The sequence below is a fragment of the Celeribacter litoreus genome, assembly GCF_020165855.1.
Lineage (GTDB): Bacteria > Pseudomonadota > Alphaproteobacteria > Rhodobacterales > Rhodobacteraceae > Celeribacter > Celeribacter litoreus.
The window spans coordinates 1-57,671 of sequence record NZ_JAIUFY010000013.1 but is presented as its reverse complement, the minus strand read 5'-3'; the positions used below and the strand labels follow the sequence as shown (position 1 = coordinate 57,671).

The following is a 57,671-nucleotide window of genomic DNA, read 5'->3' as shown; positions in this document are numbered from 1 at the left end:
ATAGCGGCCCATCATCACCACGTCTTCGACCAGCACAGGGAAGGACCAATCAACCTCTTCGGATTGCGGAACATAGGCGATCAAGTTGCGCTTGAGCGCCTCACGAACGCTCATTCCGAGCAGCTGGATTTGTCCCTTGGCCAGCGGCACGAAGCCCATGATCGCCTTAAACAGCGTGGATTTCCCCGCCCCGTTCACACCGACCAGAGCCGTCACCGTCCCGCGCGGAATCTCGAAACTCGCCGCGCGCAGGGCGGTGTGGCCGTTCCGATAAGTAACCGTCACGTCGTGGACGGCGATGCCTCCGGAATGATCTTGGGTCATTGGGATATCCCTGCAGTCAGACCTTCGGAAATTGTCTGGGTCGTCACGCGTAGAAGGTCGAGATAGGAGGGCACGGGACCATCGTCTTTCGAGAGGCTGTCCACATAAAGCACCCCCCCAAATGTCGCGCCGGTTTCGCGCGCGACCTGCTCCGCAGGTGCGCTATTCACCGTGCTCTCGCAAAAGACCGTCGGGATGTCGTTCTCTTTGACGCCATCAATCACCGCCCGCACCTGTTGCGGCGTGCCCATACGGTCGGAATTCATCGGCCAGAGATACAACTCCTGCAACCCGAGATCGCGCGCAAGGTAAGAGAACGCCCCCTCGCAGGTCACAAGCCACCTCTGCCCCTCCGGCACATCGCCGAGCGCAGCGCGCAGCGGTTCGATGGCAGCGCGGAGCGTCGCTTTGTAGGTCTCCGCGTTGTCCGCATAAGTCGCTGCATTGTCGGGATCGTGGGTGCTCAACGCCGCTTCGATATTGTCGATGTAGATCATCGCGTTTTCGAGCCCCATCCACGCGTGCGGGTTGGGCTTTCCATCATAGCTCCCGCCGTCGATCGAAATCGGGTCGATACCATCGGTAAGCGTTGCGGAAGGAATGTCTTTGAGATTGGCGAGAAACTGTTCGAACCAAAGTTCGAGGTTCAATCCGTTCCACAGCAGCAGGTCGGCATCTTGCGCTCCGACGATATCGCGCGGGGTGGGCTCATAGCCGTGAATCTCGGCGCCGGGTTTGGTGATCGACACAACGTCTGCGGCATCACCGGCGACGTTCTGCGCCATATCGGCGAGGACAGTGAACGTTGTCACGACCTTCAGCCGATCTTCCTCCGCAAAAGCAGGCGCGGTTGTCGCACCAAGCGCGACGAGCAGGAGCGAGCGGAGAGATTTCATAGCGGTGGAGGCCCTTTTCAAGTGATCTTTCCCAATCGGTAGATGTAAATGATAATCATTCGCAACTAAAATTCGAGTGATGGCGGGTGAATTTGCCCCCTTTATGAAGCGAGGGCTCAATTCTGCTTAAAAAATGTGAGAAGAGGCCCGTTAGAAATCGAGGCCAAGATCCAATGTGCTCACCGAGTGGGTCAAGGCGCCGGAAGAGATGTAATCGACACCCGTTGCGGAGACTTCGGCGATGCGTTCGAGTTTCATGTTGCCCGACGCCTCGAGGATGAGGCGGCCGTTGGCCATCGCGACAGCTTCGCGGAGCGTCGGCGTATCCATGTTGTCGAGCAGGACCGCCTCGGCCCCGCCTTCTGACAGCACCTCTTCGAGTTGGGCCAATGTATCCACCTCGATCTCGACGCGGACCATGTGGGAGGCGTGACCTTTCACGGCCTGCAGGACGGGGCGGATACCGCCAGCAGCGGCGATGTGGTTGTCTTTGATGAGAATCGCATCAGAGAGAGAGAAACGATGGTTGAACCCGCCGCCATGCAGAACCGCCTGCTTCTCCACGAGACGCAGGCCCGGCGTCGTTTTCCGCGTGCAGGTAATCCGCGTGTTGGTGCCCGCTGTTTCAGCGACGAACGCGGCGGTCATGGTGGCGATGCCGGACAAACGACCGGAGAAGTTGAGCGCGATGCGTTCACCCGAGAGGATGGACGCCGCCGACCCTCGGATTTCCATCAGCACGTCACCGACCTCGAATGCATCCCCGTCCGATTTCAGCGTGGTCACTTCGAGCGTCGGATCGACGAGGTGAAACGCGATACGCGCGATTTGCATGCCGGAGGTGATGCCCGCCTCACGCGCCCGAATGCGCGCGAAATATTGTGTTTCTGCGGGGATGACCGTGCGCGTCGTCAGATCCCCGTATGTGCCCAAGTCTTCCATCAAAGCGGACCGAACGAGCGGTTCGAGGATCATATCGGGCAACGGGGACAGGGACATCAGATGGTTTCCTTCGCAAAAGTGTCTCGGAGGGCCAGAGCCTCCGTCAAAGTCATGCGGCTTCTCTGGCCGGTCGGGCCGTCAGTCTCTGGCAAATCGGAGCGGAAGTGCGCGCCACGGCTCTCTTGCCGTTTCAAAGCCGACGCGGCAATGAGTGTCGCCGTCGCCGTCATGTTCAGAAGCGCCACGCAATCGGGTTGTGCGGCTTCGATCTCTGCGATTTCCCGCAGGGCAGCTTGGAGCCCTTCAGCCGTTCGAATGACGCCAACGCCGTTCGTCATGGCCTGCCGCAAACGGTGGATGAGATCGGGATCAGGCTCCGCCGCCGGTGCAACTTCCGGCATCTCGACACGCTGCGCGGCCGGCACATCCCCGACCGTTTCAGCAATATCGGATGCGCAGCGACGTGCATACACGAGCGCTTCGAGCAAACCGTTGGAGGCCAGACGGTTCGCGCCATGAAGTCCGGTGGACGCCACTTCACCGCAGGCCCAAAGACCACCGATAGAGGTCCGGCCAGTCATGTCCGTCGCAACACCGCCCATGTGATAATGCGCAGCGGCTGCGACCGGAATCGGCTGCGTGACCGGATCGATTTCGGCGCGTTCACACGCTGCGACGACAGTCGGGAACTCGTCCTTGATGCGTGCGCCCAACGCCCCTCGGGTGTCGAGAACGGGCCGCAATCCGGCTTGGCTCTGCGCGTAGACAGCGCGAGCTACGACATCACGCGGCGCAAGCTCGAGATCGGGGTGCTGACCCTCCATGAACCGTTCACCGCGATTGTTCCTGAGGATCGCTCCTTCTCCACGCAACGCTTCGGTTGCGAGCGGGGCCGGATCGAGCCCGATGTCCATAGCGGTAGGGTGGAACTGGACGAATTCCATGTCAGCCATCATCGCACCGGCGCGCGCCGCGAGGCCCGAGACCTGCCCACGAATGCGGGGCGGGTTTGTCGTCAGAGCATAAAGGCCGCCCGCGCCGCCGCCAGCCAAGAGGACAGACGCACTGGAGATTTTCACGGAAGCACCTCCGCCCACTGGCGCGAGCTCCACACCATTCACAGACCCCTCAGAGACACTAAGGCCCGTCGCGGTCCATCCGTCGAGGATTTGGATTGTCGGCTCTGTTTGCACCTGAGCGATCAGGGCGCGCATGATCTCCGCTCCAGCACGATCACCCCGCACCCGCACGACGCGCGCAAACCCGTGCGCGGCCTCGCGGGACATGAGATAGGCACCTGTCGCGTCGCGGTCGAAGGGCGCCCCGAGATCAGTGAGATTGAGAATATGATCCCGTGCTTCGCGCGTCACAGACTCCGCAACACTCTGATCCACGATACCCGCGCCAGCGACCAAGGTGTCCTGCGCATGGGCTTCTGGGCTATCGGACGGGTCCATGGCTGCAGCAACGCCACCTTGGGCCCAAGCGGAACTCGCCCCTTCTCCGAGCGGATCAGGCGACACCAACAACACCGGACGCGGCACGAGCGCGAGCGCTGCATACAGCGCCGCGAGCCCAGCGCCGATGATCACCACCCGATCGGTGGAGAGGGATTTCATGGTGTTAGACACCCAGCTTCTTGGACATGTCGATCATGCGCTGCACAGCAACGCGCGCACCTTCGGCGACCGTCGGGTCCACTTCAACCGCGCCCTCCATGGAGTGCAGGGACCAGAGCACTTTCTCAAGTGTGATCATCTGCATGTAGGGGCACATGTTGCAGGGACCGACAAAGTCGACGCCCGGCAGGGCATCGGCGATGTTGGACGCCATGGAGCATTCCGTCACCAAGAGCGTTTTCTCTGGCTGTTCTTTGGTGACGTAGTCGATGATGCCGCTGGTAGAGCCGGAGAAGTCCGCTTCGGCCACAACATCCGGCGGGCACTCAGGGTGCGCGATGATGCGGGTTGTCGGCTGCCAGCTCCGGAAATCGCGGAGTTCCTGGGCGGTGAACTTTTCGTGGACGATACAGGCACCATCATACCAGACGATGTTTTTCTCGGGCACCTGATTGGCCACGTTCTGCGCGAGGTATTTGTCCGGCGTCATGATGATCGTCTCGGCATCGAGGCCAGCAACGATCTGCGCAGCATTCGAAGAGGTGCAGCAGATATCGGACGCCGCTTTCACCTCGGCAGAGGTGTTCACGTAGGTCACGACCGGCGCCCCAGGATAGCGGCGGCGCATTTCCTCGATTCCCTCGGGCGTGATGCTTTCGGCGAGAGAGCAGCCCGCATCCATGTCGGGGATCAGAACGGTTTTGGACGGGTTCAGAATCTTCGACGTTTCCGCCATGAAGTGAACGCCACACTGAACGATCACATCGGCTTCGACCTTCGTCGCTTCAATCGCGAGCTGGAGACTATCCCCCACCACATCCGCAATGCCGTGATAAATCTGCGGCGTCATGTAGTTATGCGCGAGGATGACGGCGTTGCGCTCTTTCTTCAGACGGTTGATCGCCTCAACGTAGGGAGCGTGGACTGCCCACTCAACAGGCGTCACAACGCGGTTCATGCGCTCGTAAATGTCACTGAGCCGCTCCGCCGTTTCGACCGAGGGGGCCAGGTCATAGTGCTCGCCAAGTGTCTTGGTCATAGCGGTGTGATCGAGCATGCGCAGATTCCTCTCCCAATGGAAACGCGGCGCCGAAAGACCCTTTGAAGGCAACCTGCCCCGCACTTAGCTGGCGCTATGTATCGTCATGTTGACGTTTGGGCAAGCGAACGGTGCGATTCTGCAACATTCTCTCGCGGCCGCAGACGATGATGGCCGGAGCGAGTAACGCAAACAGTGTGCCGATCTCAGGATCGATCCTCGCGTAATGATTTGAACTAAAACAGGAAGAAGGCTCAGAATATTGCATCCGAGAGGGCCAACCGCGCCTGACAACGACACGGCGGAAGAGATGACCATTCTTATGCAACAGTGCCGGCAAAACGACTCGGTTTGAGTTAATTTTGGAAACATACACCTCAACAACTAAGCTCGCGCGGTTTCCGACCTGTCCCAAATTCGCCCCACCTGCCTAAAAATCGCACACACGCACTCGATTTGAGCAAGTCTTTGCCATAAAAGCGGCGCGTCTGAGGACGATAGCGTAAGCAGTCATGGTGCATTTACATATCCGTCGTTAAGACTGGACCAACGGCCTTCTTCCTTGATGGGATGCGGAGGCTTTTTTGAATGAAGCGACACGATTTTCGTGAAAGACCAGTATGAACGTGCCCCACAAGTTTCCCCCAGTCAGTTCCGCATCATCCGACGAAGACATCATTGATCTGAGCCAGTTGTTGGGCGCCCTGTGGCGCAACAAATTTTGGATCGCTCTGGTCACGGTGATTTCCATCGTGCTCGGTGGCGTATACGCCTATGGGGTCGCGGTTCCGAAATATCGTGCGACATCGGTTGTTCTCCTCGAGGCCTCCGGCCAGGAATTGATTGACCTTGGGGCTGTTCTCCCGAGCCTCGGGACGAATTCGGAAGCGATCAACACCGAAGTCGAAGTTCTCAAGAGCCGGCGCCTGCTTGAGCGCGTTGTAAACCGGGAAAACCTCCTCGAAGATCCCGAATTCAACGGGACCCTGAATGGACCATCCCTGAAAACGCGCGTGAAATCGCTAATTCTAGGCGATCCGCCGACCTATTCAGAAGAGCGGATGCAAGCGCTACAATTGACTTCCACAATAAACTCGCTCCTCGAGCGGATGGTAGTCCGCAACGTGCCCAATACTTACGTACTTCAAATCACTGTGGAGTCGGAAGGTGGTGCGAAGTCAGCAAGATTGGCGGACGCGATTGCGGAGGAATACATCCTCTATCAAATGGATGTGAAATTTGAGGCAACGCGTGACGCGTCCGAATGGTTGAGTTCGCGTGTCGCGGATTTGAAATTCGATCTTGAGGCTGCAGAAGCCCGCTTGGCATCTTTCTCTACGAGCACAAATGTAATTAGCCCACAAACGGTGCAAGCTCTTGAAGTTCAATTGAAGGAACTGCGCGACCGCCTTGAGACAACTATAGAAGCGCGCGACGTCGCTCTTGAGAACGCCACGGCTCTCGCAACCCTTCAATCTCTGACTCCTGAGGAAAAAGCGGCGCAATCAGGCGACTCGCGCCTGCAAACCATGCTGCGCACAGATGGCGCGAATGCGGCATTTGAGGAGCGTTTTGCTCTCCTTCTTCAAAATGCCGCGCAGCAGGCCGATAGGCTTAACCGTCAAGTCGACTCGATTTCGATTAGCATTGCAAATCTCGAAGCGGATCTGGCCTCTCAAAGCGATGAGCTCATTCAATTGCAGCAGCTTACGCGTGAAACAGAAGCGAGCCGCCTTCTCTATGAATATTTCCTCGGACGCCTGAAAGAAACCTCTGCTCAAGAAGGCATTCAGCAGCCCGACAGCCGCATTCTTTCTAACGCCGTTCTGCCACAAAACGCATCCGAGCCGAAAAGATCGCTGATTCTCGCGATGGCTGGCATCTTGGGGATCATGATTGGAAGCGGCGGTGCGCTGCTCCTCGAAGCGCGTCAGGACAACTACCGCAAAGCAGCAGATCTAGAAGGGGAAACCGGGCTTCCGGTCATGGGCCAGATCCCGCTTCTTCCAACCACAGACCGACGCTCCGGCCTTGAATACCTAGCTGAAAAGCCGACCTCGGCCGCCGCGGAAGCTATTCGAAACCTGCGGACATCCGTCTTGCTCTCGGGGCTCGACAAAACACCCCAGGTCATCATGTCGACATCCTCTGTGCCGTCCGAAGGTAAAACCACGATTTCCTTCTCACTCGCGCAGAACCTCGTCGGGCTCGGGAAAAAGGTGCTCTTGGTCGAAGGCGACATTCGACGTCGCGTCTTTAGCCAATACCTCGACGTAAAGAATGCCAACGGCCTCATGTCTGTGCTCTCAAAAGGCGTGCCTCTATCGGAAGCGGTGATCACAGACCGAACACTCGGCGCCGACATCCTCGTCAGTGAGGCGAGCAAAGTGAACGCGGCAGACATTCTTTCCTCGCAAAGCTTTAGCGAATTCCTAGAGGAAGCGCGCAGCCTGTACGATTTTATCATCATCGACACACCACCTGTGCTTGTCGTTCCGGACGCACGAGTAGTTGCGCAACATGTTGATGCGCTGCTGTTTACAGTTCGGTGGGACAAAACGAGCCGCGCTCAGGTCCGAGACTCCCTGAGAATGTTCGAAACCGTTGGTGTGACCGTCGACGGGCTGGTGCTGAACCAGATCGACCCGAAAGGCATGAAGCGCTACGGCTATGGCGAATATTATGGCGGCTACGGCGCCTATGGGGCCAAGTATTACACGAATTAAGGAACTGTACGCGATTGCGGCTTTCCTGCATCGCTTGGGAACGAGAGAACAAATGTATATGGAAACGAACGTTTTCAGTGCGTATGAATTCCAAGAACTCGGTGACGGTTGGCAATTGAGAGGACCGATCTGTTTTGCGTAAAACACTCTTTCTGATTGCTGCGCTTTCTTTGGCGTCCTGTGGCACCGTCTATCAAAGTCAGCGCGTTGTTTCGCGTGCGAGTGATGATCTCAAGGTACGCGTTGTGCCGATGACATCCCAATCCGTGTTGGTTGCAAACCGTTCGGCGTATGAGCCGAAAGACTTGCCCGAGGTGTTCCGGACAACGGCAGGGATGGGCAGTGGTCTGCGCGGGAATGGGGCTATTCCTGAACCAGCCTACACAGCCCAAACGCGCCCGAACAGCCTTGAGACCCGCCTGCCTCCCGTAACGAACCCGCAGCCCTACACGATCGGAATAGGTGACGTCGTATTGCTCGCCACGCCGTCTGGCAATTCGGTCGAGGAACTGGCGGGACTGCTGGCCGCACAAAATAGCCGTCAGGGTTACACTGTGCAGGACGATGGCGCGATTGCGATCCCTGATGTTGGTCGCGTCTCTATCGCGGGGATGACCATTGAAGAAGCAGAAGATACGCTCTTTCAGCGCCTGATCGATGCTCAGATCGAGCCGACGTTCAGTCTGGAAATCGCGTCTTTCAATTCCAAAAAAGTTGCAATTGGTGGGGCCGTGAATAATCCGGGCGTCCTGCCAATCACCTTGACACCGCTCTACCTAGAAGCCGCTCTGGCCAATCGTGGCGGCATCACTGCCACCGATATGGAATACACGTCGGTCCGCCTCTACAGAGACGGGACCATCTACCAGATCCCGCTCGATACGCTCTATTCTCAGGACAACCTGAACCGGATTTTGCTCCAGCCGGGCGATAGCGTTTTCGTTGATGATGCCTACCAACTCGATCAGGCTGCGGCCTACTTTGATCAGCAAATCCGCCTCGCAACCTATCGTCAGAATGCGCGCTCGGAGGCGCTGAACCAGTTACAGACAGAAGTGTCGCTTCGCCGGTCTATGCTTCAGGAACAGCGGGAAAATTATGCCGCGCAAGTGGATTACGACGCTGTAGAGCGGGATTACGTTTATCTGACCGGAGAAGTAGATCAACAAGGTCGCTTTCCGCTCCCGCTAGGCCGAAGCGCAACGCTCGCAGACGCGCTATATTCCGGTGGCGGAGGACTATCGGTGAGCACAGCAGATCCGCGCCACATCTACGTGCTGCGCGGCTCAGATGATCCGATGGAATTCGATGCCCTTACGGCGTGGAACCTAGATGCGAAAAATGCTGCATCGATGACCCTCGCAACGCGTTTTGAGCTCCGGCCGAACGATATCGTCTTCATTGCCGAGCAACCGGTCACGCGCTGGCAGCGTACAATCAACCAGATCACGCCATCGATCATCAACCTAGGCACGGCTACCGTTTCGAACTGATATGCTGATTTGACGGTGTCGACGTCGTTCGAATGCGCGTCGATCCGATCATTCTGTATCAGCCTAAAACAACATTACGCGACGTAAATCTGCATAGTTTTTTTGCAACTGCAGAATGAAATTCGAGCTGGAAACAGCCAGAGCGCGCTTCCGCATGTGACGAATCTCGGAAAGAGTGTTACTTGGGAGGCAAGAAGACGATAAATCACCGCCATGCGGTGAGTGCCATCATCATGAATCAAGTGAGTTTTAGTATGAAACGCATCTTTTTTGCCGCAGCCATCGCGATTACTACGTCACTACCCGCTGTTGCTCAGCAGACGCCTGGAACAGGTACTCCGCCAGCAAATACTCCGCCGGCGAATACCCCTAACGGTTGGCAGGCCGCTGCTCAGAACCCGAACTTCTGCAGCAATCCGGTAAACCTGAACAATCCGATCTGCTTCCGTATGCCAAATGGTGAAATTCTGAACCTCGCGGCAGCTGCACCTGCCGCCACGAGTATCGCGGCTGCTATTGCTGCGGTCACGGGCGGTTCGACAACCACCACCACAACGACGACAACGACGACAACGTCTACGACCACGACGAACTAATCGTCCGTGTGTTACGTCGCATTTGGAATGACTAAAAAGGCAGCCTTTCGTGCTGCCTTTTTGTTTCTGAGATTACGTTACGCGCCTCAAACCAAATATTAGGGTTTCTCTGCTCAAATCCTCCACATGCCGATTGGGGTCGGCGGTGAGGGATGGAAACCATCCCACAACAATCACGTGGGGTGATTTTCATGAGGAAGAAAATTTTCGAACGCGCGCAGATTGCGCGCGTGCTGAAGACCTTTGTGTTTCTTGTGTCTTTGAGCATATGGACAACCGTCGCGACGTCAGGTGCATACGCAGCGCGGCCCAAAACGCAGGCGCCGGGAGCCACGATCATCGTCCGAGGAGACTCGGGAGGCGGCGTACGAGCGCGCTACAATGAAATCCAGGAAATCAATCGCCTGAAGCAACGAGTGGAAATACGAAGCGGCGCATGCCTCTCGAGTTGCACGATGTATCTCGCCGTTGAGAACATGTGCGTCTCTCCGCGTGCTGTCTTCGGCTTTCACGGGCCCTACCGCTTGGGCCCAAAGCTTAGCGAAACAGAATTCGAAGAGTGGTCACGCTTCATTGCGGCCCACTATCCGCTCAATATCCGGGTTTGGTATCTGGACAAAGCCCGTCACAGTGTCTTCTCGATGTCGCGCCTCTCCGGAACCGAACTGATCCGCCTCGGGGTTCCAAAATGCGACCCGTAGACAACGGAACGTCAACAGCCAGACGCCTGCACGAAACTCAGTTGCCCATTGTCAATGTGGGCGGCTGTCAGCTTTCCCGTTGCGTATGCCCCTGTATCAATGGAAATGACGCCGTTTTTCTCGCGCGGCATCTCAACGATCGTATGTCCATGAACAATCCACAGACCATCTTGCCGAGCGAGGCGTCCGAAATCTTTGTGTCCCCAAGTCAGACTATTCACGCGCTGCTCATTCAACGGCCGTTGGGGATCGGCACCGGCATGCACGATACCGACGTTGCCGCTCTGCCAATGGCGAGGCCGTGATCGAAGCCAATTCTCAAGCCCGTTGGGCATCACGCTGCGGAGTTTATCGCGTGCCTCAACTAACATTTCAGTGGTGGAATTTTCGCGGAGATGAAACGACCCGAAGCTCGCCATCGTTTGCAACCCACCATACTTCAACCACCTGTTCCCTGCTTCTTCAGGCGCGTCGAGAAAGGCCAGGAACATTTCCTCGTGGTTGCCGAGAATAAAAACCCCCTCGGCGTTTTCAAGCGAGAGGTCATAGAGGCGCGACAACACATCCGCGCTGCTTTCTCCGCGGTCGATAAAATCCCCGACAAAAACTAGCCGGCTCGTCGGAAATTCCCTCGCAGCGCGGTCCAGCAAGGCGTCAAGCGCCCGAATTTGGCCGTGGATGTCGCCAACAATGAAAAGAGGCTGATCAGGGTTTGGAGGCTCGCCCTCAAACCGGATACGGCCTTCGGGGGCTTCAGGTTCGGTCGGGGCTGGGCGCCGGAAGAATCGGAACACGTCAGGACCTATTTGGATACTTCATTCGTGGACTTACCCTGTCGCGAATGTCTTAAAACTTCAACTCACACACGCGGAAAGCCGCTGATGCAGCAGACGCCAGTGGGTGAGTGTAAACGGTTAGGTCCACGCGACGTGCGCACGGACCCAACCCACGGATCAAGCGTCGAGGTTTTCGACGTTGAGAGCGTTGTCCTGAATGAACTCGCGACGCGGCTCAACGACATCGCCCATCAGCTTCGTAAAGATGTCGTCCGCTTCTGCGAAGTCTTCAATCTTTACCTGCAGCAGGGTTCGCGCATCCGGATCAAGCGTGGTTTCCCAAAGCTGATCCGGGTTCATCTCGCCAAGACCCTTATACCGCTGGAGGGACAGACCTTTTTCACCTTCTTCGAGAATAGCCGTGAGCAGCTCAGTCGGACCGTGAATCAAGGTTTCGCGGTCTTTCCGCACGAGTTTGGACGGATCTTTGTAGACCCCGCCGGTCGCAGCAACTTCCTGATTGATGCGTCGCGCTTCACCGCCGCGGAGGATCGCACCATCGAGCGTGCGCACCTCTTCCACGCCACGCAGAACGCGGGTGAGACGGATACCGGCATCCTGTGTCGGACGGCCATTCCAGCCGCGCTCATATTCAAGCGCGATAAGGTCCAGACGTTTCGCCACCGCATCCGCAGTGCCGGTCAGATCGGCATCCACGCGCCCTGGCTCAAACGCGCCGGAAAGCGCGGCCTGCTCCACAATGTGGCGCGGATAGTGTGTCGGGAAGGCCTCCAGAATGCGCTTGAAGGTGCGAGCGCCCTCAACAACGCGGGCGAGGTCGGCGCCGGCGATTTCTTCGCCGCTCTTCAGGCGGAGAACAGCGCCCTCGACGCCCTGCTGGATCAGGTAATCCTCCATCGCGGCTTGGTCCTTGAGGTAGACCTCGGACTTACCACGCGACACTTTATAGAGCGGCGGCTGCGCGATGAACAAATGGCCTGCCTCGATCAGTTCCGGCATCTGACGGAAGAAGAACGTCAGGAGAAGTGTCCGGATGTGCGCACCATCGACGTCCGCATCGGTCATAATGACGATCTTATGATAGCGCAGCTTGTCGAGTTTGAACTCATCGCGACCGATCCCGGTGCCGAGCGCCATCACGAGGTTGCCAATTTCCTGTGAGGACAGCATTCGGTCAAAACGCGCACGTTCGACGTTCAGGATTTTACCTTTCAGCGGCAGGATGGCCTGCGTACGACGATCACGACCCGTCTGTGCCGAACCACCGGCGGAGTCACCCTCGACGAGGAAGACTTCGGTCTGTGACGGATCTTTCTCGGAGCAATCTTTGAGTTTGCCGGCGAGGAAGTTCACATCGAGCGCAGATTTGCGACGGGTCAGTTCACGCGCCTTGCGAGCGGCTTCACGGGCCATCGCAGCCTCGAGAATCTTGCTCACGATCATTTTTGCCTCGTTCGGGTTCTCATCGAACCATTCGTTGAGCTTTTCGCCCACGAGGCTTTCAACAGCAGGCCGCACCTCAGAAGACACGAGTTTATCTTTGGTCTGGGACGAGAATTTCGGGTCCGGCACTTTGACCGAGAGCACGCATGTCAGACCCTCGCGCGCGTCGTCGCCCGTAAAGGTGATTTTCTCTTTCTTTGCGATCCCGCTTTCCATCGCAAACTTGGTCAGGGTCCGCGTCAGAGCCCCACGGAAACCCGCGAGGTGGGTACCACCATCGCGCTGCGGGATGTTGTTGGTAAACGGCAACACGTTCTCGTGGTAGCTGTCGTTCCACCACATTGCGACTTCCACACCGATGCCGTCTTTTTCGCCGGTCACAAAGATCGGGTCCGGCATCATCGACGCCTTGTGACGATCCAGATATTTGACGAATTCCTTAACACCGCCCTCGTAGAAAAGCTCGGAGCGAAGCGGCTCCGCAGGGCGCTCATCCTCGAGAATGATACGCACTCCGGAGTTCAGGAACGCGAGTTCACGGAGACGTTTTTCGAGCGTCTCGAAGGAATATTCGAGGTTCGAGAAGGTGCCCTCGGGATCCGTCGTTTTGGCGGAGGCAAGGAAGCGCACCTCGGTCCCAGTCTCATCACCTGCATCCCCGATCACTTCGAGATGCTCGGCTGTCTCGCCTTTGACGAACTTTGCCTTATGGATTTTCCCGTCGCGCCACACCTTGAGCTCAAGCCACTCGGACAACGCGTTCACAACCGACACACCCACACCGTGCAGACCACCCGACACCTTGTAGGAGTTGCTGTCGAATTTACCGCCTGCGTGCAGCTGGGTCATGATGACCTCGGCCGCAGAAACGCCCTCTTCTTCGTGGATACCCACAGGGATACCGCGCCCGTTATCGCGCACGGAAACAGAGCTATCCTTGTGGATTTTGACGGTCACATAGTCCGCGTGACCTGCAAGAGCCTCATCGATCCCGTTATCCACGACCTCATACACCATGTGGTGCAGACCAGAGCCATCGTCCGTGTCACCGATATACATACCAGGACGTTTGCGGACGGCCTCCAAGCCCTTGAGAACCTTGATGGAATCGGCGCCATATTCGGCTGGCTGCTGCGCTTCTTCGGACATTTGAAAATCCTTGTTATTTCCTGCCTATTTTATACGTGAGAGAGCAACGGATGTCACGCAATTGACACGTCTTTTCCGCCTCAGACGAAGGGCAGAATGAGGCCCACGAAAATAAGCAATACGCCCGCACCGATATTCATCCGCTTGAGCGCCTTCGGAGAGGACGTGAGCGTCCGCAGCCCCCCAATCGAGAGCCCGAGGATGAGGTTTCCGACGAGCGGAATAATGGCCGACGTAACACAGATCGCAACCACATCCCAAATGACCAAAGACGACAGATCAAAGAACCCAGGCAAGAACCCCATGTAGAAGAGGATCGCCTTGGGATTGCCGAGGATGCACACCAATCCCGCAATAAAACCCGCCCACATTCCGGGGCGTGTCAAACGGCTGTCTGCGGCGATTTTCTTGTCCGAATGACGGATGAGAAGAAAGCCCATGGTGACGAACATAACTGTCGCGAGCCAACGCAAAACGGACAGGAAACTCTCGAACTCCGAAACGATCCACGAGACGCCGAAGATCGCGAGCAGCGCCCACAGGAAATCACCAATGACCACCCCAAGGGCAAGCGGCCATACGGCATGAAAGCCACCGGACAATCCGCGCGCCAACACAGCGAGCCAGACAGGCCCCGGCGTCAAAAACAGGATCAATAGCGCAAAGCCATAAAGGCCTAGATCGCCAAACGAGATGGTCATTTAATGCTCTTTCACGACAGACGTGCCGCCCTCATCCAAGACCTCAATCTGAGCCGCACGAGACCCGAACTCCGCAAAGAGCTCCGGTCCGGTGCCGGTCATAAAGGCTTGCGCACCGAGAGCGCAGATTTCGTCATAGAGCGCAGCCCGACGCCCCGCGTCAAGGTGTGCCGCCACCTCATCGAGGAGATAGATCGGAGGCGCCCCGAAATCCTCTGCAAGCGCACGTCCGTTCGCCAAAATAAGTGAAATGAGAAGCGCCTTTTGCTCCCCTGTCGAACACTGGTCCGCTGCGACGCCTTTCGCGGTGTAAACCGCCCCAAGATCCGCCCTGTGGGGGCCAATGAGCGTGCGCCCCGCCCCTAGATCACGTGGTCGGCCGTCGCGAAAGGCGGCCAAGAGTGCCTCGGCATCGTCCGGCAGCGGCATCTTGTCAGATGCCATCAGAGACAGCTCTGCCGCCGGAAAGATCGTCTCCGCGCCCTCTTGCGCGCGGGACAGCCGCTCCAACGCATCCTGTCGGTTTTGCATGATTGCAGCGCCGTGTTCGGCCATCTGAGCCTCTAAGGCACCATACCAATGCGCATCTCGCACCATGTCCTTGAGCAACCGGTTCCGCTCCCGCATCGCCTTCTCATACGCAAGCACAGCCTCCGCATGGCGCGGCTCAAAGGACATCACCATCCGGTCGAGAAACCGTCGCCTCCCCTCTGCACCTTCGATCCAAAGGCGATCCATAGCGGGGATAAGCCAGACAACACGCGCTATGCGCCCAAGCGCCACCTGCGCGGAAGCTTTGCCGTCAATCTTCACAGATCGCGACGAACCCGGCTCCGCCCAAGTCTCCACTTCATGAAACTGATGCAAAGAGGTAAGACCGGCACGAATTTTCCAGCCAACACTCTCCGGCTTCCGCGCAATCTCGTCCGGCGCCGCGCGGCGCAGCCCTCGCCCAGGTGAAAGCAGAGAAACCGCCTCTAGGATATTCGTCTTCCCCGCGCCATTCGCCCCCCAAATGGCAACAGGCCGCCCGTCCAATTCGAAACGTGCGGCCCGATGGGAGCGGAAATGCGAAAGGCTCAGCTCTTCTATGAACAGGCCGCCCATCGCACCACTCTTGTCTTTTTCGTGACGAAAATACTCAAACCCGCATCGGCATGACGACGTAGACGGCAGAGGTGTCGCCACCTTCACGCATCAGGGTCGGATCGCCCGAGGAGTTGAACAGAAACACCGCATTCTCGCGATCCACCTGAGACGCAATCTCGAGGAGGTATTTCGCGTTGAAGCCGATTTCGAGGCGCTCATCTGCATAGGCCACTGCCAACTCTTCTTCAGCGGCACCACTATCAGGCGCGTTGACGGAAAGCGTGAGCTTGTCTTCCTCAAGCGTCAGCTTCACGGCACGCGAGCGCTCCGAGGACACGGTGGCCACACGGTCTACAGCTTTCGCAAATTCTGCCGCGTCAACTTCGAGTTTGCGGGTGTTTCCCATCGGGATCACGCGGGTGTAGTCGGGGAACGTGCCATCAATGACTTTGGAGGTCAGCGTGATGTCAGGCGTCGCAAACCGGATTTTCGCCTCGGAAACAGACACCGCGATCTGCATGTCGTCGTCTTCGAGAAGCTTGCGCAACTCGCCGACCGTTTTCCGCGGCACGATCACACCCGGCATATCCCCTGCTTCCGGCGGAAGCGGTGCATCGATCCGCGCGAGACGGTGACCGTCCGTTGCAACGCAGCGCAAGGACTTGCCATTCTCGCTGTCAGCAACATGCATGTAGACACCGTTGAGGTAGTAACGGGTCTCCTCGGTCGAGATCGCGAACTTCGATTTGTCGAACAGGCGGCGCAGAACGGGTGCAGGCACCGCGAAATTGCTGTCGTATTCGGCGGAGGCCATGACCGGGAAATCTTCCTTCGGCAGCGTCGCCAAGGAGAAGTTCGACCGGCCCGCTTCAACCGTCAGGCGGCCATTGGCGCCGTCATCGGTGAGCTGGACCATCGCGCCATCGGGCAATTTGCGGACAATCTCGTGGAGCGTCACTGCAGACACAGTCGTCGCGCCCGCGCGCTCTACCATAGCGGCGCACTTATCGACCACTTCGATATCCAAATCCGTTGCACGGAAGGAGACTTTATCCCCTTCGGCTTCGATCAGCACGTTGGCCAAGATCGGAATGGTGTTGCGGCGCTCGACAACCGATTGCGCCTGACCGACGGCTTTCAAAAGCGTGCCGCGCTCGATGCTGATTTTCATACCACCCTCGCATGTATCACTGGCCGGGGTGCCGAAGTTAAACGATCCACCGCCATGCGCAATAGTTTGTTTTATCGGACTGTGTTGATTGTCGTGAGAGACGTCAAGAGACCGAGGCACCGCCGGACAGAAAAGTCGCGGCGGTGCAGCAGATTGAACTCACGATGCGCTAAGAAGGTCAGGCTTCAAGCGCGCGGCGAAGCATTTCGACATCATCCGCGATTTGGCTGTCCGTCGATTTCAGCTCTTCGATCCGGCGAACGCCGTGCATCACGGTCGTATGGTCGCGACCACCGAAACGACGGCCGATTTCCGGCAGAGACCGCGCGGTCAAATGCTTGGCGAGATACATCGCAACCTGACGGGGACGCGCGATGGAACGCACACGCTTCGGGCCGATCATGTCGGACAGACGAATGGCGTAGTGCTCGGACACCTTGCGCTGGATTTCTTCAACGGTGACTTTGCGTTCAGACGCTTTGAGAATATCGGCGAGACATTCCTGCGTCAGATCGAGCGTGATCTCGCGGCCTACGAGCGATGCGAAAGCGAAGAGACGCATAAGAGCGCCCTCGAGAACGCGCACGTTCGTCGAAATGCGGTGCGCGAGGAATTCCAGAACGCCCTCAGCAAACTGAAGACCCGGATATTGCGCGCGGTAGACCTCTGCCTTGGTTTGAAGAATGCCGAGACGAAGTTCGTAATCGGTCGGGTGCAGGTCAACCACGAGTCCGCACTGGAGACGCGACTTGATCCGGTCTTCAAGACCCTGAATTTCGCCCGGTGCACGGTCGGCAGAAATGATGATCTGTTTATGCTGATCAACCAGTGCGTTGAACGTGTGGAAGAACTCTTCCTGCGTGCTGTCTTTGCCTGCGATGAACTGGACGTCATCGACCATGAGCACATCAACGGACCGGAAGAGTTGCTTGAAGTCGATCATCTGGCGATCGCGAAGTGCCTGAACGAAACGGTACATGAACTGTTCCGCAGAGAGATAGAGAACGCGCTTTTCAGGGCTGCGTTCACGAATCTCGTGCGCAATGGCGTGCATCAGGTGAGTTTTACCGAGACCAACGCCACCGTAGAGAAACAGCGGATTAAAGGTCACAGGGCCGCCTTCCGCCACACGGCGCGCTGCCGCGTGTGCGAGTTCGTTCGGCTTACCAACGACGAAATTCTCGAACGTGAAGCGCGGATCGAGCGGCGCGCCCGGGAGTTCTTCCTTCGCATCCTCAGCCACGGCGCTGATTGCGACCTTCGGCTCGGATGGAGCCGTTTTTGCATCACCCTTCGGCGCAAGCGCTACAACCTGCTCTGCAGCCGGCTGAGGGCGGAGCGGTTCAACAAGGAACTCGACACGCGAGGCAGACGTATTTGCGGCTTTCAAATGCGTCAGGATCGTATCGGCGAAGTTGCGCGAAACCCAGTTCGCCATAAAGCTGGTGGGCACGGAAAATACTGCGACACCATTATCCACTTTTTTTAATGCGAGCGGCTCAATCCAGTTTGCGTAGTTATTTCGGCCCACGCTCTCGAGAAGTTGCTGCTTTACACGTCCCCACGTCTCGTTTTTCATCTTCTTATTTCGACCCAAAAATTATTGTTTTTAACGGCCTCAGCTTCTTTTTGCTGACACCGGGTTCAGGCTTTTGGCCTAAACCATGGCTCTTGCGCATCGGACATCTTGGACCCGGCTCTAACCGATCGTTGGTTCTGATCACGGCACCCTCACATGCCATGCATCACCATCCGGTTATGCCGCTCGCCTTTGCAAATCGACAGACGAAGCCATTACCGAAAGAGCCCTCACTCCACGGCAGGTTCGCAGCCAAGCTGCATCAGCGTCTAATGGACAGTCTCACCCTCACGCAAAAGCGCGTTCAGTTCAGACACCAGAGACTCGGCACCCCTACCGAGTCATGGTTCCAAAAATCGTGCCGACGGCAAAATCGGATTTGTGCGAAGAAAAGGCAGTTTTCTTCGTCCGTTTTGCGCGTCTTCTGTGACACGATTCCCGAATGTCCCCCCAAGACGATTGTGAATCGCAAGACTAAGCTAGCAACCAGCCAAGCCTCTGCGCAATCGTTCTTCGCGCTTGACTCTGCCTTTACTGAAATCGAATCCGAAAAGCTTAATAACTTGGGCTTTGACGTGGCGATTTTGCCTCAAGTGGCACGCCCCGGTACAGAATTTGATCGAGCCCTCTTGTGCAAATATCAGCAAGTTTGCTAGCCGCCGCGGTCGCCCCAGAATCGCCTCCCGAATATGCAGGCTTGAGGTTATGATCAAAAAAAACGCGCCCTAAGGCGCGCTTTTCAAACAGTAAATGCCGTTCGACTTAGCCGAGAGCCTTCACGCGGGAAGACAGACGGGACATTTTGCGAGCAGCAGTGTTCTTGTGAACAACACCTTTGGTCACGCCGCGCATCAGTTCCGGCTGAGCTGCCTGAAGAGCTGCTTTTGCAGCAGCCTGATCGCCGGATGCGATAGCTTCTTCAACTTTGCGCAGGTGGGTGCGGATGCGGGAGCGACGGGCTTTGTTTACGTCGGTGCGGCGGATCGCCTGACGGGCGCGTTTTTTGGACTGGGGCGTATTTGCCATGATCTTTTCCTCTCCAGAGGTCTGTTTGAATTTCGGTTGCACAACGGACCCCGGATCCCTTTGAGGGACGGACAATCATAGCCTGAGCGGGCTCCACGCGCATGTAAGGCGTCCCTCTACGCGAGAATCGCGAAAAAGGGAAGCCTGTTTTTCAGAGTCACTTGTCTCGGAATTGCGGCTCACGCTTCTCAAGGAAAGCGGCCATGCCTTCCTTCTGGTCTTCGGTCGCGAAGAGGCCGAAGAAACTGCGGCGTTCAAACAGAACACCCTCGGTCAGAGAAAGCTCTTGCGCCCGATTAACAGCCTCCTTCGCGGCGGCCACCGAAATGGTGCTCTTCTCTGCGATCTTGGCCGCTGTCGTCAGGGCCTCATCAACGAGTTTCTTTGCCGGAACAATGCGGGACACGAGACCAGCACGCTCTGCCTCTTCGGCATCCATGAAACGCCCCGTGAGGATCATTTCCATCGCCTTGGCTTTCCCCACCGCGCGCGCGAGGCGCTGTGTGCCACCAATGCCCGGAATGATGCCAAGATTGATCTCCGGCTGGCCGAACTTTGCGTTGTCCGCTGCGAGAATGAAATCGCACATCATTGCCAGTTCACACCCGCCGCCCAGCGCATAACCGGCAACGGCCGCGATCACAGGCTTGCGTGTGGCGACAATCCGGTCGGCATCGGCGCCAAAGAGGTTCGCCTGCGTCACCTCGGAAAAACACTTCTCGGACATTTCCTTGATGTCCGCACCAGCGGCAAAGGCCTTCTCAGAACCGGTTATGACGATGGCTCTGACTTTGGAGTCGCGGTCGGCCTTCGCCAAGGCGTCGGCAAGCTCGGCCATCAACTCACTGTTGAGAGCATTGAGCGCCTCGGGCCGGTTCAGCTTGATGAGTTCAACGCTGTCCTTGATCTCGATGAGAAGTGTCTTGTAGGCCATGAAGCCCTCCGATCAATTTCTGGTTCGGGAGTCGTAACACCCCAAAAGTGTCGTTCAAGTCATCTTTGACAATGAGGGCAAAAGAATGTCGAGCGCCCGGATTGCGTAATCCGTTTGATCGTTGCGTCACAATTGTCTGTCACACAAGCACCGCCTTCGCGGCCATAGACCTTAAAGCTATGCTGGAAATACCCGAGTTCCCCGTCCGCCTGACGGAAATCTTTTAGGGATGAGCCGCCCGCATCAATCGCCTCCAAAAGCACTTCGCGAATGATCGGCACGAGCGACGCGACACGCGCAGCCGAAATTCGCGATGCCCTGCGCGCCGGATGAATGCCCGCGCGGAACAGAACCTCGCACACATAGATGTTGCCCAACCCCGCGACGATATGCTGATCGAGGAGCGCCGATTTGATCGGGGATTGCTTGTCTTTCAACGCGGTGACGAGATGCTCCTCGCTAAACGCATTCCCGAGAGGTTCCGGCCCGAGCTTTGCCAACAAGGGGTGCGTCGCCTCGGCACCACTCGGGATCAGGTCCATCGCGCCGAATCTGCGCGGATCATTAAAAGTAACACGCGCACCGTTCTCCATATGAAACACGACATGATCATGCTTCTCCTGCGCGGGATGCTCATGCACGAATTGACCAAGAGGATCGCCTGATACGGTCATGCGGCCCGACATTCCCAGATGAATGAGAAGGGTCTCGTCACGATCCAGATCGGCGAGGATGTATTTCGAACGCCGCCGAAGCTGCAAAACCCGTGCGCCGGTGAGCCGTTCGACCATCCGCTCCGGAAACGGCCAGCGTAAATCCTGACGGTTCACATCGGCGCGCATGATTTTGACTCCGCTCATCGACGGCTCCAATCCGCGTCGAACTGTCTCGACCTCAGGTAATTCCGGCATTTTGCTTCCTTCGCTTTGCGACATGCGATTGTCACGCCCGACATGAGGCCTATAAGAAGGGTAAGTTTCGAGAAAGGTTCAAGAGCGATGAGCGAGAACGGCAAAACCACCCATTTCGGCTTTAAAGACGTCGCCGAGGATCAAAAGGCCGGGATGGTCCATGGGGTCTTTACCTCCGTCGCCTCGAAATACGACATTATGAACGATGTCATGTCCATGGGCATCCACCGTGTTTGGAAAGACGCGATGATGGACTGGCTGGCACCGCGGCCCAACCAACGACTCCTCGACGTTGCAGGCGGCACGGGCGATATCTCTTTCCGCTTTCTGAAACGGGCGCCGGGCGCCACTTCGGTCGTGCTCGACATGACCGAATCTATGTTGGTCGAGGGCCGCAAACGCGCCGAAGCCGAACAGATGGCGAATGATCTGACGTGGGTCACAGGTGACGCGATGGCGCTCCCGTTCGAGGACAACCAATTCGACGTTTACACGATCTCATTCGGCATCCGGAACGTCACCCGCGTGCAGGACGCACTGTCTGAGGCCTACCGCGTGCTGAAACCAGGCGGACGCCTCATGGTGCTCGAGTTCTCGCAACTGCCGAACCCGATGATGCAGAAGGCCTATGATCTCTATTCCTTCAACGTGATCCCGCGCATGGGTCAGGCGATTGCAGGAGACCGCGACAGCTATCAATACCTCGTAGAGAGCATCCGCAAATTTCCGGATCAGGAAACCTTCCTCGGCATGATCCGCGCCGCAGGTTTTGAGAATGCGTCCTACCGGAACCTCTCCATGGGCATTGCTGCTCTGCACACAGGGTGGAAAATCTAATGCGTGGCCCGCACAATATTTGGCGACTGATCCGAACCGGCGCGACGATGGAGCGCACCGGCGCGATGAAGCAGGCCATGGATGCGATGGACGCTCCGCGTGCGCTTCGCATCCTGGCGCGCACTGTCATGTGGCCGTTCCAGTGGCTAGGCTACAAAGGTGATCCGAACCTTCCGCCCGTGACCCGTGCGATTACGGCGCTCGGTCCGGCATATATCAAGTTCGGCCAAATCCTCTCGACTCGTCCGGACGTGGTGGGCGGTGAACTCGCCCAGCAGATGCAAATGCTGCAGGACAAACTGCCCCCATTTCCGCGCGAACAGGCCATCAAGACGGTCGAAGCTGAATTGGGCGCGCCGCTTTCCGAACTCTTCTCCGACTTCTCGGAGCCCGTGGCCGCCGCATCGATTGCGCAGGTTCACAAGGCTGTCCGCGCAGACACAGGTCAACCGGTCGCTGTCAAAGTTCTCCGCCCCGGAATTGAGAAAGCGTTCCGTAAAGATGTAGACGCCTTCTACTTCGTGGCGTCGTTTATCGAACTCTTCTCACCGTCCTCCCGTCGTCTTCGCCCCACAGATGTGGTCGCGCATTTTGAAGGCGTGGTTCACGGCGAATTGGACCTGAGACTGGAAAGCTCTTCCGCCTCCGAATTCGCCGCCAACATCGAAAACGACGAAGGCTTCTCCGTTCCGTCCGTTGACTGGGCCCTGTCCTCGCGTCGGGTGATGACGCTCGAATGGATCGAGGGCATCACAGCCTCCGAGATCAACGCGATCATCGAAGCCGGCCACGACCGCGCGGCTCTCGGCCAACGCGTTTTGCAGATGTTCCTGCGCCATGCACTTCGCGACGGTTTTTTCCACGCGGACATGCATCAGGGCAACCTCAAGGTCGCCCCGAACGGCGACATCATCGCGCTCGACTTTGGGATCATGGGCGCACTCGATGAATATACACGACGCGTTTATGCCGAGATTTTGTACGGTTTTATCAAAAAAGACTACAAACGGGTCGCCGAGGTCCACTTTGAAGCGGGCTATGTTCCGGCCGATCAGGACGTCGACGAATTCGCGCGCGCACTCCGCGCTGTTGGTGATCCGATCTTTGGCATGGACGCGAGCCGCATCTCCATGGCGCGCCTTCTGTCGTATCTTTTTGAGGTGACCGAGCGTTTCGGAATGCAGACGCGCACGGAGCTGATCCTCCTCCAGCGAACCATGGTTGTGGTCGAGGGCGTCTCGCGCTCGCTCGATCCGCATATCAATATCTGGGAAGTCGCACGACCCGTCGTCGAGGATTACATCAAGACGAACATCGGCCCGCGCGCCTTTGGCCGCGATCTTTGGAACACCGCGCGCGTACTCGCGCGTTTCGGTCCGCGCCTCCCACAGATCGCAGAAAACCTGCTCGTCGCGGGCTCTCAGGAGAAAGAAACGGTGAAGCCAAAATCTGCCGCGTGGCAGGCCGCGTGGCTCTTCGCCGGTGGCGCAACAGCCGCGGGTCTTGGAGCGTTGGTTATGACGCTAGTGCAGTAAGCTCTGCGCTGATCGCGTCTCCATATACCGCTTCGCCCTGCCCCGCCTTCCACGCGCAATAAGCCGCCATGCGCCAGTGCACAAACGGCGCAAGCATGCGGTAGCGGGACACGGTTTCTGCATCGGGGTAGGCGGACAGGACGTCCATTGATGGCGCATCTTCCGCTTTGGACCCATAGACGAGATGCATGGCGGGTGACATCGCGAGGCCGAGATCAAAGCACGCGTCCCCGACGGCAGGACACTGCCAGTCGATAAGCGTCAGCGCCTCACCATGCCGCACAAAATTCGACGGCACGGGGTCCCCGTGAAGAAAAACATCAGGCCCGCATGACAGGTTGATCAGGCACGGCTGCCGGTTGGCGATCATCTCAACAGAAGGATGGTCGGCGTTTCGAAGAAACCATTTCCCCTCGGCGATGAGCGCATCAGGCGTGCAGGAGACCCGCCTCAATCCATCCGGCACTTTAATCTGATGAAGATTCCACAGAGTTTTCGCAGCATTCGCATCGAAACCAGGAAGCGCTTCACCGGGTTGGTGATCGTAAACGAGGCATTCGGCATCCTCGAACTGCATCCGATACCGAAAGTTCGGGGCGAGCCCGGTGCCGCGAAGCGTCACCATCGCCGTCGCCTCGGCATCCGGATCATTCGGAAATAATGGGTTCGCACGCGCCTGATCGAACACCTTGAAAACGACGTCGTCGTCGGAACACTTCGCGCGCCATGCACGGTTTGTCCGCCCGCCTTTGAGAGAGGTCCACTCGCAGGACTGCATCCCGAGGCCTTCAGCAAGTTCTATAATCTCCCGCGGAGGGAGATCAGGGGCGCGGGTTTGCATGTGTTTCGGGCTCCGGTCCAGAATTTGAACGGACTTTAACGGGTGTGCTCACGGACCTGCAACCGCGCAATCCGTCGAAGCCTCAACCTCCGTCCCGCAGCGCCGTCACATCTTCTGATGCAATCTCCGTGCCGCCTTCGAGCACCAGAACCGTATCGCCGTTATCAGCGCGCGCCTCGACAATTCGCGTGTAGGATTCAACCGATGTCGAAGAGAGATACGTGTCGCCATAGTAGTTTTCGATTTCAAAGCTGTAGGCACCCGCGTCAAACGATCCTGAACCAGACGCCGGCCACTCGAAATCCTGTGCGTCGGTGTTGATTGCAACCTGCTCTACAACATTCCCGCTCGCATCTCGCACAATGAGCGTTGCGCTATCCGCCGCCGACGCAAACTCTCCAGAGAGAGAAACAGGCGTCTCCCCGTTGAAATATCCGCTGGCCTCGCTTCGCGCTTCTTTACCGACCCAACCGGAAAGTTCCGAGAACCCCATGAGGCCAAGCTGGGTCGACAAATCTTCGAGTAGGTCATTTGTGAGCACCGCCTGCTCTACCTCGGAGAATGTCGCGAGTTGCACCGCGAAGTCTGCGGACTCGACAGGGTTGAGCGGGTCCTGATTCTGCATTTGCACCGTGAGCATCTGCAAAAAGGTTTCAAAATCCGAACTGACCTCGCTCGCGCGATCTGTGGATGTGGTCGCGCTCGTCGCCTGAGACGCGGTCGTCGCTGAAATTGTGTTGACCATTTGTACCTCTTAGAGCCGCAAGTCCATGCGCGAGTTCCCCCCGAGGGAAAGCCGCACAGGCGCAGGGGTGGACGCTATTGTTTCTTCTTCAAGCAAATACTCCGGCTGCACATTATCTGCGTGCGAAGGGCGTTCCTGTTCGGAATGATCGAAACTCTCGAACGTAAATCCGCTGCCCGAATAGCCGAGATCACGAAACTCACCCGCAAGGCTTTCGACGTTTCGGCGCATGAGATCCATAGTCTCCGGGCGCTCCGCAGCGATCACGACCTGAACCGCACCACTGTCCGACAGGTGGAATGAAAGCCGCACCCTACCCAGTTCTTCTGGGGACAAAGTGATCTCGATCGGCCTGTCCGGAAGATGCCGCGCGGTTTCGGCAATTTGCATCGCGATCCGCGTCGGCAGTTCAACTTTGGGCGCCTGACCTGCGGACTGGATCGGAGCATCGCGAGACGGCTTCTCAATGCTATTGATCTCTCTCTCACCAAAATTGCCGAAATCAGGCTCCGTGACGGTTTCGAGGATGCCATCTGTCGCGTCACTGACAGAGATTGGTGATTTTGAATCTGGCCTCGGAACGCCTTCAGGGTGCATCTCCTGACCTTCAGACAAACTCAGTTGCTTCGTTTTTGATGCCAGTTCCTCGGTTTCCGCCGTGTCCCCGTGCATTGGAACTGCTGCATCAGTTTGCAACGTATCCGCCGTTTCCGATGCGGCAATTGATGGGCCCTCAACCTTTCTGTCGGACTGCGACTGAGGGTGTTTCGACGCAACGCCATGCTGCTCAGACACATCTACAAGTGTTTGCCCTAATTCTGATCTGCTCTCGATCTTAATCTCGGCGCCTTGAGATGTAGCACTCTCCGAATGAATCGGACTTTGGCTGACCGCTTCACTCGGCGTTCCGCCCTGCACAATCATCTGTGGGTGAAACTCGTCCACCTGGGACGGGCCCGCATCCCGGCTTGAGCGCAGCGAGGTCTCAGGTGCGCTGATCCTCACACCCTGCACCGAGTCGTGCTCAAATTCAGCATGCCGAATCCCCTTTTCATCGGGCCCCGCGAACTGCAATTCGTTCCCGATTTTCGGGTGGTGCACCTTCTCCTGTACGGGCTCACGCGTCTTGCTGATGAAATCAGCAGGCTTTTCTACGGCATGCGCAGGCACATCTTTAACAAACTCGGTCATGTGAGATGGCTGTCGCGCTTGGTCCTCAAGGCGGGTCAATTTGACGTCTCCGCTCGCAGTGGTCGTTGTGGCGCTTTCGGCTCCTTCGGTCACGATAGGCGCCGAATGCGAATCGGTCGGGACAGGATCAGAAATTTCAAAGCTCCCCCCGACACGCCTCATCTCCCGCGGAATGTCTGTCGATGGTTGTGATGCAACTCTTTCAGCTGCCTTTGGAGCGTCGTCGACCGGCTCCGTCGATGGATTGAATTCTGCGCGCGCTGCCGCAGGCTTATCCTGAGAATTCGAATCCATATCCGTTGCGTTAAGCGAGTAAGGAACGGGTGCGTCGCGTGCGCCACTATCCTCCTCCGGCAGATCGGGCTGCTCCCCGATCTCAACGTCGAGCGAGGCAAGCTCAACATCCTTTGACACCTCTCTCCCTTCGCGTTCTGCACTCGGAACATGACCCAACGAGCTCTCAAACCCGGCCTCCCAGACGACTTGAGGGAGGTGCTCAGGAACTGGCTGCAACTGATGCTCGGGCATGGTTTCCACAACGGCCTCGCCCGCGGGTTCATATGTGACCTCGACATCGCAGACAGAGCTATCTGCATCCTGCGACGAAAGTCCTGGGATCATGATCTCGCCATCAAAGACGTCTTCAAACAAGAGGGGTGGTGCGGAGGGCATTTGAAACTCGCCGCCTAGCGGGACCCTCACACCACTTTCGGCCGATTGGATCAGATCACTTTCAGCGTTCACTGAAAAAAGTCCTGTGATGGAATCAGCGAGAGGTAATTGCATTTCTTGCACCCGGCGTTTTGCGACGTGCAGCCAATATCCCGCCTGACAGTTACCGGTTCTTTACCGACAGGCCGGTAAAACCAAAAAATATTTTCGCAACGGGAGGCACAGAATGGGTCTCGAGATAAACAGCATTACTCCAGCACGGAGCGAACCAGCGTCGACACCGAATACCCAAAAACTCCGCGAGGCATCCGAGACACTGGAGGCGCAGTTTCTCGCCGAAATGTTGAAAGCATCGGGATTCGGGAAAACTCCTGACTTCTTTGGGGGCGGCTCCGGAGAGGATCAGTTCACATCATTTCTTGTGGAAGCCCAATCCAAACGCATTGTCGAGGCGGGGGGAATCGGCCTCGCGGAGCAAATTTTCAATTCTTTGAGGACACAAAGCGATGGCACTGCTTGATCAATTCCGCCCGGTCGCAGCACTGAATACGCTATTGGAAAGAGAGCGTGCCGTGATCCTGAAAGGTGAGTTCGATAAACTTGAACACTTCATCAAGGCGAAAGAGACGCTCCTTCCCCTCGTCGCGAAAAGTAATGCATCGGAGCGCACTCTTGCGGCTCTTAGAAAAGAGTCTGAACGCAATCAAGCATTGTTCAGAGCCGCCTCAAAAGGTGTGAAAGCTGCAGCACTGCGGCTCCGTACTCTACGTGATTCTTCTCAAAGCTTTACCGCATACGGACCGAACGGTGCTGCAACTTCGATCGGCCACAAGTCTCTGTCCCTTAAGAGAAAAGCATAGAATTTTCTCGAATTAGCTGCATCTGAGCCGCGCCGCTTAGCAAGATATTAGGCTTTGACCTGCAAACATCACAACGCATCCCGATGGGTGGCGCAGACGACCTGAAAGACAGGTCCTGCAATCAGTCAGAATGACGACCCGAAATCTGTCCGCGTGGGCGGAAACCAAAACTGATGCGGCGCAAAATGCGTCTTTAGATCAAAGGAAACACCACGATAGCCACCTTCCAGGCGCCGCCATGATGACCGCCCCCTTGAATGACCTTCTTTCTCTTAATGATTATCGGAGCGTTGCCTTTGCCGCTCATATCACCACCTCATTTTCACCCGTCTTCAGGCGTATCAGAGAGGGATGAAGATCGACTTAAACCGAACAATTTGATGGATTTGGCAGAAACAGAAATATCAGAGCGTGCCGAAAGAACGGCTAAAAAAGCACCCAGCTCTACATCGAGAAGTGTGCTCGCTCTCATATCTGCCTGACTAGGGCTCATGAACTCGATTTCTATGAGTTACTCCCCATCTCTTGGACAGAATTTGGCGTGAATTATGCTACTCTCTGCTCCTGCTGATCGGATTGGGTTATATCACTTCTCAGCCAATAGACCACGGCTGGCGGCCTGCCCCGCCAAGGACTGAGTGTGGGCGTTGTTTGTTGTAAATGGCCACCCATTTCCGGATGTCTAACTTCGCTTCTGATCCGGTCTCCCAGGCATGCAGATAGACGCACTCATATTTCAAGGTTCGCCACAGCCTCTCGATGAAGATATTATCGAGGAAGCGGCTCTTGCCATCCATCGAGATGCTAACTCCGGTTCGGCGCAGTCGATCCGTACAGGCAAAAGATGTGAGCTGAGATCCCTAGTCAGTATTCATTATCTCCGGCGGACCAAACTTGTGGATGGCCTCGTTCAGTGCCTCAACGCAGAAGTCCGCCTCCACTCGACCATTGTCCTCGGACCAATGGCGTACAAGGTCTAAATCACCGATCAAGTGGACAAGGTCAGCCGCCAGAAGTGGGCGGAGACAAGTCAACGCAGCCCGAATTAACGCGCGATCCAAAATCTAGTGGCGTCGGCGCAGTGCCGAATAGATAGCCAGTAACTTTAGGACCCATCCAATCGATGGTCGTCGCAAAAAGAAGAGGTTCATTCCCCACGTCAGGTCGAGCGCGCCCTAAGTTCTCGGCCATTTTGCCGGTAACGCTAATTCCGAGTTGTTGCACGTAATGTGATGCGCCAATCATTCTAGTAACCGGCTCGACGCAGCCATGTCGGTAGGAGACGAGACTTTCATAGACATAGAAATCAGGCAACCAAAAGCCGGTGCCCCCAGTACGAAGATATATGTGCGGCTTACCTTCAAAACCCGTTTGCCGCCAATGTTCGGCAATGTCCTCCGCATCGCTACGCAGCATTTCCATGAACTGTCCATAAGTCGCAGGAGTAACGAACTCATACTCTACATAGGCTTCCCTCAATAAAGGCAAATTTGTCAAAGGCGCAGGGTTGATGCCCAGGAAATTCACAACCAAAATCATGGCAGCTTGGTATCCTGCAACCACAGCAACCAGCATGAGACTGGGTCTCGAAAGTGCAAGCGAAAGCACCAGCCCAGATCCCATTAGATACGGCACGAAAAGTCGATATCCAAACATCATGTGCTGACCGGATGCAACGCTCGCGTAAATCAGAAACATCGCTAAACTGACAACAGCGCCCCTCAGGATAGTCTTTGACAGCGGGGCAAGTGCCTCGAACGGCCTTGGGCGCGCAAGAAACACCATGAACAGTAGGCCAGACAAAAACGCGAAATTAAGAAGCGTAGCAATGCTGTCGAGAGAGCCACGACCGCCGACTGCGAGCTTTACATAGAAAGAAGTCGGAAAGATATCACCGTAGTAAAGAAACGAGAAGATTAACCAGCCGGACACCATGGCGAAAAAAATAGCTACGCCAATCCAAAGAGACGGACGCCGGTATTCTTCCACTAAAATTGCCAGCAAGATCGGACCGGTAACGAGGACGCTGTCATAGCGTGTCAAAAACATTAGCGCGGCCAATGTTCCGAGCCGCACAAAGTCTCGTCCTTTAGCAGCTCCCATGCGAACTATCAGTGCAATTTGAGATATGAACAACGTGGATAGACAGGTAAGCATCGCTGTTTCCAAGCCGCCGACCGTCCAAAGGGCGACGAATGGGGATAGGAGTGACACCGATGTGAAAACAGCTAGTGCGGGCCCGCGCAACTCCGTCGCTCGAATTGCCGTAAGCCATGCAAGAAGTACAAGTATCGGTGCGATTACACGATAGCTTGTGACTGGATCAAGACCCAGAAGAGCTAATCCTGTTTCCAGAAGTGCATGCAAAGGTGAGGTGAGCGCCGAAACCTGCTCACCAATATTGTAAACCAGCCCGTTGCCTGCCGCAGCGTTTTGGGCATACCGTCCAACAATATATGCGTCATCAGCCACAAAGGGCCAAAACAATAGGCAAAGCCCGACGAAGATCGTCGCGCCCGCTATTTTTGTCGCGCCGTCCATCAAATTTGTGCCGTGTTTGTAAGATGTTCTAGATAGATTCATAACACGGAAATTTTTAGTCATTCAGGCAAGAGATTGTTAACTTCATGAAAGATTCGCTCTCCGTGAAACTGAGCCTCAACATTCTGGAGGACGCGGACGAGACGTGAGGCCAGCACGTTCATTTCTTTTCTCTGGTTTAATGTTATCCAAATTTCTACGCCAGCACCTTAAACACAGGTCGTAAAAGAGCTTCGCTCGTTCAAACTTTGCGTCAGTATCTCTGCCAGCTTATCCAGAATCGTGTGCGTTCAATTGATAGGCAATCAGATTCTGTGTAGACAATTTGATAGCGTAATTCTCATCTATAAACCTTGCAAGGTCAGGCAGTGTCTGCAGAGCAGCATCTGAAGCCAAAGGTTCAACATGGTTCGCGTCGTTCCTCGCGACCACAAAAACTTTTGGCGGGTTCGCTTTTAACTCATTAAGAAATGAGATGCTTTTTGATTTGAAGTAACCGCTTTGCTTTTCTGCAAGCTGTGGGTGCCAAATTGGCGCGTCCGCAAAACTTGGACCCACAAACATTCGATCGGCAAAAATGTATATCTGGCTTTCCATGCCCCAAACAAAGATTCGGTCATTCGAGTTGGTGACACTGCTGATCCAATTAGCAACTTCTCGGGACTCACTTGGTTTCGCCTTTCCCCGCATAGAGAAATAACTATCCCGCCATTCCATCGGCACATCATCGGTTAGGGCACGCGCGTATTCAGACAATCGGGGCGAGTGGATCAACGCCGAATTAAATACAGAGAAAATCGTGATCAATGCTGCCAGGCCTTTTCTGATCGTGCTGCGATTATCGAAAACCAAACCGAGGCAGGCACCAACCAAGAGGCTCGTCGAAGCGACAGCGGGTACGGCATGGTAAACCCACCCCCGCCCCTGAAACACCGCAGAGAGGACTGATACGATCAACATCACAATCAAAGAGATATGCGGTCTACCTTCAGCCTTGGGCACATTCACCAAGAGGACAGGCAGCAGCAAGGTTACTCCAACTGCTCGGTATAGGATCGCCCAAAGCTTCTTAAGCGCCTCGACACTGGTAAGTCGATCGAACGCTCCATATGCGACAGCACGATCAATTACCGAGGCTTTCGCCGCTGCCCATGCGTTATACCATGTAAGATAGAGTGCGAATGGGGTCAGGAAAAAAAGGAATCCTGCAGAAATCCATGTCACGCGCGCTATCAAGTTCCTAAGAGACCGACTTTCAACTAGCAGCAGAGTCGCACAGGGAAGAGCATAAATGACGGCACTTGATTTGGTGAAGATCGCGGCAGCAAGCAAAGCACCAGAAAGAAAATTGAAAAGTCTTCGATCAGGTGCTTTTGCGAATGCACCCATTGCTCCCAACGCAAACATATAGGCGACGCCATCCTTCTGGGCCATCTCCCACCAGCCCATACTTTGCGGCCAAAGCAGTGCCATCAAGACAGCCGAACCATTCGCGGCGGCCCTCCCGCTCGTCGCGTCAACCAAGATGTATCCTGCTACGATCGTTGCGAGAACGGTAAATGAATGGACAATCCACGGCGTCAGCTGCGGATCTCCTGTCACCAGATTAATCGATGCGTAGATGAATCCGAGACCGGGGGTATTTACGACCGCAACATCGCGATACATTACGCTTCCATGTTCAAGCGCCATCGCCACAGTCAACCAATTGGCCTGATCTCGCCCCAGTTCAGCTACAGCCAATGGCAACAGGAGGAGCGACGCAATCACAATTGCAAACAGAAGAGACAGGTGGCGCGCGACGAGACTCACCGTTCAAATCTGCGCTGGATGTCTTCCAGCATCCTTCTCTGCGATGCCAGCATGTCTGCAAGAATGCCGCTCATGAAGAGTTGGACACTTAGGATCAAAAGCATGGCGCCGATGATAATCGCAGCAACATGCTTTTGAAAAGTACTCCCCAAAAGCTTCTGCAGCAAAACATAGACTTCGAGGCCGAAGCCTAAAATAGCAAAAACTGCACCAAACGTTGCGAAGATGTGGAGGGGCTTCCTCACGAACAATCCGAGGAATGTGACGGTGCAAAGATCGAGAAAGCCAGTCCAGAATCTTGACGCACCATATTTGCTGCTTCCGAAACTGCGTTTGCGATGTGTTACACCAACTTCAGTTACCGAACTACCGTTCAGATGTGCGATCTGGGGAATAAAACGATAGAGGTCACCGTACAGATTAAGAGACTTGGCTACGTCGCTTTTCATAATCCGGAACCCACTGTTCGTGTCGTGCAAGTCTAGTTTGAAAAGCTTACGGAGTGCGAAATTGAACGGTCGAGAGACGATAGCTTTTCGAGGCTCATTACCCATCCGGCCCATTTTGCGGCCTACCACAAGATCGAAGCCTTTATGGAATTCACCCAAAAGCCGGGGAATTTCGGCCGGATCATCCTGAAGATCAGCGTCAAGGGTGATGATCAGGTTTCCACGCGCGGCCGAGAATCCACGCGTATAGGCTTCCGATTTTCCCATGTTGCGACCCAGTTGAAGAATCTTGATGTTGTCGTGGCCTGCCTGCACCCTCTGCATGGCCTCAACTGTTGCGTCTGTCGAGCCGTCGTCAACCCAAATTAGCTCGTACTGCCCTTCAAGCTCAGTCATTACCTTTTGAATTTCCGATGCAAGAATTTCGACCGAACCTTCTTCGTTGAAGGCTGGTACGACTAGGCTAAAAATTGGTGCTTCTGTCATCTGGCTGTCCTCAAGTTTCTCATTTTTCTTTGTTGGAACGAGACAAAACAAAAGCTCCAAGTCCGGCCCAAAGGAATTCACTTAGTGTCATCGTGATGCGCAAGGTAATTACAAATGCGATTGATACAATCGGACTGACCCCAAAGTGTGTCAGCCAAACAGAAGTCGTTGCTTCCCGAACGCCCGCTCCAGACGGAGCTATCAGGACAAGAAATCCTGCGATTAAGCCTCCTATTGTAGCAGTCGTCGATTGTGTCCAGCTGCCCGACCAGTCCGGCGCAAACCCACGCAGCAAAACATGCCCTGATGTACCGAAACCTAACCACACAAGCGCGAGCAAAAGGAGGTTTGCGTAGAGCGCCCAAAATGGTTGGTTTAGACCACTGCGCAGTCGGTCCCGCCAATATTTAGGAAGAAAGGAAACAAGACCTTCACTTGCTAAACTGAAGAGCGCAGAAAGAAGAAGCGCGAGGACAGGTACGCTGGTCAAGCAAATGATCCAGCCAAAATAAAGATCATCAACGAAATATGAGATTAGCATGACAGACGCGCCTATGCATGGGAAAGCAAACACGAAGACCAGTGAATATCCGGCGATCTTATAGGGATCGGCTCCTCTTTTCTTGGCAAGATACGAGATTCCGCCGATCTGCCAGACCTTTCCTGGAATGTATCGAGCTATAAAGGAAAGGGAGTATATGCTCACACCGTCCAGGACTTGGATTCTGCCTGAAACATTCTGCGCTCCAATGACCCAGGCTAACCCGTGAAGCCCATGCGCTGTCACTACCAGACCAGTTGCAAGCACAAGGTGCGAAACAGGTAGAGCGGGCCATTCTTCTGAATGTGTTGTCTCGACGGCGTCTAAAATGACCCATCCGAAAAGACACAGACCAAGAATAAGGCCCACCAATTTCAGAAGCCAGTTACGCGGTATCATTGGGTAATGCCGTAGTGATCTTGGCGTGCAGAAAATCATTCAACCACTCAAACTGGCTCGACGAAAGCTTTTCCACCTCGCGACAGTGCTTTGCATAAGTTGTTTTTATCGCGTCCCGGTGTTCAAGAAGCTCTGCAACCGCCTCAGATATTGCGTCATAGGACATGTTGTCGGTACCAATGAAGCGACTTTCACCACCAAACATCTCCATGACCTCTTCGTATTTATGGCTCCATCCCAGAACAAGGGTCGGCGTACCGAGACTTAGCGCTGCCACCATCGCATGGAAACGACTTGAGATCAGGGCATCTGCTCTGGTCAGCAGCCTTCGAATGGCAGCAGTGTTTACGACATGGGTGACAAGATGGACATCGGATAGATCGACAGAGAGTTTTTCGCGCAGGCCTTCGATGATGGGAATGTCGTTATTTCGTGTGGACGAGGTCCCTGTGCGGCATGCATTCGGAAAGACGACAATACGATACCCGTCACGGTTCAGCTGCTCCACGAGATCAGCCATGGCATCAATATAACTTTTACCCGATTTCGCGAGAATGCCCGCAACAACTGAGCTGACTGAAATCGCAATCGTCGGTCTTTCGTCTATCGAGAGCTTCTCAATCAGACAATCAAGCTTCTCGCTCCAATCTGGGATCAGCGCGTAGTCTTCTCGATAGAGAAATGCGATGTCCGCCGCGACAGTAGTTTTGTCGATGGGGGCATGGACACTGATGTGCTTTCTCGTAGTTTTTCCTCGGGCGAATACATGATGAACGTGGCGAAAGAGAAAGCGTGCAACGCTTCGTGTCGCAAAGGATTCCATTGGACCCATGGCTTGGGCAAGTTTCACCACTGGGGTTCCGACAAGCATTGCGGGCCAGTTGCAGAGTAAGTTGAAAGGAAGGAATTTTTCTCGTCCATCTGCAAGCGAGATGCCGGAAATATCCAAAAGTACTGCGGAACTGCGGATCTCTCGCAAACTTTGTGGCATTAGGAAGTTCGGCACACGAAACCCTAGCCAACGAAAACAACGGTCAAGCAATGCGGGCAACGCCGAGAGAACGAGCGCTTTCGGCCTTGCATCCACCACTTTTATGTTTGGCGATGAGCAAGCCTTCCTGTCCTCATCCGGAAAGTAAGAGTGAATGATGAACTGCGCATCTGGGAAACGTTTGGACACTTCTCCAATCGTCGTTTCCAGCATTGCCGCAGCACCTTGGTTTCCGGTCAGGGTTGCGCCAATGATTGAGATCATACAGTTGTCGCCATAAAAATTGGAGCGGTAAGAATTGAGCTCTTGCAATGCTTTGAAGAAGTAGACCTGTGCTTTGATCTTCCAGAAGGGCTTCTTGGTCAATGCCTCTTTGGCGCTTAAGTCGCGTGTCGTCCAAAGCACGTTCGAAACGCCCCAACGTGCAATCAGCTTGTCCAAGAAGCTGATTGGGACGTGCAACCTGTCATTGATCGAATAGTTCAGGCCTCGGGCCGCCGCAGAGCGGGCGCTGACATTGTAGTGATATAGCATCCCTCGGGAGTTCCCCGAGAGCACATGCTCTGGCCGTACTGAATACCATTCAAGACCTTGGCGGGCGACATCAAAAAGATGTTCGCCCACAGCCGTGCGGACGACACAGATCGTTGGTTTTACGTCGCCTCTCTTTTCGCCCATTGTCCAAGAGTCACCGAGCGAGATATCCGCATCATAGCCAAAATGGTCAAAGCACGAGAGACACTTTTTTTCCGAAAAGTAATGCAGGTTTTGAAAGTGGGTGAACTGGCGCGTTGGGATCTGTACAGCCGAACCATTCTTAGGCAGCATGGTCAATGTGCCGCGCCACGATCCTGTGCGATAAGTGAAATCGTCCAAATCCGCCCACGAGAACCCATGCCGTGCACAAGTGATCTCGGTTAGCTCGGGCAAAGAGTTATGACCGCAGAACAATGCCAGAATGCCAACAATCTTCTTCGCCAAGGCGGCATCCTTGGACATGCGCCGACGTAAATATGTGACATCACAGGGAAGAGCTACGATCGCCAATTTACCGTCATAATCTTGGATAAGTGGCATCGCATCCCGCGCGAAATATGCAGGCACGTACCGACTGGTTCTAGCGCTGATAACTTCTTCCCGGGTTTGAGCTATGATTGGCTCTGCATAGGGCCTTCCGTCTCTTGTACCCATCTTCCAAACGATTGCGCCATCGATGATTTTTGCCTCGAGTAGCTCAATCAGTAGCTGCGAAGTAGTGCCGCCAGATGCCGCGCCACTACGAATGGCCTTATTACGGCTATGCGTCAAAAAGCATGCGCGAAACCCGCCTAAAAATCGGCTTACGTCGGCGCTGGACCATTTTCTATACATAAAATGGTGCCCGTACGAATAAACTTACGTCGAAGCATCCCACTAGACACACTGAAACAAAAAATTTCGTCGGTCGTGCAGCATAATGACGGGAACGTTGTCTCAATTCAATAATGCCTCAGATAGCAACATTCGCGAGAATTATCGCGCAGCAGTATTTGCAGGCTGTCGAGTCCGCCGAAGGATAGGTCAGTTTTTCATTTGGACACTAATGCCTGTTGGTTAGTGTATAATTGCTACGTGACCGCTTGTCTCGCCGGTTATTAAAAAAACTCGCGATGAGTAACCATTGAACGACACATCAACCTCAATCGAAATGTTCAGAAGAGCTGTTTTCGTCCGCCTGCTCTAGTAGTCTCTGGAAATCGTTCAGTGACCTAAGGCGTATCCCGAACCGTTGAAGAAATACGAGGATGACGAAACGTCGGAAATTTACAGATCAAGGCGACGTCGAAAGCACACTGGGGCGACAATACGATCCAAGAGATCGCGTCGAATTACCAGCGGCGCCTGAACCACTTGGGCACAAGAAAATCGAAGGACTGTTTTTAGGCGCTGCGAATATGGTTTCTGGCGGCAAGCAGAGCGGGCAGCCTTAGGTAGATGTGAATGATCTGGAGGTGTTGATCGAGAACGATTTTTCCGAAGGGCTCAGCAAGTGAGCCCCGAGAAGAAGCGCGCCATAATCCGTCGCACCCATCCAAAAATTAAGGCATCTCGCAAAAATGCAAGCTAGTCCGGCTTAGCCAGTCCACGCTGGCTGCACGCCTGTCGAACAACGAGACACTGTCCGCCATTGGTCCGAGAAAAATGGTCGAGTGCATGCCGGCTTTTGCGTCGAGGATCTAAGCGAAGCAATCTTCAAACATGTTCCACCCGAGATCATGAACACAGATCAGACTTCACCGGGTCGGCATGGATCAACACCCTGACCGAAGCTGGTATGCGTGTATCAATGGGTAGACACGGTCGCTATACCGACAACATCTTTATCGAGCGACTTTTGTGTTCATTGAAACCGGAACCCCTTTATCTCAAAGAAATCACCGACGGTTTCCAAGCGCGATGAGTGATCAAGAGATAGATGCACTTCTACAATACCGCTCGCCCCCATTCTTCCCCACCGAGGGGGTTACATTGGCGCGGTCGAGAACAGAAATTAGCAGCATGAAAATTAAATCGGGTGCACCTTTGAAACGCGGGCTACCTATCCGGAAATCTGGGGCCACTTAAGAAAACCAAAGATGGTCATTAAAAAAATCACGAACAAGATGCTTTAGTTATGTTTCTGCGAGAAAACTTCAGAGAAGTGGTGCCGCTGAAGGGACTCGAACCCCCGACCCCATCATTACGAATTTTGCCGTCCTGCTCTTGGACGTGACCGGACAACACCTCCAGATTTCTCATAACGCATTATAATAATTTGATAATATTCAGGCGTAGTCTTGGACGACGTTAGACATCTCTGGAGAACGTTCGACGTACATCCCCTACTAATCCCCTACTAATGACCCCACCCCCTCGACGGGTCTCCTCCAGGTCCATCCTCCGCCTATCCCGCTCCGAAGGAGTTGGCGAGGCACCTCGAGCGTACTAATGAAATCTCAAGCGCAATTTGTCACAACACGCTACGATCGCTATCGCTCATTCCTTCTGTGCTCGGCCGTGCTTCGATCTCGGGAGGTACGCGGAAGAAGGGTCAAATTCAGTGTGAACACGGAAAATCTCGTATGGAGCTGTACGAATTCCAATCATAACGGAAGGTGATAGGCAGTAGGCACTTTCCTCGTGAAAACCCCAACGCCGTTTCCGAGTTGGGGTTTTCAGGTCCATTCGTGAGACAGAGGGATCAGACCGGGACGCGGTAGGTGTCGAGCGCGCTGTGGCAGCTCAGGTTCTCATATCCGTCTTCTGTCACCAGGTAGCAGTCGCCGATATTGGCACCGTCGCTCATCGGGTCCAGCCACTGGGCGTGCAGGACGAACACCATGCCCGGTTCGCAGCGTTCCGTGTTGTGGGATGTCACGTTGAACTTGGGGTTGCCGAAACTGCCCACGCTGTGGCCGAGGTTCGGATTATGCGGTCCCTTCGTTGCCGGATAGACGTGATTTAGGGTGCGGCCCGTGGCTTCGTAGTCTGGGTTGGGCACGTATTTTTCCGGAACGCGGCGCGGGGACCCGTCTTCCATGGCACCCCAGTTATAGGGCATCGTCGCCGTCACGTCGTCCTTGAGGTAGCCACGTTCGATATAGGCGCTGAACGCCGCCTCGTGCAGATCCTTCATCTGCACGCCAGGCTTGATCAGCTTTTCGGCGCGGCGTACCGCGTCGGTGCACATTCCCAAGGTTTCCTCCTGGCGGGCGGTGATATTGCCCACGGCCATCATGCGGGCGGTCTGCGCCCAATAGCCGTGATAGGTGACGCCCGAAACATACATGTTGATCAGGTCGCCCGGCCGGACGCGGTGACCATAGGGTTTGCCGCAGGCCGTACCCCACTGGTTGATGCCAATCTGGTAGCCGTCACCGCTTTCGCCGCCGCGCGACATCTGCGCGAAGGTGAAGGCAGCATAGATTTCGAAATCGGTGACGCCCGGGGCGCGTCACGTGGCAGGCAGCCTGGTAGCCGATGTCGGCCAGCTGCGCGGCGGTGCGCACCTGGGCCTGTTCGTTCAGAGACAGGATGTGCTGCATACGGTACAGGATACCGGTTTCGTCGGTATACTCTGCGCCCGGCATCTGTTCCTTGAGACCGGACCAGACCCAAGGCCGCGAGACGTGCCGAGGTTTCGGCGTTGCGCCGTGAGATCAGTAGTCTTTCCGGCAGGCAGCCGGCTGTTGCCATCCCGATGATTATCGCCTCGGTGATCTTCCCGGTGCCGATGAAGCCGATGGTCGTGTCAATGCTCATGGTTCAGTCATCCAGAGCGGCAAGGCCGTTTTCGTGGAAGCGGGCCAGTCGCGCGACCTCGTCCTTGGTCAGCCGAATACCTTTCTCCAGCGCCTCCTCGCGGGCGGCGAAGCGGCGCTGCGAGGGCAGGCGGGCACCTTGCAGCCGGAAGGCCTCCAGCAGCCGTTCCCCCTCGGCCAGCGGATCCCGGGCGCTGCGGGCGGCAAAGACCTCGGGCGCAAAGGCCAGGATCAGCGCACCGTGGCGCGGCAGCAGGGCCGCACCGCCGGTGGCCTCCAGGGCCTCCTTGCTCATGATCTCGCCCAGCATGGCGCCCGACAGAAGCTCGATCATGGTCGAGATGGCCGAACCTTTGTGCCCGCCAAATGTCAGCATCGAGCCGGCAAGTGCAGCCTCGGGGTCGGCGGTGGGTTGGCCCTCCGCGTCAATTGCCCAGCCATCCGGAATGGGCTTGCCCGCCTGCCGATGGAGCTCAATCTCGCCCCGCGCGGCCACGCTGGTGGCAAAATCGTAGACATAGGGGTGTGCGCCAGGCCGCGGCCAGCCGAAGGCTATTGGGTTGGTTCCCAGCAGCGGCTCCTTACCGCCGGCAGGGGCAACAAAGGCATAGCTCGGGCACATCGACAGCGCCGCGAGGCCTTCGTCAGCGAGCACTTCAACATCATGCCAGAGCGCCGAGAAATGCAGGCAGTCGCGGATGACAAGCGCCGCCAGGCCCAACTTGCGGGCTCGGGCCATGAGGGTCTCGCGCGCAGCGTCGAAGGCCGGGTTCGAAAACCCGCCCTTCGCCTCGACTTCGATGATCGCCGTCTCGCTTTCAATCACCTGCGGCACAGCATCGGGCACGGCATGCCCGGTCGCGATCACACGCAGACAGCCTTCGATCCGGTAGATCCCATGCGACTTGCAGGCGTCACGCTCGGCATCCGTGATCACCCCGGCGACCGCAGCGGCATTGGCCTCGGTCATCCCGGCCTTCAGGAAGATCTCGGTAACTTGGCGGCGCAGGGTTTCGACGGGAATGAATCGGAACTCGGTCATGAAGGGCTCCTCAGCGGTTTTCGGGGATCAGAGCGCCGCGACGGCGATCACTTCCACGAGGTAAGCGGGTGTGGCCAGCTTGGCCTCCCCGCAGGCGCGGGTCGGCAGGTTGTTGTGGTCGACCCACGCGTCGTAGATCTCGTTCATCGCGGCAAAATCGGCCATGTCGGCCAGCCAGATCGTCATCTGCAGCAGCTTCGAGCGGTCCGAGCCCGCTTCGGCCAGCAGCCGGTCGACATTGGCCAGCGCGGTGCGGGTTTGCGTCTGCAGGTCCTCGCCCTCATTGCCCACCTGGCCAGCCAGGTAAATGGTGTTGCCATGCACCACGGCGTCGCTCATCCGAGGGCCTGCACCGAAACGTTTGATGGTCATTTCTCTTCTTTTCCTTTGATCGGGCGCAGCCCGCACCAGTCCGCGATGAACAGGGCAATGATGCGCGTCGTGTCCTTCATGCTCTTAAGGTCGGTGTATTCCTGCGGCGAATGACTGCCGCCGCCGGTGCCGCCATAGCAAAGGGTGGGGATACCGTAATAAAGGTCATACTGCCGGGTGTCCGACGTGGCCGTCTGGCTGAAACTTTCGAGGGCATTGCCCATGACTTCGCCATGACAGCGGGCCAGAGCCGCCTCGGCTTCGGTGCCCGGCTCGAAGACATGCCCGTCGGCCTGGAAGCCGATCCATGTCACTTCCGGATGCGCCGTGCCCAGCCGGTCTGCCGTGGCATTCAGCCGCTCTGTCACCCGTGCGCGGACCTCAGGCAGGGGCTGGCCCGGCAGCACCGACAGCCGGCACTCGATCTCGCACCAAGAGGGCACGCAGCCCAGCCAGTCGCCGCCATGTATCTTGCCGAGGCTAAACTTTACCGGATCGTCGATATGGCCAAACCAGGGGTGTTCCTGTGCTTCCACGTTAATCTCGGCCGTCAGCGCGATCAGGTCCTGCACGTATTCATAGGCCGCCAGGTTGGCATTGGCAGCGGCGTCGAAAGCCATGACATGCCCCGGCTTGCCCAAAATCCGCGCCCGGAACCAGACCGAACCGAGCTCAGCACGCAGCAGCTTGTGTTCGAGGCTCTCCGGGATGAAGGCCGCATCGGCGCGGTAGCCGCGCTCCAACGTCGCCAGCGCACCATTGCCGGTGCATTCCTCTTCGCTCACTGTCTCGACGAAGACCGGCGCATCGGGAGCATATCCCAGAGAGGCCAGCGCATCGAGGGCATGGACCATCGCCGTCACGCCCACCTTCATGTCGTTCACACCGCGCCCGTACATACGGCCCTCCTTCACCACGGGGGTGAAGGGATCGCGCTCCCAGAGCTCAGGTGCGCCGGTCGGTACCACGTCGATATGGCCCTGCAAGATCAGGCTGCGGCCCTTGCCGCCCTCGGTGCCGGCCGTGGCCACCACCTGGATCGCCTTGTCGTAATCCACGTCGACCACCGCCGAGGCACCGGGCTTGCCAGCGATATCCACCTCGGAAATGGCGAAGCTGTCTACATTCCAGCCGCGCTGCTCGAATTCACCGGCCAGCCAGGCCTGGCAGGGACCCTCCTTGCCGCGGGTGCTGTCGAAGGAAGCCAGCCGTGCCAGCCAGGCGGTCTGTCCGGCGGCTCCCGCCTCGATCACACGATCGAGGCGGTCCGAAAGGTCGGAAAGACCCGGCGCGCTCATTGTGCGATCTCGACCAAATCTTCGGGCAGCAGGGCCGCCGGCAGATTCTGATAGCAGACTGGTCGCAGGAAGCGCCGGATCGACAGCGTGCCGACTGAGGTCGCGCCGAAGTTGGTCGAGGCGGGGTAAGGGCCGCCATGCACCATCGTGTCGCAGACCTCAACGCCGGTGGGGAAGCCGTTCACCAAGATCCGGCCGGCCTTGCGTTCCAGTATCGGCATCAGTCGACGGCCCAACGTCGCATCACCGTCATCCATGTGGATCGTCGCGGTCAGCTGCCCTGCAAAGCTGCGGGCCACCTCGACCATCTGGTCCGCGTCTTTCGCCACGACCACCAAACCGAGCGGGCCAAAGACCTCCTCGGTCAGCGCATGGTTGCCGAGCCAGTCGTCTGCGGAGACCCGGAACAAGAAGGGCTTGGCCTCGCGCATGTCGCAGACCGAGGTCAGCAGTTCCTGCACGCCCGGCTCGCGCGCCATCTTCTCGGCGCCCGAGGCATAGGCCCTAGCGATGCCGTCGGTCAGCATGACCTGGGCGCCAGTTTCCGATAGGGCCGCGCGGGCGGCTTCCACCAGGGCCTCGCCCTCGGCACCTTCCAGCACCACGGCAATGCCGGGGTTGGTGCAGAACTGGCCTGCGCCCATAGAAAGCGATCCGGCCCAGCCCTGCCCCAGAGCCTCGCCACGTGCCGAAACCGCCTCAGGCAGCAGGAACATCGGATTGACAGAGCCGAGCTCGCCGAAGAACGGGATCGGCTCGGGGCGCTGTGCGCAAAGATCGAAGAGCGCGCGACCGCCGCCAAGAGAGCCTGTAAAGCCCACGGCCTTGATCAGTGGATGCTGCACGAGGGTCTGACCCACCGAGCGGTCACCACCCTGAACGAGCGAGAAGACGCCTTTGGGCATGCCGGTTTTTTCCACGGCGGCGTGGATCGCTTCGGCGATGATTTCACCCGTGCCGGGGTGACCGCTGTGGCCTTTGACGACCACGGGGCAGCCTGCGGCCAGCGCGGCGGCTGTATCGCCACCAGCGGTCGAGAAGGCGAGGGGGAAGTTCGAGGCGCCGAAGACGGCCACAGGGCCGATCGGACGCTGCATCATGAACAGTTCCGGGCGCGGCGCCGGGGTGCGGTCGGGCAGGGCAGCGTCGTGCCGCCGGTCCAGGCAATCGCCCTTCAGGATGTGGTCGGCGAACATGCGCAGCTGGCCGGTTGTGCGACCGCGTTCACCCTGCAAGCGTGCTTCGGGAAGGCCGCTTTCCTGGCTACCGATCTCAGTGATTGCCTCGGCACGGGCTTCAATTTCATCGGCGATGGCATTCAGAAAGGCTGCTCGCTCTGCACGAGTGGAATAGCCGTACCTCCAGAAAGCTTCCTCTGCGGCCTCACAGGCCGTCGCAACAAGCTCGGGCGTGCCGACCGAGAAGTCATGCGCGGGCCCATGGGCGGGCTCGGAGGAAAAGGTCTCAGTGGCGGCGATCCATTCGCCGGCGATCAGGTGTTTGCCGTGAGGGGTAAAGGTCATGTCGGCCTCCTTGAAGGCTGGGTCTTGTATGTCATGAAGAAGCCGCCCCCAAAAGGGGGCGGTCAATGTGCGGCAGGAAGGCGGTCAGGCCTCGTAGCCGTAGATTTCTTTGGCGCGCTCCGGCGTCAGGTAGCCATTGCGCAGGTCGCTTTCGATGGCGTCGCGGCTGCGCTTGGCGGGATCGCCATAGCCGCCGCCGTTGCCGGTGACCACGCGGATCACGTCGCCTTCGTTGACCTGCAGATTGGTCGCGAAAGAGAAGCGTTCTTTGCCGCCGTCACGGCGCAAAACCTCGACGTAGTTCACAGAGCCGTCCAGCCCGCCCGAGGCGCCCCAGGGCGCGATCCGGTTGCGCGTGTAGCCCACCGACAGGAAGTTGTTGTCGGCGCGCACGCGGTAATGCGTCTCGATGCCCTTGCCGCCACGCCACTGCCCCTCGCCGCCGGGCTCGGTGTTGAGCGCCACCTGGTCAACGCCCAGGCCATATCGCGCCTCGGCCACTTCGGCCGGGCAGTTGAAGGTCTCGCCGTGGAAACCGGAGAACTGCCCCGACACGCCGTCGGAGCCTTCCCATGCGCCCCAACCACCGACTTGAGGTTCAACGATGGTATAGTGGCGACCGGTTTCAGGATGCGGGCCGCCCACGTTAGTGCCGCAGATGGAGGCGAAGTTGCCCGCCGGCACAACGCCGGGGAAATGCTTTGCCATGGCACGAAGGATCATGTCGAACAGCCGGATTTCAACCTCGGAGTAATAACCGAGCGCGCCGGGGGCTTCGACGTGGTAGATGGTCCCGGGCTTGGTCACCACCTTCAGCGGCTTGAAGAAGCCGCCGTTGCCGGGGGCGTCGGGATCTGTGAAATCCTTGAATGCCAGCTGAACGGCGATCTCTGTGCCCTCACGCGAACAGTTGAGCGAGCCCGACTGCGACGGGTTGTTCGTCAGGTCGACAATGAACTCGTCTTCAGTGATCGTTAGTTCGAGGTTGTGAACCACGCCCGAGTCCTGTTCTTCGGAGAAGGCATAGGTGCCGTGGGGGAGCTGCTTGATGGCGGCGCGAGCGCGGCGTTCGCCAAGATCCATGTAGTCGCTTACGGCGGCTTCAAAGGTGTCTTCGCCGTATTTCTCCACCAGTTCCAGCACCCGGCGTTCGCCGATTCGCAGGCCCGCGATGCCCGCCCAGAGGTCACCGTGCAGGTAGTCGGGCAGACGAGAGTTGATCTTCAGGATGTCAAAGACCGCGTCGTTCTGCTGGCCTTCCATGAAGAGCTTCACCGCCGGAATCCGCACTCCTTCCTGGAAGATCTCCGTGGCTTCCGAGGACATGGAGCCAGGCACGTTGCCGCCCACGTCATTCCAGTGAGCGATATTGGCGACCCAGGCCACCATCTTGCCCTCATGAAACACCGGCTGCGCCAGCACCATGTCGTTCAGGTGGGTCACGCCGCCATAGTAAGGATCGTTGGAGGCAAAGACATCGCCTTCGCGGATCTCATCCAGCGGGAACTTCTTGAGGATGCCCATGATCGCCTTGTCGAGCACCCCGATGAAGGCGGGGATGCCCGCGCCCGAAGCGGCGATTTCGCCTTGAGGGTTCAGGATCGATGTCGACAGGTCGAGAACCTCGTAGATGATCGCGCTCATCGAGGTCTTCACCTGCGCATAGAACATCTCGTCCGCGATGGCCTCCAGCGCGTTCTGGATGATGTCAAAAGTGACGGGATCGTAGGTCTTGTCCGTCATGGCTCAGCCCTCTTCCTTTGTACGCGTCTCGATATGCGTGTTGCCGAAATCGTCGATATGGACGCGGTTGGTGGGGTGGACGACGATGGTCGTGCCCGGATCCTCGATTACGGCGGGGCCGTGGAAGGACATGCCAGGTTCGAACTTCGTACTGTCGTAAATGGTTGCTTCGTGCTCGCCCTCGGTCGCGTAGTCGACCATGCGCTTGCCTTTCACGGCGTCTTCCAGCTTGGCGCCCGTCTTCGGCAGCGGCACCAGTTCCAGCTTGCCTACTTCTGAAGAGGCGATCAGGTGGATGCCGATGATCTCTACCCCCGCCTTGAGGCGGTAGGTGTATTCGCGCTCGTAGAGCTCATGGAAGTCGGCCAGCATCTTCTCCACCCCCTCTTCGGTGACGGGTCCGGCGGGCACAGGGACCTCTACCGCGAACTCTTGGTTCTGGTAGCGGCAGCGAACCAGTGGTTCGAAGGTGACCTTGTCAGCTGCCACGCCTTCTGCAGCGTATTCCGAGCGCGCTTGGTCCATGGTAGCCGAGAGAAGCTCATCAAGCCCCTTGCTGTCTTGGCCGTCCATCAGGCGGGTAACGAAGTAGTCGCGCCGCAGGTCGGACATCATCATCCCCCAGGCCGAGAAGACCGGCGCGCCCCGCGGCACGACGACCTTCTTGACGCCAAGCTCCTGGCCAAGCGCGACGCCATGCATCGGGCCGCCACCACCAAAGACCACCAGAGTGAAGTCCCGCGGGTCGTAGCCTCGGTTGACCGAAACCAACTTCAGCGCGTTCACCATGTTGGAGTTGGCGATCCGCACGATGCCGCGGGCGATTTCCTGAGGCGTGTTTCCCAAACGGTCGGCCAGCTTGCCAAGGGCATTGTCCAGCGCGGGCAGGTCGGCTTCGACGCTGCCACCGCAGAAGTAATCTTTGTTAATCCGGCCCAGGGCCAGGTTGGCATCCGTGGTGGTCGCGTTTTCGCCGCCACGGCCATAGGCCGCCGGGCCAGGAGTGGAGCCGGCGGAATGCGGTCCAACGTGCAGCTTGTCGAAATCATCGACCCAGGCGATAGAGCCGCCGCCATTGCCGATTTCGACTAGATCCACAACGGGCACCATGATCGGGTAGCCAGCGGATTTGCGGTCACGCTCGATCCAGTAATCGGTCTTGATGGTGACCTGATTGTTCTCGATCAGGGAACATTTTGCAGTGGTGCCGCCAATGTCGAGCGCCAGGATGTTGGGCTCTCCGATGATGCGTCCCAGTTCGGCCGCCCCCCAAAACCCGGAGGCGGGGCCGCTTTCAACCATGGTGATCGGCACGGCCTTGATCGCCTCAACCGAATCGACACCACAGTTGGACTGCATGATGAACATCTGGCCCTTGTAGCCTTTGTCCGTCAGGCCACTTTCCAGCTTTTCGAGGTATCGCTGCGCCTTGGGTTGCACGTAGGCCGACAGGATCGCAGTGTTGGTCCGCTCGTACTCACGCCATTCACGGGTGATCTGGTGGCTGGCGACCACGGTGACCTCGGGCCAACGCGACTCGACCTCTGCCTTCAGGGCCACCTCGTGCGCGGGGTTGGCGTAGGCGTGTAGCAGGCTGATCGCAATGGCTTCGATGCCCTCTGCGCGGAACAACGCCAGCGTGTCGTCGAGAGTCGACAAGTCGAGGGGCGTGACCTCCTGGCCTTGGTAGTCCATCCGTCCCGTGATCTCGTGGCGCAGGTAGCGTTCCACGAAGGGGGCAGGCTTTGGGTACTTCAGGTTGAAGAAATCCGGGCGGTTGCCGCGCCCGATCTCGATCGCATCGCGAAAGCCCTTGGTGGTGATCAAGCCGACCTTGGCGCCCTTGCGCTCAGTCAGGGCGTTGATAACCACTGTGGTGCCGTGGGCGAAGAAATCAACCGTTTCGATATCGACGCCGGCCTTGTCTAACACGTTCAGCACGCCCTTTTCAAAGTCGGGCGGCGTGGTGTCAGACTTTTCGGTACGAACGGTTTGCACGCCGGTCTTCACGTCGGTTTCGAAATAGACGAGGTCGGTGAATGTGCCGCCGACATCGGTTGAAACGCGGGTAATCTTGTCAGTCATTTTAGTTTCTCTATTCCAGTTCAGCGGGCGTCAGCGGCGACGGCTGCCTGATGCAGCCAGCGCCACGGCAATCACGATGATCACGCCGGTGGTCAGGTCCTTGAAGAAAGGGTTCACGTTCAGGATGTTAAAGCCGTTGTTGATCAGCGCCATCAGCAGGACCCCCGCGACGGACCGCCAGACAGCACCGGCACCGCCCATGATCGAGGTACCGCCCAGGATCACGGCTGCGATGGCCTCGAACTCCATACCGGTGCCGGCCTGGGGCTCGGCCATGGAAATCCGGGACACTGCGATCACCCCCGCCAGGCCCGCGGCCATGCCGCAGAGCGAGAACGTCATGATCTTTACCAGGTTGGTGCGGATGCCGGAGAGGATGGCCGCTTCTTCATTGCCGCCCACGGCATAGACGCGACGGCCGAAGGTCGTGCGGTTGAGCAGGATCATGAAGATCACCATGAAGGCCAGCAGCACGATGACGGCGATGTTGACCATGCCGATACGGCCCCGGCCCAGCCAGGAGAATTCCGCTATGCGCACGGGGATCAGCGACCCATCGGTCACCAGGATGGCGATGCCGCGATAGACAAGGCTGGTCGCCAAGGTGACCAGGAAGGAATGCACCCCGAAGCCAGTGATGATGATCCCGTTCACCGCGCCCAGCAGAAGGCCGATCAGCGGCCCGGCGAAGATTGCAAGGTAGGGATCCACGTTGATCGCGATCCAGCCGGCCGAAACCGAGGCCACGCCGAAGATAGCGCCGGTGGACAGGTCGAAGCCGCCGCCGATGATCACCAGCGTCAGCGCGCAGGCGATGATCGCGAGCGGCGCGGACTGGTTGAGGATGTTCAGCAGGTTGCGGGCGGTCAGGAAGTTTTCCGAGATCAGGCTGAGCCCGATCAGAAGGACTCCGATGATCACCAGGACCCCATACTCACGGGCGAAATCACCGACGGACATACGGTTGGATCGGGTGTTGGTCTGAGCGGTGCTCATAGTTGGGTGACCTCCTTGTTGCGAGGGGCTGAGCCCTGTTCCCGGAAAATACGGTTCAAAGCGTCTTCTACCGTGAGGGTGCGGCAGTTGGCTTCGGCGAAGATACGCCCGTCGTCCATGAGATAGCCGCGATGGGACAGGTTGATGACTTCCTCCAATTCGGAGGAGATGAGTAGCACGGCGACGCCGTCAGCGGCCATTTCGACGATGAATTCATGGATGCGCTGGCGCGCGCCGATGTCGACGCCGCGGCTGGGCTCATCCAGGATCAGCAGGCGAGGCTTTTCAACCGCCCACTTGGACAGCAGCACCTTCTGCTGGTTTCCGCCAGAGTAGAAGGCAACTTCGCCGTCGACCATAGCGGGTACGATGCCGAAGTGCTCGATCATCCGCTGAGTGCGCTCGCGTTCGCGCGTCTTGTTGATGAAACCGAAGCTTGCGATGCTGCCCAGTGAGGCGAGCGAGACGTTGGGCCGCGTCACCTGGGTCAGCACGAGGCCCTGCTTACGCCGGTCCTCGGGCACAAGGGCAATGCCCTGTGCCACGGCGCGGGTGACACTGAGTCGGCTGTCCTGCTGCACCCCCATGATCGAATAGGTGCCTTCGCTGATCCGGTCCGCGCCAAAGAGCGCACGTGCCACCTCTGAGCGGCCCGAGCCAACAAGTCCGATCAGCCCGACGATCTCGCCGGGGCGGACCTGCAGCGAGATATCCCTCAGGCCGGTCTCGGTGGCGACGTTCTCCATCTGCACGACTCTGGCGATGTGCCGCGCCGGCGCGGCCGGCAGTTTGGGCCAGATGATCTCGGATGCCTCGCCGAGCATGGAATCTACCAAGCTTTGCTTGGTCTCTCCCGCCATCTCGTCTGTACGGACGACCTTGCCGTCCCGCATGACGGTCACGCGATCGCAATTAGCGATGATGTGATCCAGGAAATGGCTGACGTAAATCACCGTAACGTCGCGGGCCTTCAGCCGGCCGATCAGCTGGTGCAGGCGATCGGCCTCGTCTTCAGTCAGGGACGAGGTCGGCTCATCCATGATGATGACCTGCGCGTCACGGGCGATGGCGCGCATAATTTCGACCTTCTGGCGTTCGGCGATGCGCATGTCGGCAATACGGGTGTCGGGGTTCAGGCCAAAGTCGCAGGTTTCCTCAAGGGCATGAAAGCGGTCCAGATCCCCCTTGCACAGGAAGCCGCGCGTATTGCTTTCAAGTCCGAGGAAAACGTTTTCGAGCACTGTCAACTCAGGGACAAGCTGCAGTTCCTGGTGGATCATGGCGATGCCGAGCCCCAGGGCATCTCTGGGTGAAAAGCGGGTCACGGGCTGTCCGAAGACCTCGACCGTGCCTTCATCGGCAGAGTAGTAGCCGCCGACGATTTTGCCGACGCTTGATTTGCCTGCGCCGTTTTCACCGACCAAGGCGTGAACGGAGCCCTTTTTGAAGTCGATCGTGATGTCATCCAAAATTCGCGTCCCGCCGAAGCTTTTTGCAACTCCCCGGACGCGCACGGCGATATCTGTGCCAGTCATGGCATTCCTTTCCCGATATGCGGCCTTGCGGCCGTTACGCCGGCTCAGGCCGGATCTGCGAAGAGGGCGCGACATTGCCGCGCCCTGTCGTGCGCCGGGCTCAGCCCTGCCACTCGCCTTGGAAATCGGGGTTGGCGTCGAGCCATTGTTTATCGACAATCGTGGGGACATCACGCAGAGAGTATTCGTCGATCCAGGTGGGGACTTCTTCGCCCCTGAGCGAACCAACCAGCGCATCCAGTGCCGCGGCGCCCATGGAGTGCGGGAACTGCGCCAGCGTGGCGTCATAGGTGCCGTCACGAATGCCGTCGACGGAAATCTGGTTTAGACCGCCACCGATCATGTAGATCGAGCTGATGTCGATGCCGGCGTCGGACAACGCAATCTCTGCGCCCATCATGTGCTGGTCGGCGCTGCCCAGCACGGCATCGATCTCGGGGTTTGCCTGCAGGATGTCCTGCATGGCGACCATGGAGGTCGCGGGGCTGTAGTTGCCCTCACCCGTGGCGACGACCTCAATGTTGGAGTGCTGTGCGAAGACTTCCGTGTAAGTGTCGTTGCGCAGGTTGTCGAAGGGATAGATCAGCTGGCCGACGATCACGGCGACCTTGCAGGGATCGATGTCCGCGCAGTAGTCAGCGACCGCTTCGGCTTGTGCGCGAGCGCCGATGCTGGGGTCCGCGGCAACGGTGGTGGTCAGGCCCTCGACCTGGGGTTCCATCTGGCTAAGTTCAGGCCCGATGGGGAAGAGCGTCGCGGCGACGGAAACGCCCTGCGCGACGGCGTCTTCCAGCGCCGTAGCGATACCGACGGTGTCGTTGGGCGTGACGATCATGCCGTCGAAGCGGCCGCCTGCCACCAGGTCCTCGACCTGGCTGAACTGCGTGGTGGCCGAGAAGGCGCCATCGAAGATCTCGACATTTACGTCCTCGTATTTCGCAGCGGCTTCCTCGATCCCGGCGTATATTGCCTGGTTGAAGCCATTCTGGCTGGAGGCGGCAAGGAAGGCGATGTTGATGTCATCGGACTGGGCGGCTAAGGGCGCAGCAATGGCCGTGCAGAGGAAGGCTGCTTTGCAGGTTAGTTTCATGGTCTGTTATCTCCGTGTTGATGGTGTCTGGCCGCTGTCCGGCTCTTTTTCTGAAGCTCTCCGGCTTCTTGTTCGTAGGGCGCCGCCTGCGAGGTCAGCAGGCTTGGAAATGAGCGGCCTCTGGGTCGCCGAGGTTGAGCAGCAAGAAAGCTGCTGTCACGGCTGGCTGCCAAGCAAGCGCCCGCGCCACCACTTCAGGTTGGAAATGGCCGCGCGGCCCGAGCATATTGACGGTACCGATGACACGGCCATCCGCCACTGCAGGTAGGTTCATGTTGGATTCAAAGCCAAGGTCGCGAATCTTCTCCCAGTCGAAAAAGACCTCTGCGATCTCCTCGATGCTGGTGCTGCTGAAGTGCTTAGTTCCGGCCAGAACGACATCGAAATATCGATTCTTTTCCAGCGGCTTGAAACCGCCAAGATCATAGGCCTCCGGGTTTTCCGAAAACACCCGGCGCGAGCGCATGTTGGGCAGGTCGTATACAGAGGCTGTGGTCAGACCCTTGCCGACATCGGCGTTGAGCCCATCCAGCAGGTAGGCAAAAACCTGACGGGCAGCATCGGCGCTGGCGGCCAGCTTGAAGAGGTGTGCGGCATCCATCGGCATCACGCCGCCTCCATGAAGTCACGGGCTACGCGGCCGGATTTCACGACCATGCGCAGAGTTTCCTCGGGGCGGCCCAGAAGGGTGACATCAGCGAAGGGATCGCCATCCACCACGATGAAATCAGCACGAGCGCCCTCAGCGATCACGCCGATTTCGCCGTCGCGCATGCAGGCCATTGCGCCGATCTGAGTGACCGAGCGCAAGATTTCTGCGGGCGAGAGAACCTTGGCCAGGATGTCGAATTCCATTCCACCGTATTTGCGCAGCTCGCCCAGCAGGTCTGTGCCGAAGGCCATGGGCAACCCAGCGTCGCGCATGATCGCCAGAGATTCCAGCCCTTTGTCACGCACGATGTCGATCTTGGCCTGCTCGGAGGCACCCAAGCCCAAGGCAGCGCCTTCCAGTTTCAGCCCCTCGTAAGCTACCAGCGTGGGCACGGCGAAACAGCCTGCTTCGGCGGCCATCTTGGCCGTTTCGGCGGTGATCAGATTACAATGCTCAAGGGACTTCACACCCAACTCGACACAGCGGCGGATCGCCTTGTCGTGGTAGACGTGGGCAGAGACATAGGTGTTGGCATTCTCGGCTTCCTCAACCATTGCGAGGATCTCGTCCCGAGAATATTGGATGGAGTCGATGGGGTCGTTGGGCGAGGAGACGCCTCCATTGGCCATGACCTTGATGAATTTGGCGCCTTCCTTGAGCATCTTACGGCAGGTGAAGCGGATGTTGTCCACGCCATCCACCAGCACGCCCATGTTTGCCAGTCGCCAGCCCATTGCGTCAGGGCGGATGTCGGTGCGAGCGCGCAAATCGGTGTGACCGCCGGTCATCGAAAGGCCTTTGCCGCAGATGACCAGGTCCGGGCCATCGATCAGCCCGTCCTCAACTGCCCGCACCAGGCCCAGATCAGCTCCGCCGAGGTCACGTACGGTGGTGAACCCGCGATCCAGCAGACCCTCCATGATCTTGGCAGCTCGCAGGGCAGCGAGAGAGTCAGGAGCGATGACATTGCTCCAGAGATCCAGGGAATGAGCCACGACATGGAAGTGGCTGTCGATCAATCCAGGCATCAAGGTGCGGCCGCCAAGGTCGACCACGTTCGCGCCTTCAGGCACGGGCTGGCCGATGCTGAAGATCCGGTCACCCTTCACCGCAACCGTGGTGAGGTGACCTAGGCGCTCCGCGTCAAGGTCGAGCAGGCGGGCATTCTTGTAGGCGGTCAGGGTCATGGCGATGCGTTCAGCTTATGTAGGGCGGGCCGGCACTGCCGGATACTGGGGCAGCGAGCACACGCAGGAAACTTTTCTTTAGAGGTTATATATCGAATGATCTCCCTCTTGTCGACAACTAAAATTTAAAAACACCGTTTTCCTGCGTGCAAGGACCGTCTATAATCGCTGAAACCTAACTGGAGTGCAGCATGAGCAAGGGATCGTCAGAGCGTAAGGTGGCGCAGGTCAAGCGAGGCGGCGGGGTCTCCCACGTCTATGAAACACTTAGGAACGAGATCATCGATCTTAAGCTGGCGCCGGGCAGCCCGATTGACGAAACGGAGCTTTCGGAGCGCTTTTCCATGTCGCGTACGCCGATTCGTGAGGCGCTCGTTCGCCTTTCGGCAGAGGGGCTAATAACCGCGCTGACCAATCGCACGACAGTCGTTTCCAATATCGATTTCGTACAACTAGGGGCTTTCTTCGACGCGCTAACATTGATGTACCGCGTGACCGCGCGCCTTGCGGCGCAGCATTATGATGAGTCTGACCTGGCGGTGATCCGAGAGCACCAAGCTAGCTTTAGCAATGCCGTCCATGCGGGCGACGTGCTGGGTATGATCGCCACCAATCGGGACTTCCACCTCGCCATCGCTTCGGCGGGCCGCAACAAGTACTACACGGACCTGTTTCGACGGCTTCTGGATGACGGGCGGCGCATTCTGCGGCTGTACTACCATTCCTATGACGACAACCTGCCGCGTCAGTACGTGGCCGAGCACGACCACATGATCTCCGCCATGATCGCCCGTGATGTCGAGACATCCGATCGCCTTGCAACCGAACATGCCGATCAAATCGTTCGACAAATCCGGTCTTATATCTCCGCAGATTCGCGCAGCACTTCATCAATCACATTTTGACATAGCGGACTTTGCTCATCGGCACTTCCTTCCGCCATTTTTGAATTTTATTTGTCGACAAGATGAGAATGGGGTGCTAAGGACTCCCCTGAGAAGGGTGCCGCTCCTGTCTGCGGGCCGCGAGTGTTCCGACGCACCTTTTCAGTGCCTACTTTGGGAATTCGAAAGGACACAATCATGAACGACTCCATCTTCACCGGCTGCATTCCGGCCCTTATGACCCCCTGCAAAGAAGACCGTACACCCGACTACGAAGCCCTGGCGCGCAAGGGCGTGGAGTTGATCGAGGCCGGAATGTCCGCGGTGGTCTACTGCGGGTCGATGGGCGACTGGCCGCTGCTGACGGATGAGCAGCGCATGAAGGGCGTCGATGCGCTGGTCGAGGCTGGCGTGCCCGTTATCGTCGGCACCGGTGCCATCAACACGAAATCCGCCGTGGCGATCACCGCCCATGCGGCCCGCGTGGGCGCCGCCGGTCTGATGGTCATTCCGCGCGTGCTGTCCCGTGGCACCTCGGTTTCCGCACAGAAGGCCCACTTCTCCGCCATCCTCGAGGCCGCCAACGGTCTGCCGGCGGTGATCTACAACAGCCCCTATTACGGTTTTGCCACGCGCGCCGACCTCTTCTTTGACCTGCGGGCTAGCTACCCCAACCTGATCGGGTTCAAGGAGTTCGGCGGTGCCGCTGACATGTCCTATGCGGCCGAGAACATCACCTCCGGCGACGAAAACCTTACCCTGATGGTCGGTGTCGACACGCAGGTCTTCCACGGCTTCGTAAAATGCGGCGCAACGGGCGCGATCACCGGCATCGGCAACGCCATCCCGAAGGAAGTGCTGCACCTGGTCGAGCTGTGCAAGGCCGCCGCGAAAGGCGACGTCGCGGCCCGTGCTAAGGCACAGGAGCTGGAAGAGGCGCTGGCCGTGCTGTCCAAGTTCGACGAAGGTGTCGACCTTGTACTCTTCTACAAGTACCTGATGGTTCTGAACGGCGATGCAGAATACACGCTGCACTTCAACGAAACCGATGCGCTGACCCCGGCACAGCGGGCATTCGTTGAAACGCAGTACGCCCAGTTCAAGGCCTGGTACGCAGCCTGGGCGGCCTGAGCTCCCATCTGAAGCGTCAAAACCAAGGAGACCAACATGCATGTGATCGACAGCCACACCGGCGGTGAGCCCACGCGGGTCATTCTTGGTGGTTTCCCTGATCTCGGCGACGGCCCGCTGCCTAAGCGGGCCGCCCGCCTTGCTACCGAATTCCGCGATGCCTATCGCGCTGTGGTGCTCGAGCCGCGTGGCCAGGTGGCAATGGTGGGCGCGCTGCTCGTTCCGCCCACCGATCCCACCTGCGTCACCGGGGTGATCTACTTCGATGTCGAGGCTGTGCTGGGCATGTGCGGTCATGGCACCATCGGCTTGGCCGTCACGCTCTTTCACATGGGCCGCATTGGCACCGGCAGTCATCGCATCGAGACGCCCGCCGGCGTCGTCACGGTGCTGGTCACCGATGCCCATACGGTCACCGTCACCAATATCGAGAGCCGCCGCACCATGACCGACGTCACCGTCGATGTGCCGGGTCTTGGCGCCGTCACCGGCGATGTCGCCTATGGCGGCAATTGGTTCTTCCTCGTCGATCCCAGCCCGCTGCCCGTGTCGCCCGACAATATCCGCGCACTCACCGATGCCACCGTCGCCACTCGCGAGGCGCTGCATGCTGCCGGTATCGCCGGAGAGAACGGTGGCGTGATCGACCACATCATCTTCTACGGGCCTTCGGGGGATCCGGCAGTGCACAGCCGCAACTTCGTGCTCTGCCCCGATGATGCCTATGACCGCTCGCCCTGCGGCACCGGCAGCTCGGCGCGGCTGGCCTGTCTTGCCGCTTCCGGCCGCCTGGCCGAGGGTGAGGAGATCACCCAGCATTCCGTCATCGGCTCGGCCTATCGCCTCTCCTGGGCGGCGGGCCCCACCGGCGGCGTAATCCCCTCGATCACCGGCAAGGCCCATGTAATGGCCGAGAGCACGCTGATTTTCGATCCCGACGACCCGTTCCGCAACGGCATCGCGCCCTGAAACTCCCCCACTGCCGGGCAGGCCATCCGATCTGCCCAGCATTTTTCCTTCCATTCTAGACACGCGAACGCAACATCAAAGGCAGCCGCGCCCGCCGGTAAGACGGACGCGGTACAGGCACAGAAGAGGGGTAGACATGTCCGAGAGTTCCAACCAGAGCGAGGGCACCTCCGTCATCGTCATCGGGGCCGGCATAATCGGCGTCAACACGGCGCTGGCGCTGCAGGACCGCGGGCATGCCGTCACGCTGCTAGACCGGCGCGGCGTGGCCGAGGAGACCTCGCGCGGCAATGCCGGGGCCTTCGCCTTTACCGATGTCGAGCCGCTGGCCTCTCCGGGCATCCTGCTCAAGGCGCCGAAATGGCTGCTCGATCCGCTCGGACCGCTATCGCTTCGTCCCGCCCATGCGCTCAAAATGCTGCCCTGGGCGCGGCATTTCTACGTTGCCAGCCGCCCACGCCGCCACGAGGCCTCGATCTCGGCCCAGGCCCGGCTGATGACCCTCTCTCGCGCTGCGCTCGAACGGCTGATCGACCGTGTCAAGGGCGAGCCCCTGATGCGCCGCGAGGGGCAGCTTCAAGTCTACGAGGGCGAGGCCGAGTATCAAGCCAGCCTACCGGCTTGGGAGCTGCGCCGTCAGCATGGCATTGCCTTCGACCTGCTTGAAAGCCCGGAGGCCATTGCCGAGATCCAGCCCGGCCTTGCGTCGGGCTTCACCCACGCGGGTTTTACCCCCGACTGGATGAACACCGTCGACCCCAAACTTTGGACCGAGCACCTCGCAGCCTGCTTTCGTGCCGCCGGTGGCATGATCGAAACTAACGACGTGCAGGCGATGGTGCAGCAGGGCGATGCAGTCGTTCTCGAGACCACCGCCGGGCTGCTCCGGGCCGATCAGGTCGTGGTGGCCGCCGGTGCCTGGTCGCATCATCTCGCCCGCACCTTGGGCGATCGCATCCCACTGGAAACCGAGCGCGGCTACAACACCACATTCCCGACCCGCACTTTCGACCTACGCACCCATGTCACCTTCAGCAACCACGGCTTTGTCGTGTCCAAGATCGGCGACGGGCTGCGCGTGGGCGGCGCGGTCGAGCTCGGCGGGCTCGAGCTGCCGCCGAATTATAGGCGCTCCGAGATTCTCGTGCAGAAAGCCGTGCAATTCCTGCCGGGCTTCGATGGCACCGGTGGCACCGAGTGGATGGGCTTCCGCCCCTCCATGCCCGACAGCCTGCCCGCAATTGGCCGCTCGCCCCGCGCCGACCGGGTGACCTATGCCTTCGGTCACGGGCATTTGGGCCTAACCCAGTCTGCCGGCACCGCCGAGATTGTGGCCGATATCGTCACGCGACAGTCTCCCGCGCTTGATCTCGCGCCCTACGATCCCCTCCGTTTCGGTGGACGGCCCTAACCGACGTTGACAATGATCTGCTCTTCGCTGAAACGGCTCTTCTTCATCGTCTGTCTCCTTCGATGGAGAACAGGCTAACTTAAAAACGAGGACTTTTCAGGGGAGCAGGTCAGTTCTAATAATTTTTCATCTAAAACTGGCCTGAAAGAGAAAGTCGCGTCCCAGCTCGCAGGCAAGTGTTGGTGTTGCTTTATTTGCTCGTCGAGGCCGTGAACCAAACCCAATGTGCATTAAGGACTTACCTCGTCACCTTCAAGCCTTGGCCAGGTCCGGCGCAGCTATCCGGATGCTTTCAACGTCGTCGGCTATTTGTGTATAGCTGCCGTTCACGCAGGACGCTGCGAATGGCCGCTTTCCGCCTATTCCGTTGAAAAACGCGCGCTTGATTGGCGTGTGAGATGCTGATTCAATTCTTCCAACGGACGGGAGGATTGACC

General features: G+C 57.7%; 46 protein-coding genes and 4 pseudogenes (1 of these 50 running past the window's edge). 12 read left to right on the top strand and 38 right to left on the bottom strand.

Annotated elements, in window-relative coordinates:
* The 5 genes from LA304_RS12305 to nadA all read right to left on the bottom strand — a co-directional run.
* Positions 1-324: the beginning of a manganese/iron ABC transporter ATP-binding protein gene (locus tag LA304_RS12305; protein WP_224503458.1), read on the bottom strand. It extends 540 nt beyond the left edge of the window; the window shows 324 of its 864 coding nt (coding positions 1-324); it begins with the start codon at positions 322-324; its stop codon lies off the left edge, out of view.
* A complete protein-coding gene (locus LA304_RS12300) occupies positions 321-1,220 on the bottom strand; it encodes a metal ABC transporter substrate-binding protein (protein WP_224503457.1) in 900 nt (299 codons plus the stop codon). Before LA304_RS12300 ends, LA304_RS12305 begins: the two co-directional genes overlap by 4 nt.
* A gap of 150 nt (positions 1,221-1,370) precedes the next feature.
* Positions 1,371-2,219 (bottom strand): carboxylating nicotinate-nucleotide diphosphorylase, encoded by an 849-nt coding sequence (gene nadC / locus LA304_RS12295; RefSeq protein ID WP_224503456.1) that lies wholly within the window; start codon positions 2,217-2,219, stop codon positions 1,371-1,373.
* Positions 2,219-3,781: an L-aspartate oxidase gene (locus LA304_RS12290; RefSeq protein WP_224503455.1), complete on the bottom strand. Its 1,563-nt coding sequence runs from the start codon at positions 3,779-3,781 to the stop codon at positions 2,219-2,221. Before LA304_RS12290 ends, nadC begins: the two co-directional genes overlap by 1 nt.
* A gap of 4 nt (positions 3,782-3,785) precedes the next feature.
* Complete coding sequence (nadA, locus tag LA304_RS12285; RefSeq protein ID WP_224503454.1) at positions 3,786-4,838, bottom strand: quinolinate synthase NadA; 1,053 nt, start codon at positions 4,836-4,838, stop codon at positions 3,786-3,788.
* A gap of 602 nt (positions 4,839-5,440) precedes the next feature.
* Here nadA and LA304_RS12280 point away from each other — a divergent pair.
* From LA304_RS12280 to LA304_RS12265, 4 genes are all read left to right on the top strand, one after another.
* Positions 5,441-7,546 (top strand): GumC family protein, encoded by a 2,106-nt coding sequence (locus tag LA304_RS12280; protein ID WP_224503453.1) that lies wholly within the window; start codon positions 5,441-5,443, stop codon positions 7,544-7,546.
* Between the two features lie 134 nt (positions 7,547-7,680).
* Entirely contained in the window at positions 7,681-9,039 is a 1,359-nt protein-coding gene (locus LA304_RS12275) for a polysaccharide biosynthesis/export family protein (RefSeq protein ID WP_224503452.1), read from the top strand.
* 182 nt (positions 9,040-9,221) lie between these two features.
* Positions 9,222-9,635: a hypothetical protein gene (locus tag LA304_RS12270; RefSeq protein ID WP_224503451.1), complete on the top strand. Its 414-nt coding sequence runs from the start codon at positions 9,222-9,224 to the stop codon at positions 9,633-9,635.
* A 152-nt stretch (positions 9,636-9,787) separates the two neighbouring features.
* Positions 9,788-10,336, top strand: a complete 549-nt coding sequence (locus LA304_RS12265; protein WP_224503450.1) for a hypothetical protein — start codon at positions 9,788-9,790, stop codon at positions 10,334-10,336.
* Between the two features lie 11 nt (positions 10,337-10,347).
* On the opposite strand, the gene LA304_RS12260 is transcribed toward LA304_RS12265, so the two are convergent.
* From LA304_RS12260 to mutM, 9 genes are all read right to left on the bottom strand, one after another.
* On the bottom strand, positions 10,348-11,130 hold the full coding sequence (locus LA304_RS12260) for a metallophosphoesterase family protein (protein ID WP_224503449.1): 783 nt from the start codon (positions 11,128-11,130) through the stop codon (positions 10,348-10,350).
* A gap of 159 nt (positions 11,131-11,289) precedes the next feature.
* Positions 11,290-13,725 carry a DNA topoisomerase (ATP-hydrolyzing) subunit B gene (gene gyrB, locus LA304_RS12255; RefSeq protein WP_224503448.1) on the bottom strand — a complete coding sequence of 812 codons (2,436 nt, stop codon included), beginning with the start codon at positions 13,723-13,725 and terminating at the stop codon, positions 11,290-11,292.
* 80 nt (positions 13,726-13,805) lie between these two features.
* Complete coding sequence (locus tag LA304_RS12250; RefSeq protein WP_224503447.1) at positions 13,806-14,426, bottom strand: LysE family translocator; 621 nt, start codon at positions 14,424-14,426, stop codon at positions 13,806-13,808.
* Positions 14,427-15,533, bottom strand: a complete 1,107-nt coding sequence (gene recF, locus LA304_RS12245) for a DNA replication/repair protein RecF (protein ID WP_224503446.1) — start codon at positions 15,531-15,533, stop codon at positions 14,427-14,429.
* A gap of 34 nt (positions 15,534-15,567) precedes the next feature.
* Entirely contained in the window at positions 15,568-16,686 is a 1,119-nt protein-coding gene (dnaN, locus tag LA304_RS12240) for a DNA polymerase III subunit beta (RefSeq protein WP_224503445.1), read from the bottom strand.
* A gap of 178 nt (positions 16,687-16,864) precedes the next feature.
* Positions 16,865-18,265, bottom strand: a complete 1,401-nt coding sequence (gene dnaA / locus LA304_RS12235; RefSeq protein ID WP_224503444.1) for a chromosomal replication initiator protein DnaA — start codon at positions 18,263-18,265, stop codon at positions 16,865-16,867.
* Between the two features lie 762 nt (positions 18,266-19,027).
* Entirely contained in the window at positions 19,028-19,291 is a 264-nt protein-coding gene (gene rpsT, locus LA304_RS12230; RefSeq protein ID WP_224503443.1) for a 30S ribosomal protein S20, read from the bottom strand.
* A gap of 157 nt (positions 19,292-19,448) precedes the next feature.
* On the bottom strand, positions 19,449-20,225 hold the full coding sequence (locus LA304_RS12225) for an enoyl-CoA hydratase (RefSeq protein ID WP_224503442.1): 777 nt from the start codon (positions 20,223-20,225) through the stop codon (positions 19,449-19,451).
* Positions 20,226-20,284: 59 nt separating this feature from the next.
* Positions 20,285-21,136, bottom strand: a complete 852-nt coding sequence (gene mutM / locus LA304_RS12220; RefSeq protein WP_224503441.1) for a bifunctional DNA-formamidopyrimidine glycosylase/DNA-(apurinic or apyrimidinic site) lyase — start codon at positions 21,134-21,136, stop codon at positions 20,285-20,287.
* Between the two features lie 87 nt (positions 21,137-21,223).
* On the opposite strand from mutM, the gene ubiE reads away from it, so the two are divergent.
* Positions 21,224-21,973, top strand: a complete 750-nt coding sequence (ubiE, locus tag LA304_RS12215; RefSeq protein ID WP_224503440.1) for a bifunctional demethylmenaquinone methyltransferase/2-methoxy-6-polyprenyl-1,4-benzoquinol methylase UbiE — start codon at positions 21,224-21,226, stop codon at positions 21,971-21,973.
* The gene (gene ubiB / locus LA304_RS12210; protein ID WP_224503439.1) at positions 21,973-23,508 is read left to right on the top strand and encodes a 2-polyprenylphenol 6-hydroxylase; all 1,536 of its coding nucleotides are present in this window, start codon (positions 21,973-21,975) and stop codon (positions 23,506-23,508) included. The genes ubiE and ubiB overlap by 1 nt, the downstream gene beginning before the upstream one ends.
* Here ubiB and LA304_RS12205 read toward each other — a convergent pair.
* From LA304_RS12205 to fliK, 3 genes are all read right to left on the bottom strand, one after another.
* Entirely contained in the window at positions 23,489-24,349 is an 861-nt protein-coding gene (locus LA304_RS12205) for a phosphotransferase (RefSeq protein ID WP_224503438.1), read from the bottom strand. The two genes, ubiB and LA304_RS12205, sit on opposite strands and share 20 nt — an antisense overlap.
* 82 nt (positions 24,350-24,431) lie before the next feature.
* Entirely contained in the window at positions 24,432-25,094 is a 663-nt protein-coding gene (locus tag LA304_RS12200; RefSeq protein ID WP_224503437.1) for a flagellar hook capping FlgD N-terminal domain-containing protein, read from the bottom strand.
* A 9-nt stretch (positions 25,095-25,103) separates the two neighbouring features.
* Complete coding sequence (gene fliK, locus LA304_RS12195; protein WP_224503436.1) at positions 25,104-27,071, bottom strand: flagellar hook-length control protein FliK; 1,968 nt, start codon at positions 27,069-27,071, stop codon at positions 25,104-25,106.
* 112 nt (positions 27,072-27,183) lie between these two features.
* On the opposite strand from fliK, the gene LA304_RS12190 reads away from it, so the two are divergent.
* Complete coding sequence (locus LA304_RS12190) at positions 27,184-27,477, top strand: rod-binding protein (protein WP_224503435.1); 294 nt, start codon at positions 27,184-27,186, stop codon at positions 27,475-27,477.
* The gene (locus LA304_RS12185) at positions 27,464-27,817 is read left to right on the top strand and encodes a hypothetical protein (RefSeq protein ID WP_224503434.1); all 354 of its coding nucleotides are present in this window, start codon (positions 27,464-27,466) and stop codon (positions 27,815-27,817) included. The genes LA304_RS12190 and LA304_RS12185 overlap by 14 nt, the downstream gene beginning before the upstream one ends.
* A 205-nt stretch (positions 27,818-28,022) precedes the next feature.
* Here LA304_RS12185 and LA304_RS12180 read toward each other — a convergent pair.
* The 20 genes and pseudogenes from LA304_RS12180 to LA304_RS12085 all read right to left on the bottom strand — a co-directional run.
* Positions 28,023-28,124, bottom strand: a pseudogene (locus LA304_RS12180) (chemotaxis protein MotB); the annotation flags it as partial.
* A gap of 316 nt (positions 28,125-28,440) precedes the next feature.
* Positions 28,441-28,758: pseudogene (locus tag LA304_RS12175) on the bottom strand (transposase); the annotation flags it as partial.
* A 61-nt stretch (positions 28,759-28,819) separates the two neighbouring features.
* Positions 28,820-30,358, bottom strand: a complete 1,539-nt coding sequence (locus LA304_RS12170) for a hypothetical protein (protein WP_224503433.1) — start codon at positions 30,356-30,358, stop codon at positions 28,820-28,822.
* A 270-nt stretch (positions 30,359-30,628) separates the two neighbouring features.
* Positions 30,629-32,101, bottom strand: a complete 1,473-nt coding sequence (locus LA304_RS12165; RefSeq protein WP_224503432.1) for a hypothetical protein — start codon at positions 32,099-32,101, stop codon at positions 30,629-30,631.
* Between the two features lie 65 nt (positions 32,102-32,166).
* Positions 32,167-33,105 carry a glycosyltransferase family 2 protein gene (locus tag LA304_RS12160; protein WP_224503431.1) on the bottom strand — a complete coding sequence of 313 codons (939 nt, stop codon included), beginning with the start codon at positions 33,103-33,105 and terminating at the stop codon, positions 32,167-32,169.
* Between the two features lie 19 nt (positions 33,106-33,124).
* A complete protein-coding gene (locus LA304_RS12155; protein ID WP_224503430.1) occupies positions 33,125-34,045 on the bottom strand; it encodes a hypothetical protein in 921 nt (306 codons plus the stop codon).
* Positions 34,032-36,407 carry a polysaccharide pyruvyl transferase family protein gene (locus tag LA304_RS12150; protein ID WP_224503429.1) on the bottom strand — a complete coding sequence of 792 codons (2,376 nt, stop codon included), beginning with the start codon at positions 36,405-36,407 and terminating at the stop codon, positions 34,032-34,034. Before LA304_RS12150 ends, LA304_RS12155 begins: the two co-directional genes overlap by 14 nt.
* Before the next feature lie 1,849 nt (positions 36,408-38,256).
* Positions 38,257-38,991: pseudogene (locus LA304_RS12145) on the bottom strand (M24 family metallopeptidase); the annotation flags it as partial.
* Positions 38,992-39,179: 188 nt separating this feature from the next.
* Positions 39,180-39,317, bottom strand: a pseudogene (locus LA304_RS17945) (NAD(P)-binding domain-containing protein); the annotation flags it as partial.
* A gap of 3 nt (positions 39,318-39,320) precedes the next feature.
* A complete protein-coding gene (locus LA304_RS12135; protein ID WP_224503426.1) occupies positions 39,321-40,358 on the bottom strand; it encodes an Ldh family oxidoreductase in 1,038 nt (345 codons plus the stop codon).
* 27 nt (positions 40,359-40,385) lie between these two features.
* Positions 40,386-40,730 carry a RidA family protein gene (locus tag LA304_RS12130; protein WP_224503425.1) on the bottom strand — a complete coding sequence of 115 codons (345 nt, stop codon included), beginning with the start codon at positions 40,728-40,730 and terminating at the stop codon, positions 40,386-40,388.
* On the bottom strand, positions 40,727-42,028 hold the full coding sequence (locus LA304_RS12125; RefSeq protein ID WP_224503424.1) for an ArgE/DapE family deacylase: 1,302 nt from the start codon (positions 42,026-42,028) through the stop codon (positions 40,727-40,729). Before LA304_RS12125 ends, LA304_RS12130 begins: the two co-directional genes overlap by 4 nt.
* Positions 42,025-43,551, bottom strand: coding sequence for an aldehyde dehydrogenase (NADP(+)) (locus LA304_RS12120; RefSeq protein WP_224503423.1), 1,527 nt, complete (start codon positions 43,549-43,551; stop codon positions 42,025-42,027). The genes LA304_RS12125 and LA304_RS12120 overlap by 4 nt, the downstream gene beginning before the upstream one ends.
* A gap of 84 nt (positions 43,552-43,635) precedes the next feature.
* A complete protein-coding gene (locus LA304_RS12115) occupies positions 43,636-45,294 on the bottom strand; it encodes a hydantoinase B/oxoprolinase family protein (RefSeq protein ID WP_224503422.1) in 1,659 nt (552 codons plus the stop codon).
* Between the two features lie 3 nt (positions 45,295-45,297).
* On the bottom strand, positions 45,298-47,379 hold the full coding sequence (locus tag LA304_RS12110) for a hydantoinase/oxoprolinase family protein (protein WP_224503421.1): 2,082 nt from the start codon (positions 47,377-47,379) through the stop codon (positions 45,298-45,300).
* A 30-nt stretch (positions 47,380-47,409) separates the two neighbouring features.
* On the bottom strand, positions 47,410-48,375 hold the full coding sequence (locus tag LA304_RS12105; RefSeq protein WP_224503420.1) for an ABC transporter permease: 966 nt from the start codon (positions 48,373-48,375) through the stop codon (positions 47,410-47,412).
* Positions 48,372-49,910, bottom strand: a complete 1,539-nt coding sequence (locus LA304_RS12100) for a sugar ABC transporter ATP-binding protein (RefSeq protein ID WP_224503419.1) — start codon at positions 49,908-49,910, stop codon at positions 48,372-48,374. The genes LA304_RS12105 and LA304_RS12100 overlap by 4 nt, the downstream gene beginning before the upstream one ends.
* Positions 49,911-50,010: 100 nt before the next feature.
* Complete coding sequence (locus LA304_RS12095) at positions 50,011-51,000, bottom strand: sugar ABC transporter substrate-binding protein (RefSeq protein ID WP_224503418.1); 990 nt, start codon at positions 50,998-51,000, stop codon at positions 50,011-50,013.
* 94 nt (positions 51,001-51,094) lie between these two features.
* Positions 51,095-51,607 (bottom strand): hypothetical protein, encoded by a 513-nt coding sequence (locus tag LA304_RS12090; protein WP_224503417.1) that lies wholly within the window; start codon positions 51,605-51,607, stop codon positions 51,095-51,097.
* Positions 51,607-52,839: a metal-dependent hydrolase family protein gene (locus LA304_RS12085; protein ID WP_224503416.1), complete on the bottom strand. Its 1,233-nt coding sequence runs from the start codon at positions 52,837-52,839 to the stop codon at positions 51,607-51,609. Before LA304_RS12085 ends, LA304_RS12090 begins: the two co-directional genes overlap by 1 nt.
* Positions 52,840-53,030: 191 nt before the next feature.
* On the opposite strand from LA304_RS12085, the gene LA304_RS12080 reads away from it, so the two are divergent.
* The 4 genes from LA304_RS12080 to LA304_RS12065 all read left to right on the top strand — a co-directional run bounded on the left by LA304_RS12080 (position 53,031) and on the right by LA304_RS12065 (position 57,234).
* Complete coding sequence (locus tag LA304_RS12080; RefSeq protein ID WP_224503415.1) at positions 53,031-53,744, top strand: GntR family transcriptional regulator; 714 nt, start codon at positions 53,031-53,033, stop codon at positions 53,742-53,744.
* Between the two features lie 177 nt (positions 53,745-53,921).
* The gene (locus tag LA304_RS12075; RefSeq protein WP_224503414.1) at positions 53,922-54,854 is read left to right on the top strand and encodes a dihydrodipicolinate synthase family protein; all 933 of its coding nucleotides are present in this window, start codon (positions 53,922-53,924) and stop codon (positions 54,852-54,854) included.
* A gap of 36 nt (positions 54,855-54,890) precedes the next feature.
* On the top strand, positions 54,891-55,823 hold the full coding sequence (locus LA304_RS12070; RefSeq protein WP_224503413.1) for a 4-hydroxyproline epimerase: 933 nt from the start codon (positions 54,891-54,893) through the stop codon (positions 55,821-55,823).
* Positions 55,786-57,234, top strand: a complete 1,449-nt coding sequence (locus tag LA304_RS12065) for an NAD(P)/FAD-dependent oxidoreductase (protein WP_396022193.1) — start codon at positions 55,786-55,788, stop codon at positions 57,232-57,234. Before LA304_RS12070 ends, LA304_RS12065 begins: the two co-directional genes overlap by 38 nt.
* Before the next feature lie 252 nt (positions 57,235-57,486).
* Here the strand turns inward: LA304_RS12065 and LA304_RS12060 are convergent.
* On the bottom strand, positions 57,487-57,671 hold a 185-nt coding region (locus LA304_RS12060; protein WP_224503411.1), incomplete at its 5' end, for a hypothetical protein.

What these genes read in the sequence shown, in the direction of transcription:
- LA304_RS12290 (WP_224503455.1), bottom strand. Translation starts at nt 3,781, where the DNA reads ATGAAATCCCTCTCCACCGATCGGGTGGTGATCATCGGCGCTGGGCTC.
- LA304_RS12070 (WP_224503413.1), top strand. Translation starts at nt 54,891, where the DNA reads ATGCATGTGATCGACAGCCACACCGGCGGTGAGCCCACGCGGGTCATT.
- LA304_RS12135 (WP_224503426.1), bottom strand. Translation starts at nt 40,358, where the DNA reads ATGACCGAGTTCCGATTCATTCCCGTCGAAACCCTGCGCCGCCAAGTT.
- LA304_RS12115 (WP_224503422.1), bottom strand. Translation starts at nt 45,294, where the DNA reads ATGACGGACAAGACCTACGATCCCGTCACTTTTGACATCATCCAGAAC.
- LA304_RS12090 (WP_224503417.1), bottom strand. Translation starts at nt 51,607, where the DNA reads ATGCCGATGGATGCCGCACACCTCTTCAAGCTGGCCGCCAGCGCCGAT.
- rpsT (WP_224503443.1), bottom strand. Translation starts at nt 19,291, where the DNA reads ATGGCAAATACGCCCCAGTCCAAAAAACGCGCCCGTCAGGCGATCCGC.
- LA304_RS12280 (WP_224503453.1), top strand. Translation starts at nt 5,441, where the DNA reads ATGAACGTGCCCCACAAGTTTCCCCCAGTCAGTTCCGCATCATCCGAC.
- recF (WP_224503446.1), bottom strand. Translation starts at nt 15,533, where the DNA reads ATGGGCGGCCTGTTCATAGAAGAGCTGAGCCTTTCGCATTTCCGCTCC.
- LA304_RS12160 (WP_224503431.1), bottom strand. Translation starts at nt 33,105, where the DNA reads ATGACAGAAGCACCAATTTTTAGCCTAGTCGTACCAGCCTTCAACGAA.
- LA304_RS12085 (WP_224503416.1), bottom strand. Translation starts at nt 52,839, where the DNA reads ATGACCCTGACCGCCTACAAGAATGCCCGCCTGCTCGACCTTGACGCG.
- gyrB (WP_224503448.1), bottom strand. Translation starts at nt 13,725, where the DNA reads ATGTCCGAAGAAGCGCAGCAGCCAGCCGAATATGGCGCCGATTCCATC.
- LA304_RS12125 (WP_224503424.1), bottom strand. Translation starts at nt 42,028, where the DNA reads ATGAGCGCGCCGGGTCTTTCCGACCTTTCGGACCGCCTCGATCGTGTG.
- LA304_RS12185 (WP_224503434.1), top strand. Translation starts at nt 27,464, where the DNA reads ATGGCACTGCTTGATCAATTCCGCCCGGTCGCAGCACTGAATACGCTA.
- LA304_RS12225 (WP_224503442.1), bottom strand. Translation starts at nt 20,225, where the DNA reads ATGGCCTACAAGACACTTCTCATCGAGATCAAGGACAGCGTTGAACTC.
- LA304_RS12265 (WP_224503450.1), top strand. Translation starts at nt 9,788, where the DNA reads ATGGAAACCATCCCACAACAATCACGTGGGGTGATTTTCATGAGGAAG.
- LA304_RS12105 (WP_224503420.1), bottom strand. Translation starts at nt 48,375, where the DNA reads ATGAGCACCGCTCAGACCAACACCCGATCCAACCGTATGTCCGTCGGT.
- LA304_RS12190 (WP_224503435.1), top strand. Translation starts at nt 27,184, where the DNA reads ATGGGTCTCGAGATAAACAGCATTACTCCAGCACGGAGCGAACCAGCG.
- LA304_RS12155 (WP_224503430.1), bottom strand. Translation starts at nt 34,045, where the DNA reads ATGATACCGCGTAACTGGCTTCTGAAATTGGTGGGCCTTATTCTTGGT.
- LA304_RS12250 (WP_224503447.1), bottom strand. Translation starts at nt 14,426, where the DNA reads ATGACCATCTCGTTTGGCGATCTAGGCCTTTATGGCTTTGCGCTATTG.
- fliK (WP_224503436.1), bottom strand. Translation starts at nt 27,071, where the DNA reads ATGCAATTACCTCTCGCTGATTCCATCACAGGACTTTTTTCAGTGAAC.
- ubiB (WP_224503439.1), top strand. Translation starts at nt 21,973, where the DNA reads ATGCGTGGCCCGCACAATATTTGGCGACTGATCCGAACCGGCGCGACG.
- LA304_RS12110 (WP_224503421.1), bottom strand. Translation starts at nt 47,379, where the DNA reads ATGACTGACAAGATTACCCGCGTTTCAACCGATGTCGGCGGCACATTC.
- LA304_RS12120 (WP_224503423.1), bottom strand. Translation starts at nt 43,551, where the DNA reads ATGACCTTTACCCCTCACGGCAAACACCTGATCGCCGGCGAATGGATC.
- dnaA (WP_224503444.1), bottom strand. Translation starts at nt 18,265, where the DNA reads ATGAAAAACGAGACGTGGGGACGTGTAAAGCAGCAACTTCTCGAGAGC.
- ubiE (WP_224503440.1), top strand. Translation starts at nt 21,224, where the DNA reads ATGAGCGAGAACGGCAAAACCACCCATTTCGGCTTTAAAGACGTCGCC.
- LA304_RS12130 (WP_224503425.1), bottom strand. Translation starts at nt 40,730, where the DNA reads ATGACCATCAAACGTTTCGGTGCAGGCCCTCGGATGAGCGACGCCGTG.
- LA304_RS12300 (WP_224503457.1), bottom strand. Translation starts at nt 1,220, where the DNA reads ATGAAATCTCTCCGCTCGCTCCTGCTCGTCGCGCTTGGTGCGACAACC.
- LA304_RS12100 (WP_224503419.1), bottom strand. Translation starts at nt 49,910, where the DNA reads ATGACTGGCACAGATATCGCCGTGCGCGTCCGGGGAGTTGCAAAAAGC.
- dnaN (WP_224503445.1), bottom strand. Translation starts at nt 16,686, where the DNA reads ATGAAAATCAGCATCGAGCGCGGCACGCTTTTGAAAGCCGTCGGTCAG.
- mutM (WP_224503441.1), bottom strand. Translation starts at nt 21,136, where the DNA reads ATGCCGGAATTACCTGAGGTCGAGACAGTTCGACGCGGATTGGAGCCG.
- LA304_RS12170 (WP_224503433.1), bottom strand. Translation starts at nt 30,358, where the DNA reads ATGGACGGCGCGACAAAAATAGCGGGCGCGACGATCTTCGTCGGGCTT.
- LA304_RS12095 (WP_224503418.1), bottom strand. Translation starts at nt 51,000, where the DNA reads ATGAAACTAACCTGCAAAGCAGCCTTCCTCTGCACGGCCATTGCTGCG.
- LA304_RS12205 (WP_224503438.1), bottom strand. Translation starts at nt 24,349, where the DNA reads ATGCAAACCCGCGCCCCTGATCTCCCTCCGCGGGAGATTATAGAACTT.
- LA304_RS12075 (WP_224503414.1), top strand. Translation starts at nt 53,922, where the DNA reads ATGAACGACTCCATCTTCACCGGCTGCATTCCGGCCCTTATGACCCCC.
- LA304_RS12080 (WP_224503415.1), top strand. Translation starts at nt 53,031, where the DNA reads ATGAGCAAGGGATCGTCAGAGCGTAAGGTGGCGCAGGTCAAGCGAGGC.
- nadC (WP_224503456.1), bottom strand. Translation starts at nt 2,219, where the DNA reads ATGTCCCTGTCCCCGTTGCCCGATATGATCCTCGAACCGCTCGTTCGG.
- nadA (WP_224503454.1), bottom strand. Translation starts at nt 4,838, where the DNA reads ATGCTCGATCACACCGCTATGACCAAGACACTTGGCGAGCACTATGAC.
- LA304_RS12200 (WP_224503437.1), bottom strand. Translation starts at nt 25,094, where the DNA reads ATGGTCAACACAATTTCAGCGACGACCGCGTCTCAGGCGACGAGCGCG.
- LA304_RS12150 (WP_224503429.1), bottom strand. Translation starts at nt 36,407, where the DNA reads ATGTATAGAAAATGGTCCAGCGCCGACGTAAGCCGATTTTTAGGCGGG.